This is a genomic window from Streptomyces sp. XY431 (assembly GCF_001279805.1).
Lineage (GTDB): Bacteria > Actinomycetota > Actinomycetes > Streptomycetales > Streptomycetaceae > Kitasatospora > Kitasatospora purpeofusca.
This window is the reverse complement of sequence record NZ_LGDO01000525.1, coordinates 1-57,671: the sequence shown is the minus strand read 5'-3', so window position 1 is coordinate 57,671 and position 57,671 is coordinate 1. Positions and strand designations below refer to the sequence as shown.

Genomic DNA, 57,671 nt, shown 5'->3' with positions numbered 1-57,671 from the left:
CGCCCGCGCTGATGTACCTGGCCGCGGCCGGCGTCGGGACGCTGGGGATCGTCGAGTTCGACGTCGTCGACGAGTCGAACCTGCAGCGGCAGATCATCCACGGCCAGTCGGACATCGGCCGCTCGAAGGGCGAGTCGGCGCGGGACTCGGTCAAGGAGATCAACCCCTACGTCGAGGTGATCCTGCACGACGAGCGCCTCGACAACTCCAATGTCATGGAGATCTTCTCCGGCTACGACCTGATCGTGGACGGCACCGACAACTTCGCCACCCGCTACCTGGTGAACGACGCCGCGGTGCTGCTCGGCAAGCCGTACGTGTGGGGCTCGATCTACCGCTTCGACGGCCAGGCGAGCGTGTTCTGGGCCGAGCACGGCCCCTGCTACCGCTGCCTCTACCCGGAGGCGCCGCCGCCGGGCATGGTCCCGTCCTGCGCCGAGGGCGGCGTGCTGGGCGTGCTGTGCGCGTCGATCGGCTCGATCCAGGTCACCGAGGCGATCAAGCTGCTGGCCGGGGTCGGCGACCCGCTGGTCGGCCGGCTGATGATCTACGACGCCCTGGAGATGAACTACCGCCAGGTGAAGGTCCGCAAGGACCCGAACTGCGCGCTCTGCGGCGAGAACCCGACCGTCACCGAGCTCATCGACTACGAGGCCTTCTGCGGCGTCGTGTCGGAGGAGGCGCAGGCCGCGGCCGCCGGTTCGACGGTCACCTCGAAGCAGCTCAAGCAGTGGCAGGACGACCAGGAGGACATCTTCCTGATCGACGTCCGCGAGCCCGGCGAGTACGAGATCGTCAGCATCCCCGGCGCGGTGCTGATCCCGAAGAACGAGTTCCTGATGGGCAACGCGCTGGAGCAGCTGCCGCAGGACAAGAAGATCGTGCTGCACTGCAAGTCGGGCGTCCGCTCGGCCGAGGTGCTGGCCGTGGTGAAGTCGGCGGGCTTCTCCAACGCCGTCCACCTGGGCGGCGGCGTGCTCGGCTGGGTGAACCAGATCGAGCCGCACAAGCCGGTCTACTGACCGCACCGCGCAGCAACCGACCACCGCGAAGGGCCCGCTCCGGCGGGCCCTTTCCGCGTCCGGAGCCCTGTCCGGAGCCCTGTCCGGTGCCCCGCCGGAAGGGGTGGCTAGAGCGCGCCCTTGCGCTGCAGCACGTTGTAGGAGATCCAGCCCGGGACCACCGGCAGCCAGAAGGTGAGCGCCCGGTAGAGGAAGACCGCCGGGGTGGCGACGGCGGCCGGCACGTCGGCGACGGTGAGCGCGCCGATCAGGGCGACCTCGACCGGGCCGATGCCGCCGGGGGTGGGGATGGCGGAGCCGGCCGCGTTGGCGGTCAGGAAGACCACGGCGACCGCCGAGAAGGAGATCGAGCCGCCGAAGGCCTGCACCGAGGCGTCCAGGCAGGCAGTGAACGACAGGGTCAGCAGCAGGATGCCGCCGAAGCCGGTGACCAGCTTGCTGGGCGTCTGCATGAGGTCGAGCATCCGCGGCACCACGCCGAAGAACAGCGAGCGCAGCCGGTTCAGCACGAACCGCCGCAGCGGGGCGACCGCCGCCACCACCAGCGCCAGCACGGCCGCGCTCAGCACGCCGATGATCACCGCGCGGGAGGCGGACAGGTCGCCGTTGGTCTGGCTGCCGGTGATCAGGCCGAAGCTGAACAGCAGCAGCAGGTGCCCGGTCAGACCGGCCAGCTGGGAGGCGCCGACCGAGGCGACCGCCTGGCCGGAGCGGATGCCCGCCTTCTGCAGGTAGCGGGTGTTCAGCGCGATGCCGCCGATCGCGGCCGGGGCGACCAGCTTCACGAAGGAACCGGCGATCTGGGCGGCCACGGTCCGGCGGAACGGCAGCTTCTCCGGGACGAAGCCGGTCAGGCTCATCGCCGCGGCCACGTAGGAGAAGCCCGCCGCGGCGAGCGCCACCGCCGCCCAGGCCCAGTCCATCTGGGAGAGCTTGAGCTGGGCCGGCTTGACGGTGGTCAGGGTCAGATAGGCGGCGAAGGCGAACGCGATCACCATGATCAGGCTCTTCGGCTTGAGTCGCTCCAGCCTGGCCGGCTCCATCGGCGCCTCGGGCGCGATCTGCAGGATCTGGCCGCGGATCCGGCTGAGCAGGTCCTCGCCGGCGACCGCGATGTCCTCCTCGGCCTGCTCCTGGGTGCGCTCGCCGGCGGCGACCTGCTCCAGGGCCTTGGCCTGGGCGGCGGTCTTGCGCTCCTTGCCGAGCTTCTTCAGGTCGACCCGGGTCGACCGGCTCATCCCGACCGGCTGGAGCAGCGGCAGCGCCTGGGCGACCCGCTCGGCGCCGAGCACCGCGTTGGCGGTGGCGACCGTGCGCTCCGGGCCGATCCGCAGCGCGAAGGTGGTGAGCAGCTGGGCGACGTCGATCCGCAGGGTGAGGTCGGTGGCCGCGATGTCGCCGCCGGAGAGGTTGACCAGGCAGGCCGTCTTCCCGTCGACGACCAGCAGCGACTCGCCGGTGAGCCGGCGGTGCGCGATCCGGCGCTCGTGCAGGGCGGCGACCGACTCCCACAGCGAGGCCATCACCTGGTCGGTCACCTCCTCGTCGGCGAGGTCGTCCAGGGTGCGGCCCTCGACGTTCTCGTAGACCAGGATCGCGGCGTCCGGGCCCAGCTCGGAGGTGGCGACCAGCTGCGGGGCGCGGGCGCCGGAGGCGGCGGCCGCGTACGCGATCAGCGCCTCCTGCTCCAGCGCCTGGCGCAGCGACTGCGGGCTGCGCCGCACGGCCACCGAACGCAGCCGCAGCCGGCGCCAGGCCCGGTAGAAGAAGCCGGAGGCCTGCTGCTCGCGGTCGACGATGTGGACGTCCAGCGGCGGGCCGCTCTGCTGGGCGACCAGGTAGCGGCGGGTGCCGCCGGGGGCGTCGGGGGCGCGGTGGGCGCTGGCCGGGGTGAAGCCGACCTTGCGCAGGCCGATCATCAGGTGCTGCCCGGTGGGCCGGATGTTCGGCGAGCCGATCGCGTAGAGCGTGCCGTAGGCGACGGACCAGCCGATCAGCACGGTGAGCAGCAGGGACAGCGGGGTGGTGTAGCCGCCGAGCAGCTCGGTGATGCCGCTGAACACGACCACCACCCACAGGGCGACCCGCCAGCGCGGTCTGCTCGACATCCCGACCGCCGTCATATAGGCGATCACCGGGGCGAGGTAGCCGTGCACCGGATCGGTCAGGGTGCCGACGGAGTCCAGCGGGAAGCGGGTCAGCGCGTCCCGGATGTGGTCGGAGGCGCCCTCGGCCACCCACCAGTCGATGCCCAGCGAGACGCCGTAGGCCAGTACCGAGGCGAGCACGCCGTCGGCGACCCGCAGCCCGTCGCGCTTGATCAGCCGCTCGACCGCGAAGGCGAGCGGCACGGCCAGCACCGCGACGTTGGAGACCAGGCCGGTGATGGTGGACAGCACCGGGGAGAAGCGGGGCGCGTTCTCGGCGATGTCGATCTCGATGCCGGTGGTGGTCGAGGTCGCCACACCGGCGAGCACGAACACCGCGACGATGCCGAAGACGCCGGCCAGGAAGCGGATGAGGTCCGAGGGACGGTGCGCGCGGGCGGCGAGCAGCGGTTCGTCGACATCCAGGTGCGGGGTGTCGTCCAGCGGATCGTGCCCGGGGCGCGGGGCCGGGGCCTCCGTGCCGTCGGTCACGGCGCCCGGTCCGGGGTCGGCCGCGGGCGGCTGGCTGGGTACGGCGGCGGGCGCCCCGGTCTCGGGGCCGGCCGGCTGAGGGCTCTTGATCGTCCGTTCCTTGATCAGGGAGACTTCCGGTGACGGCGCGGCGGCGGGCTGTCCGCCGCGACCTGCGGGCATGCTGGCGGAGGACTCGTCGGAGCCCTCGTCCACACCCACGTCAGCCGTCCCGGTCATCTGGTCTTGTCCTCGTATCACCACTCACCGCCCCGAAGATGGTGGCATGCCTCGGCGCCCCGCGCTGGACAGGGGCCGGATCGGGCGCGGCGGATCGTTCGCACGGGCCCCGTCGTCCGGCCGGATGCGGAAGAATGCCGCAGGTGACGGACGCCCCCGACGAGGCCGGCCACGGCGAGCTGCCTCCCTTCGCCGAACTCGTGCTCGACCTGACCGAGCGGATTCCACCCGGCCGGGTGATGACCTACGGGGACATCGCCGAGTACCTCGGCCAGGGCGGGCCCCGGCAGGTCGGCCGGGTGATGGCCCTGTACGGCGGCGCCGTCCCCTGGTGGCGGGTGGTCCGCGCCGACGGCCGCCTGCTGCCCGGCCACGAGCACCGCGCCCTGGGCCACTACGGCGACGAGGGCACCCCGCTGCGGGAGCTCGCCGACCCGCCCCGGGTCGATCTGCGGCGCGCCCGCTGGGACGGCAGCGCCTAGCTCCGCCGGTACCGGCGGGGCGGGCCCGGATCGGGCGGAATCACGTGCGCGGACGGGAATGACGGGGCAGGATCGTAGGCTCGATGTACGACGGGCCCCTCGACGGGGCCCGCCCGCAGTTGCCGAGCACGACCCCCAGGACGTCCGTGAGCTCCCCCTACCGTCTGGTGCGCAGCCCCCTCGTACCGCCCGTACCGCCCGAACTCGACGCCTACCAGCGCGCCGTGGTCGAGCACACGGGCGGTCCGCTGCTGGTGCTCGCCGGACCCGGCACGGGCAAGACCACCACGCTGGTCGAGGCCGTCGCCCGGCGGATCGAGAACGGCACCGATCCCGAGCGGATCCTCGTCCTCACCTTCAGCCGCAAGGCCGCCGTGGAGCTGCGCGACCGGATGGCCGGCCGGCTCTCCGCCACCGCCGCCGGCGCCCGTGCCGCCGCCCCGCAGGCCACCACCTTCCACTCCTTCTGCTACGCCCTGCTCCGCGCCCACCAGGACCCGGCCGACTACGCCGAGCCGCTGCGGCTGCTCTCCGGCCCGGAGCAGGACGTCATGGTCCGCGAGCTGCTCGCCGGCGGCGCCGAGGACGCCCGGCGCGGCCGCTCCCGGATCGCCTGGCCGCTCGACCTGCGCGCCTGTCTGACCACTCGCGGCTTCGCCGACGAGGTCCGCGCCGTCCTCGCCCGCAGCCGGGAGCTCGGGCTGGGCGAGGCCGAGCTGGCCCGCTTCGCCGAGGGGGTGCGGCGCCCCGACTGGGCCGCCGCCGCGCACTTCCTCGCCGACTACCTCGACGTCCTCGACCTGCGCGGCGTCCTCGACTACGCCGAGCTGGTGCACCGCGCCGTGCTGCTCGCCGAACGCCCCGAGGTCGAGCGGAGCCTGCGCGAGCGCTACGACGCGGTCTTCGTCGACGAGTACCAGGACACCGACCCGGCCCAGGTCCGGCTGCTGCGGCGGCTGGCCGGCGGCGGGCGCGAGCTGATCGCCGTCGGCGACCCGGACCAGTCCATCTACGCGTTCCGCGGCGCCGACATCAACGGCATCCTGGAGTTCCCGCAGACCTTCCGGCACGCCGACGGCCGCCCCGCCGAGGTCAAGGTGCTGCGGGTGTCCCGCCGCTCGGGCGCCGTGCTGCTCGCCGCCGCCCGCGAACTCACCCGGCGGATGCCGATGGGCCGGCTGCCCAGCGACAAGCTCGCCCAGCACCGCGCCCCGCTGCCCGCGCGGGAGGGCGGCCGGGTCGAGGTCCGCACCTACCCGACCCCCGGCGCCGAGCTGGACTCGGTCGCCGACCTGCTGCGCCGGGCCCATCTGGAGGACGGCGTGCCGTGGGGCGAGATGGCGGTGCTGGTCCGGGCCGGCGCCCGGTCCATCCCCGGGGTGCGGCGGGCGCTCGGCGCGGCCGGGGTGCCGCTGGAGATCGACGGCGACGACCTGCCGCTGCGCGAGGAGCCGGCCGTCGCCCAGCTGCTGCTGGCGCTGCGGGTCTGTGCCGAGCAGGCGGTCCGCGACCGCCGGGACGCCGCCGAGGACGACGGGGCCGGCCCCGGTACGCCCGACCCGCTCACCACCGAACTCGCGCACGCCCTGCTCACCGGTCCGCTCGGCGGCCTGGACGGCGCCGACCTGCGCCGCCTCGGCCGCACCCTGCGGGAGGAGGAACGCGCCGCCCTGCGCGCCGAGGCCGCCGCGCTGGCCCGGGACGCCGAGCGGGCCCGCGCGGCCGCCGAGGACGACGGCGCCGCCGCCCCGGCCGCCCCTGCCCCGACTGTCGCCGCCCCGGCCGCCGCCGTTCCCCGCCCGGCCGGCGAGCTGGTCCGCGAGGCCCTCGCCGAACCGGAGCGCCTCGCCGTTCTGGACACCCCCTACGCCCGCCGCGCGTACGCCCTCGGCAGCCTGCTGCGCAAGGTCCGCGAGGCCCTCGCCGGCGGCTGCACCGCCGAGGACGCCCTCTGGCAGCTGTGGGAGGGCTCCCGCCGCTGGCGCGAACGCCTGGAGCGCGCCGCCCTGCGCGGCGGCGCCGCCGGCCGCAACGCCGACCGGGACCTCGACGCCGTCTGCGCCCTCTTCGAGACCGCCGCCCGCGCCGAGGAGCAGGTCACCGGCCACCGCGGCGCCCTGGACCTGCTCGCCGAGCTGGAGGCCCAGGACATCGCCGCCGACACCCTCACCGTGCGGGCCGTGCGCCCCGAGGCGGTCCGGCTGATGACCGCCCACCGCGCCAAGGGCCTGGAGTGGCGGCTCGTCGTCGTCGCCGGCGTCCAGGACGGCCTCTGGCCCGACCTGCGCCGCCGCGGCTCCCTCCTGGAGGCCGACCGGATCGGCCGCGACGGCCTCGCCGAACCCCTCACTCCCGCCGCCCTGCTCGCCGAGGAACGCCGCCTCTTCTACGTCGCCGCCACCCGGGCCAAGGACCGGCTGGTCGTCACCGCCGTCAAGGCCCCCGCGGACGACGGCGACCAGCCGTCCCGCTTCCTGCGCGAGCTCTACCGCGAGGAGGTCGACCCCAGGACCGGCCGGGTGCTGCGCCGCACCCCTGCCGTCACCGTCGAGGACGTCACCCACCGCCCGCGCCGTCCGCTCGCCGTGCCCGCGCTGGTCGCCGAGCTGCGCGCGGTCACCGTCGACCCCGCCCGCTCGCCCGAGCTGCGCCGCGCCGCCGCCGAACGGCTCGCCACCCTCGCCCTCGCCACCGACGAGGAGGACCGCCCGCTCGTCCCCGCCGCCCGCCCCGAGGCCTGGTGGGGCCTGGACGACCCCACCGCCGCCCCCGCCCCGCTGCGCGACGCCGCGCTGCCGGTGCGGCTCTCCGGCAGCGGCCTGGAACAGCTGGAGAGCTGCTCGCTCCAGTGGTTCCTCGACAAGGAGGTCAAGGCCCGCGGCACCTCCTCCGCCGCGCAGGGCTTCGGGAACGTCGTGCACGCCCTCGCCGACGAGGTCGGCTCCGGCCGCACCCCCGCCGACCTCGCCGTCCTGATGGAACGCCTGGACACCGTGTGGGACGCCCTCGCCTTCGACGCGCCGTGGAAGTCCCAGCAGGAGAAGTCCGAGGCCCGCGACGCCCTGGAGCGCTTCCTCACCTGGCACGTCATGGCCCGCGGCCGGGACGTGGTCGCCACCGAGCACGGCTTCGACGTCACCCTCGACGCCGGCGGCGTCCAGGTGCGGATCCGCGGCTCGATGGACCGGGTCGAGCAGGACGAGGCCGGCCGCGCCTACGTGGTCGACTTCAAGACCGGCAAGCAGACGCCCACCGACAAGTCCCTGCCCGACCACAAGCAGCTCGCCGTCTACCAGCTCGCCGTCCGCTCCGGCGCGCTCAACGGGCTGCCCGGCTTCGACCCGGCCACCGCCGCCGAGTCCGGCGGCGCCGAACTCGTCCAGCTCCGCAAGCCCGACAAGGCCGTGCCCGAGGCGCCCAAGGTGCAGCGGCAGGACCCGCCCGACGGCGAGCCGTGGATCGAGAACCTGCTCGCCGACGCCGCCGGGCGGATCCTCGCCGAACGCTTCGTCCCGCAGACCGGCGGCGGCTGCGACCGCTGCACCTTCCGGCGCAGCTGCTCCGCCCAGCGCGAGGGCGTCCAGGTGGTCGAGTAGACCCGTCCTTCCGCCCCCGCGACCGGGGCGGCGGCCGCCCCGCGTGGCCCTCGCAACACGTGGCCGTCGCCACAGCGGCGCCCGGGCTGTCGGCGGCCCCCGTTACCGTTGCGTGGTGACCGCCGTGCTCAGCCATCCCGACCAGCTCAAGGAGCTGCTGGGCATTCCCTTCAACCGGGAGCAGATCGCGGCCGTCGGCGCCCCGCTGCGGCCCGCCGTCATCGTCGCCGGCGCCGGCTCCGGCAAGACCACCGTGATGGCCGCCCGGGTCGTCTGGCTGGTCGGCTCCGGTGCCGTCCGCCCCGAGCAGGTCCTCGGCCTCACCTTCACCAACAAGGCGGCCGGCGAACTCGCCGAGCGCGTCCGCGCCGCCCTGCGCCAGGCCGGGGTCGCCCAGCCCCCGGCGGAGGAAGGCTGGGCTGCCGGCCCCCACGGCGAGGACCTCGGTGAGCCCGAGATCTCCACCTACCACGCCTTCGCCGGCCGCCTCCTCAAGGAGCACGGCCTGCGCATCGGCATCGAGCCCGACGTCCGGCTGCTCGCCGACGCCACCCGCTTCCAGCTCGCCGCCAAGGTACTGCGCACCGCCCGGGGCCCGTTCCCCGCCCTCACCGGCACCTTCACCGGCCTGGTCGCCGACCTCATCGCCCTCGACGGTGAACTCGCCGAGCACCTGGTCACGCCCGAGCGGCTGCGCGCCCACGACGAGGACCTGCTCGACGCCCTGGCCGGCGTCCGGCTCAGCAACGAGGACCTGCGGGCGGTGCCCGCCACCGCCCGGGCCCGGCTGGAGCTGCTGCGCCTGGTCGAGGACTACCGGCGCCGCAAGAGCGCCGCCGGCCTGATGGACTTCGGCGACCAGATCGCCGCCGCCGCCCGGCTCGCCCAGCAGCGTCCGGAGGTCGGCGCCCTGCTGCGGGACCAGTACCGGGTGGTCCTGCTCGACGAGTACCAGGACACCTCCGTCGCCCAGCGCCTGATGCTGGCCGGCCTGTTCGGCGCCGGCCCGGACGGCCCCGCCCCCGGCCACCCCGTCACCGCCGTCGGCGACCCCTGCCAGGCCATCTACGGCTGGCGCGGCGCCTCCGTGGCCAACCTCGACGACTTCCCGCGCCACTTCCCCGCCGCCGACGGCACCCCCGCCGACCGGTACGCGCTCAGCGAGAACCGCCGCAGCGGCGGCCGGCTGCTCGCCCTCGCCAACGGTCTCGCCGCGCCGCTGCGCGCCATGCACGAGGGCGTCGAGGCGCTGCGCCCCGCCCCCGGCGCCGAACTCGACGGCCGGGTGCGGGCCGCGCTGCTGCCCACCCACACCGAGGAGATCGACTGGCTCGCCGACCGGATCGCCCACCTGGTGCGCACCGGCACCGCGCCCGGCCGGATCGCCGTACTGTGCCGGGGCGGCGCGGCCTTCCCCGACGTGCACGCCGCGCTGGTCGCCCGCGAGGTGCCGGTCGAGGTGGTCGGCCTCGGCGGGCTGCTCCACCTGCCCGAGGTGGCCGACCTGGTCGCGGTGTGCGAGGTGCTCCAGGACCCGACCGCCAACGCCGCACTGGTCCGGCTGCTGATCGGCCCGCGCTGGCGGATCGGCCCGCGCGACCTCGCGCTGCTCGGCCGGCGCGCCGCCGAACTCGTCCGCACCGCGCGCCCCGAGGGCGTGGAGCCGCTCGCCGCCGCCGTCGCCGAGACCGACCCCACCGAGGTGGTCTCGCTCGCCGACGCCCTGGAGAGCTTCCTCGACGGCGAGGAGCCCGAGGACCCGGACGCCCCGGCGTTCTCCGCCGAGGCCCGGATCCGCTTCGCCCGGCTCGCCCGCGAACTGCGGGAGCTGCGCCGCTCGCTCGCCGAACCGCTGATGGACGTGCTGCACCGGGTGCTCGCCGTGACCGGCCTGGAGGTCGAACTCGCCGCCTCCCCGCACGCGCTCGCCGCCCGCCGACGGGAGACCCTGCACGCCTTCCTCGACGTCGCCGCCTCCTTCTCCGACCTCGACGGCGACCCGGGCCTCGCCGCCTTCCTCGGCTTCCTGCGCGCCGCCCAGGAGCACGACCGGGGCCTGGACGCCGGCCTGCCCGGCGGCGAGGACACCGTCAAGGTCCTCACCGCGCACAAGTCCAAGGGTCTGGAGTGGGACGTGGTCGCCGTCCCCGGCCTGGTCAAGGGCGCCTTCCCGTCCTCGACCCCGCGCGAGCGCTGGACCAGCGCCAAGCGGGTCCTGCCGCACGCCCTGCGCGGCGACGCCGCCACCCTGCCCGATCTGCGGGGCGACTGGAACGCGAAGGCCGTGAAGGAGTTCAGGGCGGCCCTGGCCGAGCACTCCGCCACCGAGGAACTGCGCCTCGGCTACGTCGCCTTCACCCGCCCCCGGGCCCTGCTGCTCGCCTCCGGCCACTGGTGGGGGCCGAGCCAGAAGACCCCGCGCGGCCCCTCCGCCTTCCTGGAACAGCTCCGCGAGCACGCCGAGCTCCCCGGCAACGGCGAGATCGACGTCTGGGCCGAGCCGCCCGCGGAGGGCGCCGAGAACCCGGCGCTCGCCGCGCCCGTCGAACGCCCCTGGCCGCTGCCGCTGGACCCGGCCGCCCAGCAGGCCCGCCGCCGGGTGGCCGAGGTCGTGCACCGGCGGCTGGCCGGGCAGCCCGCCCCCGACCCGGGGCCGATGGCGCCCGAGGACCGCCGGCTGGTCGAGTCCTGGGACCGCGACCTCACGGCGCTGATCGGCGAGTTGGAGCGCTCCCGCGGCCGGGTTCGGGAGGTGCCGCTGCCGGCCTCGCTCTCCGCCACCCAGCTAATGCGGCTGGCCGCCGACCCGGACGGCTTCGCGCACGACCTCGCCCGCCCGATGCCCCGCCCGCCGCAGCCCGCCGCCCGGCGCGGCACCCGCTTCCACGCCTGGGTGCAGTCGCGGATCGAACCGCTGATGCTGATCGGCCCGGGCGCGCTGCCCGGCGCCGACGACGACGGCATCGAGGACGAGCAGGACCTGGAGCGGCTCAAGGAGGCGTTCCTGGAGCGGCTCAAGGAGGCGTTCCTGCGCTCCCCGTACGCCGGCCGGACCCCGCTGCGGGTCGAGGCGCCGTTCCAACTGGTGCTGGCGGGCCGGGTGGTGCGCGGCCGGATCGACGCGGTCTACCGTGACGGTGACGACGGGTCAGAAATCGGCGGCGCGTCACGCTACGAAGTGGTGGACTGGAAGACGCACCGCGAGGAGACCGCCGACCCGCTCCAACTCGCCGTGTACCGACTGGCGTGGGCCGAACAGGCCGGCGTTCCGCCGGAGCAGGTCACGGCCTCGTTCCTGTACGTCCGGAGCGGCCGGATCGAACAACCCGCAGGACTTCCCGACCGAAAAGAGTTGGAACGGCTCCTGATCGGGAACAGTGAAGAATGAGTCACAGAGAGCATTCAAGTCATCACGGCATCGGGCGAAACCTGTGCGTAGTGCACGTTTCGCGCCTATTGTGGGGTCGGTAACCGGTCAACCCCCGTGCTCCGGCCGCCAGCGAGGCCCGTATTCCCTAACCCTCAGTCATCACCGCAGGTGCCCTCGGGCATCCGCGTCTTCTGCTGGAGAACCGAAGTTGAGCGCGACCGGATGGATCAGAGAACGGTTCGCCGGGCCGACCCCGGGAACCGCACCCGGCGCGACCGGCACCTGGCCGAGGACGGCACTGTCGCTGCCGTTCATCGGTATGGCGCTGGTCGTCGTCCTCGACTACTTCACCGACGCCGCGGTGACCGTCGAACCGGCGCTCACCGCCGTCCCCGCGCTGGCCGCCGTGGTCAGCCGACGCACCTGGTACCCCCTCGCCATCGGCGCCTGCACCGAGGTCGCCGCCTTCGCCATGGCCGTGCACAACGACGTGCTGGGCGAGTCCGTGCACAGTGCCACCGTCTTCGCCATCGTCCTCGTCGCCGTGATCAGCTGGGTCAGCGCCACCCTGAGGCTGCGCCAGGAGCGCCTCCTCGCCGACGCCCAGCTGGTCGCCTCCATCGCCCGGCGCGTCCTGCTGCGCCCCGTCCCCGACCGGGTCGGCACCGTCCGCGCCGCCGTCCACTACGCGGCCGCCGCCGCCCACGCCCGGATCGGCGGTGACCTCTACGAAGTCGTCAACACCCGGCACGGCGTGCGCGCCGTCGTCGGCGACGTTCGCGGCAAGGGCCTCGGCGCCGTCGAGACCGCCGCCGCCGTGCTCGGCGCCTTCCGTGAGGCCGCCCACCAGGAGGCCGCCCTCGACAAGGTCGCCGGCTGGCTGGCCGACAGCCTCGACCGCGCCCTGCACGAGAACGACCACCCCGGCGTCGAGGAGGAGTTCGTCACCCTCGTCCTCATCGGCGTGGGCCCCGACGGCACCGCCGAGATCGTCAACTGCGGCCACCCCGCCCCGCTGCTGCTGCGCGGCGGCGAGGCCGTCCGTCCGCTCGAACTCGCCGAGACGGTGCCCCCGCTCGGCGTCCTCGACCCCGCCGACGTCCGGCCCCCGGTCCACCGGGTCCCGCTCCGCCCCGGCGACCGGGTCCTGCTCTTCACCGACGGCGTCATCGAGGCCCGCGACCGGGCCGGCGTCTTCTACCCGCTCGCCGAACGCTTCCCCCGGCACGCCGACGGCGGACCGGTGGAGGTGCTGCGCCGCCTGCACGAGGACGTCGTGCGCCACGTCGGACGCCAGCTCGGCGACGACGCCGCCATGCTGCTCCTCCAGTACGACCCGCCGCCGGTCACCGACCGGCCCGTCACCGCCACCGCTGCCGCAGCCGCCCGGGCCCCGGCCGATCCCGGCGGGCAGCCCGCCCCGCCGGCCCCGCGCACCCCGTCCGTCCCGCACGTTCCGCAGCAGAACGCGCACCTGTCCCGGCAGTGAGATCCGCTACAGCGACACCCTGACCACCAGCGGGCGGTGGTCCGACACCACCGTGCGCGGTGCCGTCGCCGGTCCCACCGCCGTCCGCGGCACCCCGACCGCCAGCACATGGTCGAACTGCACCGCCGGCCGGTGCGAGGGGTAGGTGGGCGTGCGTGCCAGGTCGTACCAGCCCTGGAGCCGCGCCCGCGGCTCCCGCACCCGCCGCCGGCGCGGCTCCACCAGCGCCGGCCGGGCCCGCCGGGCCGCCCGCAGCTCCCGCACCCGTGCCCGGGGCGCCGACCGCTCCAGCGCGCTCGCCCCGCCCAGCACCGTGCGCGGCACCGCGCCCACCAGGTTGAAGTCCCCCAGCACCAGGTACGGCTGCGGCAGGTCGGCGATCCACCGGCGGATCGCCGCCAGCTGCGCCATGTTCCAGCCCGGGACGAACGACAGGTGCGCCGCGACCACCGTGAACGGCCCCCGGCCGCCCTCCAGTACCGCCGCCAGCGCCGCGCGCGGCTCGTCCGGAACGGGTGTCAGTCCGCGCCGTCCGGCCACCCGCAGCGGGAGTCCGAACGGTGCCGGCGCGAACCGGCGGGCCCGCCAGTGCAGCACCGGAAGCCGGGTCAGCAGCGCGGTGCCGTAGGCGGGCGGTGCCTGCGCGCCGAGTTCGGCCGGCCCGTACACCTGGATCCCGGGGGGCGCCGAGGGTTCCGGCAGCCAGCCGGCCACCGGGGCGGGGCGGCCGTGCAGGGCCGCGGCGAAGCGCCAGTCGGCGGCGCCCATCGCGGCGGCGGCGACGGCGGCCTGGTCGGTGCCGCCGGAGCGGGCCTGGTGCCGGTCCACCTCCTGGAGGGCCAGCACGTCGGCGTCCAGCGCGGCCACCGCCTCCGCGAGCGGTCCCGCGGGGTCGGGCGGGAAGGGCCGCGGGGTGCCGTCGGGGGCCAGCGGCCGGCCGTGCAGCAGGTTGAAGGTGGCGATGCGCAACTGGCTCACGCGGTACGACGTTACCGGTCGACGTCGGCCCGCCCGCGTCGGCTCCCGTCCCGGGGGTCCTGGCCGGGGTTCTCCGCGGGTGCGCCCCGTGGGGTCCCGGCTTGACCCGTCGAGCATACCGGGTATACATACTCGGTATGTCCATCCGCCACGGCCTGCTCGCCCTGCTCGACCAGGGGCCGCGCTACGGCTACCAGCTGAGAACCGAGTTCGAGGCGCGCACCGGCGCCACCTGGCCGCTGAACGTCGGCCAGGTCTACACCACCCTGGCCCGACTGGAACGCGACGGCCTGGTCGTCCCCGCCGGGGAGGACGAGGAGGGCCACCAGTTCTACGAGGCCACCGAAGCCGGCCGCGCCGAACTGCGGACCTGGTTCGACACCCCGGTGCCGCGCACCAACCCGCCCCGGGACGAGCTCGCCATCAAGCTCGCCATGGCCGTCACCGTGCCGGGCGTCGACGTGCCCGCCGTCGTCCAGGGCCAGCGCCGGCACAGCATCAAGGCGCTCCAGGACTACACCCGGCTCAAGGCCCGCGCCCTGACCGGCGAGAGCCGGCCCGGCGGGCCCGAGCAGCCCGGCGCCGACCTCGCCTGGCTGCTCGTCCTCGAACAGCTGATCTTCCAGACCGAGGCCGAGGTCCGCTGGCTCGACCACTGCGAGACCCGGCTCGCCCAGCACGCGGAGGCGGAGCAGGCCCGCGCGGCCGAGAAGCGCGCCGCCGGGGCGGGTGACGGCGCGGCCGCCGCGCCCGCCCGCTTCGGCCGCCGCCGCAGCAAGGCCTGACACCCCGCGTGCCACTGGGCCGGAACCGAACCGGCCCGACCAGAACCGGCCCGACCAGAACCGGCCCGACCCGAACCGGCTTTGACCCGAACCACCGGCCCGACCGCCGCCATCGCGCGACGGGCCCCACCACAGCAGGGGGAACCGTGTCCCACACCGATCCGACCAGGAGCGGCGACGCCGTCCTGCACCTGGACCACGTCACCCGTGTCCACGGCCAGGGCGCCGCCGAGGTCCAGGCGCTGCGCGGCGTCGACCTCAAGGTCCGCCCCGGCGAGTTCGTCGCCGTCATGGGCCCGTCCGGCTCCGGCAAGTCCACCCTGCTGACCCTCGCCGGCGGCCTCGACAGCCCCAGCACCGGCCAGGTCCTGGTCGAGGGTGTCGCCCTCGGCGGCCTCGGCCGCAAGCGGCTCGCCGAGGTCCGCCGCCGCTCCGTCGGCTACGTCTTCCAGGACTACAACCTGATACCGGCCCTCACCGCCGCCGAGAACATCTCCCTGCCGCGCGAACTCGACGGCCTGTCCGCCCGCGCCGCCCGCCGCGAGGCCCTCACCGCCCTGGAGGAGCTCGGCATCCCCGAGCTCGCCGACCGCTTCCCCGACGACATGTCCGGCGGTCAGCAGCAGCGCGTCGCCATCGCCCGCGCCCTCATCGGCGACCGCCGTCTCGTGCTCGCCGACGAGCCCACCGGCGCCCTCGACTCCACCACCGGCGAGTCCGTGCTCGCCGTGCTGCGGGCCCGCTGCGACGCCGGCGCCGCCGCCATGATGGTCACCCACGAAGCCCGGCACGCCGCCTGGGCCGACCGCGTCGTCTTCCTCCGCGACGGCCGCATGGTCGACGAGAGCGCCAGCCAGGACGCCGGCAGCCTCCTCCTCGCCGCCGCCACCAACGCGAAGGGCCCGGTGGCGGAGTGAAGCTCAGCTCCTGGCGGGTCGCCCTGCGCATCGCCCGCCGTGACGCCCTGCGCGCCAAGGGCCGCAGCGCCCTCGTGATCGCCATGGTCGCCCTGCCCGTGCTCGGCGTCGCCGGCGCGGACGTGGTCTTCCGCAGCGCCGACCTCGACCCGGTCGAGAAGGCCGTCCGCACCATGGGCCAGGCCGCGGCCGAACTGCAGATCCTCGACCGCGGCGCCGTCGTCCTCCAGGCCCCGGACCCCGACGAGGACTACCACCTCACCGACGCCTCGGAGACGAAGAAGGAGAACGGGCAGCCCGCCTACACCCCCGAGCAGCGGCTCAGCCTCGACACCGAACCCGTCGAGCTCGCCCGCCGGCTCCTGCCCGGCGCCACCCTGGTGCCGTTCCGCGAGGGCCCCTACGTCGCCACCAGCACCGCCGAGGGCCTCGCCAACGTCCGGATCACCGAGGCCGACCTCGCCGACCCGGTCTGGCGCGGCCGCTACGACATCGTCAAGGGCCGCGCCCCCAGCGCCGACCACGAAGTGGCCGCCAGCCAGGAGTTCCTGAACGTCTCCGGGCTGCGGATCGGCGACCGCACCGCGCCCCGTGGCCTCGAATCCACCCCCTTCACCATCACCGGCGTCGCCGAGTACCCCGGCGACCTGCGCACCGCCGTCCTGTTCGCCCGCCCGGGCACCGTGCTCGACAAGCTGCCGAACAGCGGGGTCCGCAGCGGCGCCAGCTCGGTGAGCGAGAGCGTCAGCCACTGGCTGGTCAAGCTCCCCGCCGGGGCCGTCGTCGACTGGCCCAAGGTGATGGAGCTCAACAAGTACGGCTTCGCCACCGCCTCGCGCGCCGTGCTCCTCGACCCGCCGGCCCGTTCCGAGGTGCCGTTCTACGCCTACCAGGACAGCCAGGGCAACAGCGGCCGCACCCCCTTCTTCGACCGGACCGCCGTCGTCGTCCTCGGCACCGTGGTCGGCATGGCCCTGCTGGAGATCGTCCTGCTGGCCGGCCCCGCCTTCGCCGTCGGCGCCCGCCGCTCCCGCCGCCAGCTCGGCCTGCTCGCCGCCGGCGGCGGTGACCGCGCCCAGGTGCGGGCCGTCGTCCTCGGTGGCGGTGTCGTCCTCGGCCTCACCGGCGCCGTCGTCGGTCTGGCCGGCGGCATCGGTCTGGTCGCCCTGCTCCGCACCCGCGCCGAGGAGGCCGCCGGCCAGCGCTTCGGCCACTTCGACCTGCAGCCGCTCGACCTGCTCGGCATCCTGCTCATCGGGCTCGTCACCGGTCTGCTCGCCGCCGTCGTGCCCGCCGTCCAGGCCTCCCGGCAGGACGTCGTCGCCGCCCTCACCGGGCGCGACAACCTCAAGCCGCCCAGCCGCAAGCTCGCCCTGCTCGGCCTGCTCATGCTCGGCGGCGGCTCCGCCCTCGCCCTGCTCGGCGCCACCGGCGGCTTCGGCAGCCGCTCGCTCGCCGTACTCGGCGGTTCCGTGATCGCGGAGCTCGGCATGGTCGCCCTCACCCCCTACCTGGTCGGCCTGTTCGGCCGGATCGGCCGCTGGCTGCCGCTCGGCCCCCGCCTCGCCCTGCGCGACTCCGTCCGCCACCGCGGCCGCACCGCCCCCGCCGTCGCCGCCGTCATGGCCGCCGTGGCCGGCAGCGTCGCCGTCGGCGTCTACGTCGCCAGCAGCGACGAGGAGCACCGCCGCGAGTACGTGGCCGCCGGTCCCGCCAACGTCGTCATCCTGTCCAGCGGCTGGGGCGCCGCCGCCGACGGCTCGATGCTGTCCCAGCAGCGCGGCGCCGTGCAGAACTCCGTCCCCGGCCTCGGCGCCCGCGCCGACGTCCAGCGGGTCAACTACCTGGGCGACTGCCGGGCCTCCGGCCAGAGCTGCGGCCGTGTCTCGGTGGCCCTGCCCGAGGAGCGGAAGTGCCCGATCTGGGGCAAGGGCCGCCGCACCCTCAGCCAGGAGGAGATCGAACGGCTCGGCCGTGAGGACCAGCGCTGCAAGGACCGCGTCATCACCCGCGGCAACAGCTTCGGCGCCGTCCAGTCCGGCGACGCCGCCCTGCTGCGCAACTTCTACGGCGTCACCGACCCGGCCGCCGGGCAGGCGATCGCCCAGGGCAAGGCCGTCGTCTTCGACGAGCGCTACCTCAAGGACGGCAAGGTCGCCCTCGAACTCACCGAGCCCTACCCCGACGGCCCGATGGACGCGGACTTCGAGCCCGCCGCGCGCACCGTCACCGTCGACGCGGTGTTCGTCACCAGCCCGTTCAACCCCGGCGGGACCGCCGTGGTCAGTGCCGAGACCGTCCACCGGCTCGGCCTCACCAGCAGCGACGCGGGCTCCGTCTGGCTGCCCGACACCGCGCCCGCCGACGCCGCCGAGCAGCGGGCCCGGGCCGCCCTCGCCAAGCTGTCCGACGGCATCGAGTTCGAGGTCGAGCGCGGCTACCAGTCCCCGGGCGACCTGATCAGCCTCGGGCTCACCGCGTTCGCCGGCCTCGTCGCCCTCGGCGCCGCCGGCATCGCGACCGGCCTCGCCGCCGCCGACTCCCAGCGGGACCTCACCACCCTCGCCGCCGTCGGCGCCGCGCCCCGGATCCGGCGCACCCTCTCCGGGTTCCAGTGCGGGGTCATCGCCGCCATGGGCGCCCTGCTCGGGGCCGCCGCGGGCATCGTGCCCGCCGTCGCCCTGCGCAAGGTCGAGGCCGCCGGGTCCGGCTACCCGGGGATGAGCCTCCAGGAGGAGGCGGCCAAGGGCATCGTGGTGTTCCCCTGGCTCAACATCGGGGTGACCGTGGTCGTGCTGCCGCTGCTCGCGGTGGCGCTGGCCGCACTGCTCACGCGCTCGCGGATCTCGCTGCTGCGCCGCTCCGGCTGATCCCCGCCGGGTGGGCCGGTCCGCCGGTCCGCCGGTCCCCGCCGTCCTTCCCGTTGTTCCGTCGACCGTTCTGTCGACCCGTCGCCCCCGGCGCCGCTTCCCGCGCGCGTCCGGGGGTGACGGACGTTACAGGCACCGGGGTGCCCGCCCGGTGGGACCGGGGCCGCTGCGGGGTGCCCGGGCGAACTAAAGTCGTCGGTATGACGAGAACCCCGGACAGCGTCGTCCGCTCCTTCATCGACCAGCACCAGGCCGCCTTCCTCGCGGACCTCGCCGACTGGCTGCGCATCCCCTCGGTGTCCGCCGACCCCGGCCGGGCCGCGGACGTGCGGCGCTCCGCCGAGTGGCTGGCCGCCAAGCTGCGCGACACCGGCTTCCCGGTGGCCGAGGTGTGGGAGACGGACGGCCTGCCGGCGGTCTTCGCCGAGTGGCCCTCCGGGGACCCGTCCGCGCCGACCGTGCTCGTCTACGGGCACCACGACGTGCAGCCCGCCGCCCGCGAGGACGGCTGGGCGACCGACCCGTTCGAACCGACCGTGGTCGGCAACCGGCTGTACGCCCGGGGCGCCGCCGACGACAAGGGCCAGGTCTTCTTCCACACCCTCGGGGTGCGGGCCCACCTGGCCGCCACCGGCCGCACCGCGCCGGCCGTCAACCTCAAGCTGCTCGTCGAGGGCGAGGAGGAGTCCGGCTCGCCGCACTTCGCCGAGCTGGTCCGCCGCGAGGCCGACCGACTGGCCGCCGATGTGGTCATCATCTCGGACACCGGTATGTGGTCCGAGACCACGCCGACCGTCTGCACCGGTATGCGCGGCCTCGCGGACGCCCAGATCGACCTGTACGGGCCGGACACCGACATCCACTCCGGCTCCTTCGGCGGCGCCGTGCCCAACCCGGCCGCCGTCGCCGCCGAGCTGGCCGCCGGTCTGCACGACGCCGACCACCGGGTCGCCGTCCCCGGCTTCTACGACGGCGTGGTCGAGCTGACCGACCGCGAGCGCGAGCTCTTCGCCGAGCTGCCCTTCGACGAGGCCGCCTGGCTGAAGGTCGCCAAGTCGTACGGCACCCGCGGCGAGGCCGGCTACTCCACCCTGGAGCGGATCTGGGCCCGCCCGACCGCCGAGGTCAACGGCATCTGGGGCGGCTACACCGGCCCCGGCGGCAAGACCATCGTGCCCGCCTCGGCCCATCTGAAGCTGTCCTTCCGGCTGGTCGCCGGGCAGGAGGTCGAGAAGGTCCGCGAGGCCGTCCGCTCCTGGGTGGCCGACCGGGTGCCCGAGGGCATCAGGTACGAGCTGGTCTTCCCGGGCGCGACCAGGCCCTGCCTGACCCCGCTCGACCACCCGGCGCTGCAGTCCACCGTCCGGGCCATGGGCCGGGCCTTCGAGCAGCGGATCCTGTTCACCCGCGAGGGCGGTTCCGGCCCCGCGGCCGACCTTCAGGACGTGCTCGGCGCGCCGGTGCTGTTCCTCGGCATCTCGGTGCCCTCGGACGGCTGGCACTCGGTGGACGAGAAGGTCGAGCTGGACCTGCTGGCCAAGGGCGTCGAGACCGCCGCCTACCTGTGGGCCGACCTCGCCGAGAACTGGCGGCCCGGCGGTGGGCAGGAGTGAATCGGCAGCGCCCCGCCCGCGCGGCGCACCCGACCCGTCCGGAAGACTCATCACGTGGGGATGGAACAGTTGAGCACCGTGCCTGAGACCGAACACCCGTTGCACCTGGCGCTGGCCCGGGCCGGGGTGGACCGGGCGGCCCAGCACCGGGTCGACGAGCCCTGGCTGGCGGCCGCGTGGAGCCACCCGTCCACCAAGGTGCTGCCGATCGCCGGCGGCGAGGCGTTCGTGGTGGACAGCGGGCAGGGGACCGAGCTGGTCCTGCTGCCCTCCTTCGAGGCGCCGCAGAACGGTGACCGGTACTTCCTCGGCACCGACGAGGACGGCGTCTCCTACTTCGCGCTGGCGGGCGAGAGCCTGCCGGGCCGACTGGACGGCGACGCCCGTCCGGCCGGGCTGCGCGAGGTCGGCGCGCTGCTCTCCGACCGGGACGCCGGGCTGCTGGTGCACGCCGTCGCCCTGGAGCACTGGCACCGGCTGCACAGCTTCTGCTCGCGCTGCGGCCACCCGACCGAGAAGGCCGGCGCCGGGCACGTGCGGCGCTGCACCTCCTGCGCGGCCGAGCACTACCCGCGCACCGACCCGGCCGTGATCATGATGATCACCGACGAGCAGGACCGCTGCCTGCTCGGCCGCCAGGCGCTGTGGCCCGAGGGCCGCTGGTCGACGCTGGCCGGCTTCGTCGAGCCGGGGGAGTCGATCGAGCAGGCGGTCGTGCGCGAGGTGTACGAGGAGGCCGGGGTGAAGGTCGCCGAGGTCTCCTACGTGGCCAGCCAGCCGTGGCCGTTCCCGTCCAGTCTGATGCTGGGCTTCCTGGGCAAGGCGCACCCGGACGGCACCGCGATCACCGTGGACGGGGAGGAGCTGGCCGAGGCGCGCTGGTTCTCCCGGGAGGAGCTGCGGGCGGGCATGGCGGCGGGGGAGATCCTGCCGCCGTCCGGGATCTCGATCGCCCGGCACCTGGTCGAGCTCTGGTACGGCGAGCCGCTGCCGACGGCGGCCCGCTGGTAATTCCGGCGGCGGCCCCGAGGGGCCGGGGGGTCGGAGCGTTCCATGGATTGGGGGCGCGCGGAGTTGATTCGCGCGCCCCCAATTTCCATTCCGAACCTGTCTCCCCAGGATGTTCGTAATCGGAGCGGCCCTGCCCGGAAGGGCCCCAGGGCACCGGGGGGACACTGTCACCGATCCCGGGCGACTTTGCCGCAAACGCCTGAAAGCCGCTCACCCGTCTCGCTACATTCACTCGGGTGACAATCCCCCGGGGCACCGCCCAATCCCCCAAATACCAGCGCCTCGCCGCGGACCTGCGCCGCCGCATCGCCGAGGGCGAGTTCACCACCGCGGCCGCCCTCCCGGTCGAGAGCGAGCTGGAGCGCCAGTACGGCGTCGCCCGCAACACCGTCCGCCTGGCCGTCGACGTCCTCGTCAACGAGGGCCGGCTCGTCCGTCTCCAGGGCAAGGGCACCTATCTGCGCGAGCACCCCGTGCTCGACCACCGCGCCTACGGACCCGCACCCCGCCTCGAACCGCAGGGCCCCGCCCCGCTGGACTGCCTGGCCACCCCCAGCGCCGTCTACCGGGGCGAGGCCGACGACAGCGGACGCGAACTCACCGTCGACTTCGAGATGATGATCGTCCGGGCCCGCGTCGACATCGCCGAGCGCCTCGGACTGCGCCCCGGCGAGGCCATCGTCGTCCGCCGCCAGCTGCGCCTGCTCGACCGCGAGCCGTACTCGATCGAGGAGAGCCACTACCGGGCCGGCCTCGCCGCCGGCACCCCGCTGATGGAACCCGACCAGATCGACGGCGGCGACGAGGCCGTGCTGGCCGCGCTGGGCCGCACCGAGGTCGGCGCCGTCGACCACCTGGTCGCCCGGATGCCCGGCCCCGAGGAGGCCCAGTGGTTCCAGGGCGGCCCCGGGGTGCCGCTGGTGGTCCAGACCCGGGTCACCTACGACCGGCGCGGGCCGGTCCGGGTCATCGAGACCCGCTACTCGGCCGACCGCAGCCGGCTGGTCTACGGGGTCGGCGACCTCGCCGTCCGGACCACGCTGCCCGCGCCCGCGGCCCCCGTCGACCCGGCCCGGGCCGACGCGCAGTGACCCGCGGGGCGGGCGCGCGCCGGCCGGGACCGCCGGGCCTCGGACTGCCGGGTGCCGGACCGCCGGATGCCGGACTGCTGGGCGTCAGGCCGCCAGGGCCTTCTTCACCTGCAGCAGGCTCGGGTTGGTCATCACGACCCGCTCGCCGCCGGCGGCCGGCGTCACCAGCACGGTCGGCACGGTCTGGTTGCCGCCGTTCACCGACTCGACGAAGGACGCCGACGCCGGGTCCTCCTCGATGTTGATCTCGGTGTAACCGATGCCCTCGCGCTCCAGCTGGCTCTTGAGCCGGTTGCAGTAGCCGCACCAGGTCGTGCTGTACATCGTCACGCTGCCGGACATCGAGGGGACTCCTTCGGATAGCGAATCGGGTGGAGAGGGGCGTGCGGACGCTGACGCGCGCGCGTACCGGTACCGCGTGCGTTTCACGGCTCCGGGGGGACAACGTCCACTGCCCGGCGGTCATTCCACGGCGTCGTTCCACGGCGTCGGTGCACGGCGTCGGTCCACGTCGGTCCCGGCATTCCGGCGGGGCAGGCCGACCCGGCATAACGGCGCGCGCCCGGAGGCACACGCCCCGGGTATGCCACCACCCGCCGTCCGCGCCGCGATCATCCGGCGATCGCACCGGGCTTGTGGACAACCCTGCCCGGGATGTCCGCCCGGGCTGAGAGGATGGAACGCATGCAGGAAGACCTCTTGAGCGGCAGCCCGTTCGACGGACACCAGGACGCGCACCGGACCGGCCACCCCGCCGGCGGCGGCCCCGACGCCGTCCTCGCCGGACTCGACCCCGAGCAGCGGGCCGTCGCCACCGCCCTGCACGGTCCGGTCTGCGTCCTCGCCGGCGCCGGCACCGGCAAGACCCGGGCCATCACCCACCGCATCGCCTACGGCGTGCGCAGCGGCGTCTACCAGCCCCAGCAGGTCCTCGCCGTCACCTTCACCGCCCGCGCCGCCGGCGAGATGCGCGGCCGCCTGCGCCAGCTCGGTGCCGAAGGCGTCCAGGCCCGGACCTTCCACGCCGCCGCGCTGCGCCAGCTCCACTACTTCTGGCCCCGCGCCATCGGCGGCCCCGTCCCGCAGCTGCTCGAACGCAAGGTCCAGCTGGTCGCCGAGGCCGCGGGCCGCTGCGGCCTGCGCGTCCAGCGCACCGAGCTGCGCGACCTCACCGCCGAGATCGAATGGGCCAAGGTCACCCAGACCGGCCCCGACGACTACCCCGCGGCCGTCGCCAAGTCCGGCCGCGAGGCCCCCCGCGACCCCGCCGAGACCGCCCAGGTCTACCGCGTCTACGAGGAGACCAAGAGCCGCCGCGGGAACATCGACTTCGAGGACGTCCTGCTGCTCACCGCCGCGATCCTGGAGGACCGTCCCGACATCGCCGACCAGGTCCGCGCCCAGTACCGGCACTTCACCGTCGACGAGTACCAGGACGTCTCCCCGCTCCAGCAGCGCCTCCTCGACCAGTGGACCGGTCCCGGCGGCGGCGCCAGCCTCTGCGTCGTCGGCGACGCCAGCCAGACCATCTACTCCTTCACCGGTGCCACCCCCGACTACCTGCTCGGCTTCCGCACCCGCCACCCCGAGGCCACCGTCGTCAAGCTGGTCCGCGACTACCGCTCCACCCCCCAGGTCGTCCACCTCGCCAACGGGCTGCTCGCCCAGGCCAGGGGCGAGGCCGCCCGCCACCGCCTCGAACTCGTCTCCCAGCGCGAGGCCGGCCCCGAACCCCTCTACACCGAGTACGAGGACGAGCCCACCGAGGCCGAGACCACCGCCCGGCGGATCAAGGACCTCATCGCCGCCGGTGTGCGGGCCAGCGAGATCGCCGTCCTCTTCCGCACCAACGGCCAGTCCGAGGTCTACGAGCAGGCCCTCTCCGACCTCGGCGTCCCCTACCAGCTCAAGGGCGCCGAGCGGTTCTTCGAGCGCCCCGAGGTCCGGGACGCCGGCGTGCTGCTCCGCGGCGCGGCCCGGGCCGGCTCCGACCCCGTCACCGACGGCGCCCCCGATCTCGCGGGACAGGTCCGCGCCGTCCTCGCCGCCCGCGGCTTCACCCCCGAGCCCCCCGCCGGCTCCGGCGCCGTCCGGGACCGCTGGGAATCCCTCGCCGCGCTGGTCCGGCTCGCCGAGGAGTTCGAGCGCGGCCGCACCGCCGAGGGGCTGACCACCGACCTCGCCGCCTACGTCGCCGAACTCGACGCCCGGGCCGCCGCCCAGCACGCCCCCGCCGTCGAGGGGGTCACCCTGGCCTCCCTGCACGCCGCCAAGGGCCTCGAGTGGGATGCCGTCTTCCTCGTCGGCCTCACCGAGGGCACCCTGCCGATCATCTACGCCAAGACGGACGAGCAGGTCGAGGAGGAGCGCCGCCTCCTCTATGTCGGCGTCACCCGCGCCCGCAAGCACCTCACCCTGTCCTGGGCGCTCTCCCGCTCCCCGGGCGGCCGGGCCTCCCGCAAGCCCACCCGCTTCCTGGACGGGCTGCGCCCCGGCTCCAGCGCCCCCGGCAGCCGCCCCGCCGGGCGCGGCGGACGCGGCGGGGTCGAGGGCGGCGAGCGCTCCGCCGGGCGCCGGGTCCGCGGCCCGGTCACCTGCCGGGTCTGCGAGCGCGTCCTCACCGAGGCCGTCGAGCGCAAGCTCCGCCGCTGCGAGACCTGCCCCTCCACCATGGACGAGGCGCTCTACGAGCGGCTGCGCGAATGGCGCGCCGCTCAGGCCAGGGAGCAGGGCGCGCCCGCCTATGTCGTCTTCACCGACGCCACTCTGATGGCCATCGCCGAGGACGTCCCCGCCAACCGCCAGGAGCTGGCCGTGATCTCCGGGGTCGGGGCCATGAAGCTGGACAAATACGGGGCGGCCGTGCTCTCGTTGTGTGCGGGGGAGGAGCCCGAGGGGGATCCGGCGGACGTCATGGACGGTCAGTCGGACGAACCGGCCTGAGCCGGTCCGGGGCGATCACAGCCGGCGCCGGGGAGCGCCGAGGAGACCGTCGGGAAACTCGCCGGAAAAATAGTTTGCGCGCCGTACCGGGAGCGCAATAGCCTGCCGGAGCGGTCAAGGGGACGCGAACGCACGGGGTGAAACCTGTCGCTGTGCCCCCCTGCCCCACCAGCTTCACCGAGACAGACATCCGAACAGTTCGGAGCCCGGGAAACCAGGCTCCGCGAGACGCCGAGAGGAGGCGAAGACAGTGGACATCATGATCACCAAAATGACTGGCCAGACCGTCGACGCTGCCTCCGTGCGTGCCGCCGCCAGCCTGCGGATCACCGCTGAGCTGTGCGGAACCGGTCTGGGTCTCGACACCACCGGTGTCTCCGTTGTCCCCGCCTTCGCCGCCTCCGTTGTCAGTGGTCTTGGACACACTGGCTTCGGCAGCAATGGCGATGAGGGCGGCAGCTTCGGGGCCACCCGTGTCGAGATTGGTCTGTCCGGCGACTGGGCGTCGGTCGACGAGTCCCGCTCCCCGCGTGACGAGCGACCGACCCAGGCACCGAAGACGGCCGTAGTCGCCATGCATGGCGACTATGCGCAGGTCAGCGGTGCCGGAAACGCCCAGAAGCAGAACCAGCAGCAGATCGACCGGGCCATGGTCGTCCTCGCGGACGCCACGGCCATCCGGATGCGGGCCTTCCGCGGGCCTGAACCCTGGAGAGAACGAACCTGAGCAACCTCAGGTCGGCGCCTCCAGGGCCGCGGAACCCCGTCACACCGGGATCCGCGGCCCTTCTGTTTTGTCCGGTACGCAAGACCACCCAGGCCCTCCGGGGCCTCCGGCCCAGCCCCACCAGTCAGCTGAGCCGGACCCACTGAGAAGACGAGGAAGACGCACACAGTGTCCACGGTCATCACACCGCCCACCCCGTCCGTACCGCCGACAACCCAGATCAAGGCCGACCAGGCCGACCCCCCGGAGGTTCTCCCCATGCAGTTCACCTCGATCGACCAGGCCGAGCAGCTCGGTCTCCCCATCCCGTGCCGCGCCTTCGACCCCGAGGTCTTCTTCGCCGAGACGCCCGCCGACGTCGAGTACGCGAAGTCCCTCTGCGGCACCTGCCCGGTCAAGGACGCCTGTCTCACCGGTGCGGTCGAGCGCCGCGAGCCGTGGGGCGTCTGGGGTGGCGAGCTCTTCGTCCAGGGTGTCGTCGTGGCCCGCAAGCGGCCGCGTGGCCGCCCGCGCAAGACCGAGGTCGCGGCGTGAACCCCGCGTCCGGGGCCGAGGCCGTCCGCCGGGGAGAGCAGCCCCTGCCGGACAACTCCCTCCGCCGCTCCGTACGCCTCGCGGCCGCCAAGGCCGACGCCGCCCGCATCCGCCCCTTCCCGACGACGCACCCCGAGCAGGACCACCACATGACCGCCGCCGCCATCGATCCGACCGTCCGCGCTGAGCAGACCACCGAACTTCAGATCCAGAACAGGACCCTCGAAATGCAACTCCTCCACGAATCCCTGGCCCGGGCCCATATGCAAGAGCGCCTCCAGGAGGCCGAGCACCAACGGCTCGTCGGCCGGGTCGCCCGGGCGCACCGGCTCAAGCAGAAGGCCGAGCGTGCCTCGCTGCGGGCCCGCAAGGCCATCGCCGTCGCCCTGATGTGACATCGCCCCGAGGTCGTACCACCGAGAGGTGGCGACGACCCGAGGCGATATCGCCATGCCCGGGCAAGGCCGGCAGGTGACCGGGACGCCGGTACCCGCCCGGCCCCGCCGGACCCCCGTCGCGCCGCAGGCCGCCCCCCGACTTCGGGAGGCGGCCTGCGGCCGTTGCTGCGGTTGCCGCCGTGGCGGGCCGGTGGGGCGGCGGGTGGCTGGGCGGTCAGTCCCCGGTCGACGGGCCCCGGCGCCGCGCGGGCGCCGACCGCTTCGCCGCAGGGGCCTTCTGGGTTGCGGCCTTCGGAGCTGCGGCCTTCTGCGAGGTGCCCTTCTGGGTCGTGCCCTTCGGAGCCGCCGGCCTTGCCGTCGGACGGCTGCTCGCCGAGCCCGGCCCCGCGAACTCCGGCAGCCACTCCAGCATCTCGACCCGGAACGGCGCCTTCGCGCCCAACTGGCACAGCACCCCGATGGTGCTCAGCGTCACCCGGTGGATCAGCAGGTACGACGGCGGCAGGTTCAACTGCTTGCCCAGGTTGTACGCGGGGGAGCGCGGATCAGCGATCCGCGCCGCCTGGGCCCGCATCCACGCCCGCGTGAAGTGGAACGACTCCACCGCCGCCGGCTCGATGATCGGCACCAGATAGTCCAGCACCGCGTCCGGGTCCAGCTCGATCGAGGGCTTCACGAAGCCCTCCTCGCGCAGCATCGCCAGCACACCCGCGGCGTCCCCGGCCAGGGCCATCCGCAGGGACGCCCCGATCGGCGCCGGCAACCCGCCCGGCAACCGGTCCACCGTCCCGAAGTCCAGCACCCCCAGCCGCCAGCCCTCCACCGGGCCGTCGTCCTTCAGCAGCCGGAAGTTGCCCGGATGCGGATCCGCGTGCAGCAGGCCCGTCCGCGACGGACCGGCGAACAGGAACCGCGCCAGCAACTTCCCCGCCCGGTCCCGCTCCTCCTGCGAGCCCGAGGCGATCACCTCGGCCAGGGGCGTGCCGTCCATCCACTCCGACACCAGGACCTGGTCCGTCTGGGCCACCACCCCGGGCACCGCGATCTCCGGATCGTCCGCGAACTCCTCGGCGTGACGGCGCTGGGCCTGGGCCTCCAGCTCGTAGTCGAGCTCCTCGGCGACCCGCTCCCGCAGCTCCGTGATCAAGGGCTTGATGTCCAGACCCGGAATCAGCGGACCCAGCAGCCATGCCACCCGGCTCAGCTGCGACAGGTCCGCCAGCAGCGCGTCACCGGCTCCCGGGTACTGGACCTTGACCGCGACGGTGCGGCCGTCGTGCCACACCGCCCGGTGCACCTGGCCGATCGACGCGGCCGCCGACGGCCGGTCCTCGAACTCCAGGAACAGGCTCCGCCAGTCCGCGCCCAGCCGCTCCGCCAGCGCCGCGTGCACCTTCGCGGCCGGCATCGGCGGCGCGGCGTCCTGCAGCTTGGTCAACGCCGCCCGGTACGGTCCGGCCACCTCCTCGGGCAGCGCGGCCTCGAAGACGGACAGCACCTGTCCGAACTTCATCGCCCCGCCCTTGAGCTCGCCCAGGACCTTGAACAGCTGATCGGCGGTCGCCTGTTGCAGCTCGGCGGTCACCACCTCGGCCGACCGGCCGCCGATCCGCTTCCCCAGCCCCAGGGTGGCCCGGCCGGCTATCCCCAGCGGCAGGGCGGCGAGTCTTGCCGTGCGGGTCATTGCCTTGCGCGGAAGATCGCTCACCCGGGCCTCCAAGTCGACATGCCCCAGGCCCCCGCGGCGGGGGCCGACCGTCATACGCCATTGTGCCCGCTCGACGGTGCGGCCCCGGCCGGAATCGGCCGCCCCGCCGGGGTGGTGCCGATCGGCGTCGGGCCCGGACGGCCGGGCCCGACGACCGGGGCGGGTCAGGCGCCGACGGCCTGGGCGAAGGAGAACAGCCGGTGGGGGTCGTACTGGCGCTTCACCGCGACCAGCCGGGGATAGTTCTCCCCGTAGTAGGCGCGCCGCCAGTCCGGCAGTCCGGGATCGACGAAGTTCTGGTACGTCTCGCCGGAGGAGTGCGGGTCGAGCACCGCGAAACCGGCGTCCGCCCAGCTTCGGGCCGCCGCGACCGCCGTCTCGTCCACCGGTCCGGAGGCGATCACCGCGCCGAGGCTCGCGTTGAACAGCGCGTTCCGGTGGACGTACGCGGTGGCCGTGCGCGCCGGATCGTTGGCGGCGCCGCCGAGCGCGCTCAACTGCACCATCCGCTGCTGCCCGGCCAGCCGGTCCCGGTCCAGCAGGCCGACCGCGGCCTCCCAGACCGCGCGCGGCGGCGGGGCGTCGAACAGCCGGCCCCGGTCCACGGCGGCGGTCGGCCGGGGCAGGACGGCCGTCGGCCCGGTACCCGTCCGGTGACACTGGTCCTGGGTGTAGGAGCCGCAGCCGTAGAAGCCCATCATGACGGACAGGTACGGGGCGGTGTACCCGCTCCGGGAGGCCGGCACCGCGCCCACCAGGTCGATCAACCGGCCTGTCTGGGCATTGAGTTCGGCCTCGGTGCCGACCGAACCGATCAGCACCGAGACGAACGGGGTGGCGCCGGGCGCGGCGTCCCGCAGGCCGACCACCGCCCCGCCGCCGAGGGTCCGCGGGGCGTCGGGCAGCCAGTGCGCCCAGGCGTCCAGCACATCCACCGCGCGGTCGAAGGACCAGGTGAGGCTGGCCATGGTCAGGGTCGTCACCGGCACCGGGGTCACCGTGTAGGAGGTGACGACACCGAAGTTGCCGCCACCGCCGCCGCGCAGCGCCCAGTACAGGTCGTCGTGCTCCTCGGGCGAGGCGGTGACGGTCCGGCCGCTCGCCAGCACCACCCGGGCCGAGGTCACCTTGTCGCTGGAGATGCCGACATGGCGGGTCAGCAGGCCGATGCCGCCGCCCTGGAGGAAGCCGCCGAGGGACACGGTGGGGCAGAAGCCGCCGGAGACGGCCAGGCCGTGCGGAGCGACGGCATTGGTCACGTCGACGAGCTGGGTGCCGCCGCCGAAGGTGGCGGACCCGGGTGTCACCGCGGCGCTGTTCAGCCGGGAGACGTCGACCACCAGACCGGTGCCGGTGGACCAGCCGCCGCCGCTGTGGCCGCCGGCGCGGACGGCGATCGGCAGGTCCTGGTCCTGGGCGTAGCGGAGGCAGAGCGAGACGTCTGCCTCGTCGACGCAGTAGGCGACGGCGGCCGGTTCGACCGAGTCGAAGCGGGCCTGGCCGATCTGCTTGGCGACGCCGTAGGCCGGGTCGCCGGGGAGGACGAGCGTGCCGTGCAGACGGTCGGAGAGCCGGGACCATCGTCGTCGTCGGGCCTCGGTCGCGGTGGCGACGGCGGGCAGGGCCGGGACGGCGGCCAGCGGGACGGCCAGGGCCCCGGCGCCGATGAGCGATCTGCGAGTGATCATGTCGATACCTCTCGGTGAGGTCGTGCACGAGCGTTGCGATCGTTGCGCGGGCCACCCTCGGCATCGGCCGGGCGGCCGACGCCACAGTAGTAGCTCCAGGGCCCGGCGGTGCCCCCTTTTCCCATGTGGCTGACGAACGATCAAGACTGCTCCTATGCAGCCGGGTTGGCGCCCCTGCCTCAGTGCGGCGCGGTCGGCTGCCAGAGGCATCCGCACTCCGGGTGGCCCTTGAGGCGTAGCCGGCGGGACGTCCCGTCGACGGCCGAGAGTTCGCACCAGCCGTCCAGGCTGGGCGGGCGGCCGCCGTCCAGGAACACCTGGACGTGCAGTGCGGCCAGCCCGGCGACCGAGGTGGCGAGGGCGATGTCGCAGGCCGGTGTCGGGGCCTGTCCCGGTCCGCCCTCGGCGAGTTGGGCGAGAATCCTCGGCCAGGCGGCGTCCTGGTCCTCCCGGGTCAGGACCAGGCAGTGGCCGCAGGCCGACACCCCCGGCGCGACCAGGGGCCCGACCACTCCGAACTCCTCGACCACGCCGACGTACAGGTGCGGGACGCCGGCCCGCAGCAGCTCCCGGGCCAGGGGTGTGCCGCCGGCGAAGGCCGCGCTGCCGTCGCGGGGCGTGAGCACCACCAGATCGGGCGGCCCCGGTCTCGGACGCCGGTTGCGCCGGGCCTGGCTCCGGGCCGCGGCCCGGTCGACGGCCTCGCGGGCGGCGGTGGCACGGATCCGCCCGACGTCGGTCGGCGGGAGCCCGGCGGGGGAGCAGTCGCCCGGCGTGACCCGGCCGGAGTCGACCACGGTGACCGTGCCGATGCCGCCCGCCGCGAGGACGGCGCCCACGGCCGCCCCGATCCGGCCGGCGCCGCGGACCTCGACGGCGTACTCGGGCCGCCGGGCCAGGACGGCGGGCGCGGCACCGGGGCCCGGGTGGATCAGCGACAGCGAGGCGAGGTCCGGGCCGAGCAGCTCGCGGTGCGGCTGCGGGAAGAGGGCGAGGGCGCCGGCCGCGGCCTCGGCGTCGTCGAGCACCCCGGCCTCCTCCAGGAGGTCGAGCAGGGAGTCGGCCGGGTCGCGCCCGAAGCCGATCCGCTCGCTCTCGGCCAGGAGGGCGGGCCGGTCGCGAGTCCCGTCGACGAGGTCGAGGAACTCGCGCAGCACCTTGTCGGAGGCGTGGGCGAGCACTCCCGCGTGCTGGGGGACGGTGCCGAACTGCAGGGTGTCCGAGTCCCGCCAGCTGCGGGAGAGGGCGGGCTTGAGGGCGAGGCGCACGGTGGTCTTCCTCCCGATCGTTTCCGGACGGCCGACGGCAGCATGCCCGATCGGGGCGAGTGGGTGCGCCGGGTTGTCCACAGGTACGGGGCGATGACCGGATGATCCGTTCGCATGCCCTGTGGATAACTTGTCGTGCGGTCCGATGTCGGATTCCGGACACCTTCCGTCGGCCTTTCGTTCCCGATCGCTCCACGAAAGATTTCGGCCACGGCAGCGGACTTCTGTCAGGGGTAACGGGTAACGTCGTGTGCCATGGCAGCCGAACGGGACTCCCATCCCCCGGCGTCGCCTCGGCGTGCCCGTGCAGCGTCCGGGTCGCAAGTGGCGGCGCCGAGTACGCGTGGGCGTCCGGAGCAGCAGTGTCCGGAGCAGCAGCCGTCGCCCGCGCGGGAGCCCTTCGACCGCTCCCGGGTGGAGGTGCGGCGCAGTGCCCGTCGCAGCCGGACGGTGTCCGCGTACCGCGAGGGCGATCGCACGATCGTGCTGATCCCGGCCCGGATGTCGCACGCGGAGGAGCAGCGCTGGGTCGCGCAGATGCTGGAGAAGCTGGCGGCCCAGGAGAGTCGCCGGGTGCTCGGCGACGATGCGCTGGTGGCCCGGGCGCGGGAGCTCTCGGTGGCCTATCTGGACGGTCGGGCCCAGCCCGCCCAGGTCCGCTGGGTGACCAACCAGAACTCGCGCTGGGGTTCGTGCACCCCCAGTGAGCGGACGATCCGGCTCTCGCACCGTCTGCAGGGGATGCCGGAGTACGTGGTCGACTACGTGCTGCTGCACGAGCTGGCGCATCTGCTGGTGCCGGACCACGGTCCGGACTTCTGGGCGCTGCTGGAGGCCTATCCGCGGACGGAGCGGGCGCGCGGCTATCTGGAGGGTGTGGTGTCGGCGGCCCGGCTGCCGCACATCCCGGGGGCCCGGCACGAGGATCCGGCGGAGCCCGGCCCGGCGGAGTCCTGCGGCTGAGTCCTGCGGCTGGCTGATCCCGCCGCCGGGCGGCCGGTCCCGGACAGGACGGCAGAACACGACGGGAGGGGCGCGGGCCACAGTGGCCCGCGCCCCTCCCGTCGTGCTTGCGCCCCCGAACGCCTCAGCCGGTGAGGTCGCGCGCGCGGGCGACCAGGTCGCGCACCGAGTGGTCGGTGAGCTCCGGCAGGCGGTCGTAGTCGAACCAGCGCAGGTCCAGCGACTCCTCGCTGATCAGCGCCTGGGCGCCGGGCGGCGCCACCGCGATGTACTGGACGTCGAGGTGGGTGTTCTCCGGCCGGTCCTTGCCGGTGCAGCGGACCTGGTGGCGGTCGAGCTTGACCGGGACGGGCGCCCCGTCGCGGGTGAGCAGCGCGAGGTCCGGGATGCCGGACTCCTCGGTGGCCTCGCGCAGGGCGGCCGCGGCGAGGTCGCGGTCGCCGGGTTCGCAGTGGCCGCCCATCTGCAGCCAGCGGCCGACCTTGGGGTGCAGGGTGAGCAGCACGCGCCCGGCGGCCGGGTCGACGACGGCGGCGCTGGCGGTGATGTGGGCGGGCAGGCAGGAGCGGTACATGCCCCCGGGCTGCTCGGCGAGGTGGCGCAGGTAGTCGAGGCGGAGCCGGTCCTGCCCGGGCTCGGCGGGCCGCCAGTCGGTCAGGGCGCGGACCGCGTCGGCGTGCAGGGCGCCGCCCCGGGGGGCGTCGTCCGGCCGGGCCTCGGCGTGCTGGACGCCGTCGTGGTGGACGTCGGCGCGGTCCGTCTCGGTGGCCGTCATGCGGTGGGCTCGCCCTTCCCCTGGTCGCCGTCGGCGCCGTCGGTGTCGTCGTTCTTCGTCAGGTCGGGCTTGGCGGAGCCGGTGGCCCCGCCCGCGGCGGCCTCGCCGAGCAGCTTGTCGAGGGCGTCGAAGTCGATGCCGCCCTCCAGGTCGCCCGCGGTGCCGCGGTGCACGAAGGCGTCCGGGTCGTCGAGGTCGGCGGCGGTGGGGAGCATGTCGGGGTGCTGCCAGAGGTCGTCCCGGCCCTCGGTGCCGCGGGCGTCGGCGAGCAGCGCCCAGAGGCGGGCGGCGTCGCGCAGCCGACGGGGGCGCAGCTCGAGGCCGACGAGGGTGGCGAAGGTCTGCTCGGCGGGCCCGCCGGCCGCGCGGCGGCGGCGGACGGTCTCGCGCAGGGCGCCGGCCTGCGGCAGGTGGGGCTCGGCGGCGGCGTGCACGACGGCGTCGACCCAGCCCTCCACGAGCGCGAGGGCGGTCTCCAGGCGGGCGAGGGCGGCCTTCTGCTCGGGGGTGTCCTCGGGCTGGAGCAGACCGCCGGCGAGGGCCTCCTGAAGGGCCTCGGGGTTGCCCGGGTCGAGCTGTCCGACGAGCTCCTCCATCCGGGAGGTGTCGACCTTGATGCCCCGGGCGTAGGCCTCGACGGCGCCGAGGAGGTGGGCGCGCAGCCACGGCACGTGGGCGAACAGCCGCTGGTGGGCGGCTTCGCGCAGGGCGAGGTAGAGGCGGACCTCCTCGGCCGGCACGTTGAGGCCCTCGCCGAACTCGGCGACGTTCTGGGGCAGCAGCGCGGCCTTGCCGGCGGGGGCGAGCGGCAGGCCGACGTCGGTGGAGCCGACCACCTCGCCGGCGAGGGCGCCGAGGGCCTGGCCGATCTGGGTGCCGAACATGGCGCCGCCCATGGACCGCATCATGCCCATCAGCGGGCCTGCCATGGCCTGCATCTCCTCCGGGAGGACACCGCCCATGGCGTTGCCGACGCGTTCGGCGACGGGGTCGACGAGGTCCTTCCAGACCGGGAGGGTGGCCTCGATCCACTCGGCGCGGCTCCAGGCGACGGCGGCGGCGGCGCCGGAGGGGAAGGTGGTGACGCCGTCCAGCCACAGGTCGGCGAGGCGGACGGCCTCGACGACGGCGGAGCGTTCGGCGCCGCCGACGGAGCGGTCCTTGCTCTTGCCCTCGACGGGTTCGGCGACGACGGTCTGCCGGGCGATGTCCTTGGCGAGGTCCCAGTTCACCGGGCCGCCCTCGAAGGAGAGCATCTGGCCGAGCTGCTGGAAGGCGGCGCCGAGGTCGTTGGGGTTGAGGCCGCCGAACATCGCGGCGAAGGGGTTGTCGCCCGCGCCGGGGGCGCCGGGGCCGCCCGCTCCCGGTCCGCCGGGCATGCCGGGCAGGCCCATGCCGAACAGGGCGCCCAGCGGGTTGTTCCCGCTGAAGCCGAAGGACTGCGGACCGGCGGGCTCGTCGCCCTGGTCCTTCTTCTTCCGGTCGTCGTCGGGCTTGGCCTTGCCGTCCTCGGGCTCCTCGGGCGGAACGCCGAATCCGAAGGGAAGGTCGCTCACGGGGTCCTCGATCCGGTCGGCCGTCATACGGGTGGTGGCGGTGTTTCCTGCTGCCCGGGGCGGTCGGCGGAGCTGGGGGACTCCCCGCCGGTGGGCGGCTCCCGGACGGCTGGCCCGCGCCGGGTGCACCGCCGGGCCTCAGCCTCGGGCAGGATGGACGTACGTGACACACGTACGTACGCACATAAGCTAACCGTGGAGGATGGCCGGTGAGTTCCCCGCCTTCGGACGTTCGCTCTGGGCTGACCGGAGGAGAGGACGCCCCGGACACCACGGCGTCGCCGCCTCCAGCCTATGCCGGAAGACCGCTGACCGTGGCGGTCACGGGTGCCGCCGGGGTGCTCGGCGAACGGGTCGCGGCCCGGTTGGTGGCCTCGCCGGGGGTCCGGAAGGTCCTGGCCGTCGACGACCGGCGCGGCGAGGTGCCCGGGGTCCAGTGGCGGGTCCTGGACGTCCGGGACCCGGCCGTGGCCGAGCGGCTGGCCGGGGTGGACGTGGTGGTCCACCTCGCGATGGACCTGGGCATGGAGTCCGACCCGAGGGCGCGCAGCGCCTACAACGTGCGCGGCGCGCAGACGGTGCTGACGGCGGCCGCGGCCGCCGGGGTGCACCGGGTGGTGCTCTGCACCTCGGCGATGGTCTACGGCGCGCTGGCGGACAACGAGGTGCCGCTGGCGGAGGACTCGGAGCTGCGGGCGACCGAGGAGGCCTCGCTGGTCGGGGACCTGCTGGAGATCGAGCGGCTGGCGCGGCGCGCGCCGAGGGCGCACCCGGGGCTGCAGGTGACGGTGCTGCGGCCGGCCGTGGTGGTGGGCCCCGGGGTGGACACGGTGCTGACCCGGCACTTCGAGGCGCCGAGGCTGCTGGTGGTGGCCGGGTCCCGGCCGTGCTGGCAGTTCTGCCACGTGGACGACCTGGCGGCGGCGCTGGAGTACGCGGCGCTCGGGCTGGTCGAGGGCGAGGTGACGGTCGGCTGCGACGGCTGGCTGGAGCAGGAGGACGTGGAGCGGCTGTCGGGGATCCGGCGGATGGAGCTGCCGGCCTCGCTGGCGCTGGGGACGGCGGCGCGGCTGCACCGGCTGGGGCTGACCCCGGCGCCGGCCGGGGACCTGGCGTACACGATGTACCCGTGGGTGGTGTCGGGGAGTCGGCTGCACGAGGCGGGCTGGCGTCCGACGCACACCAACGAGGAGGTGCTGGCGGAGCTGCTGGCGCAGGTGGCGGGCAAGCACGCGGTGGCGGGCCGGCGGCTGGGCGGCAAGGAGGCGGCGACGAGCCTGGGCGCGGCGGGCGCGACGGTGGCGCTGGTGGGTACGGCGGCGCTGGTGCGGCGGGCGCGCAAGCGGCGCCGGTTCTGAGCGGCTCCGGTCCCGGGCCCCGCGGCCCGGGACCGGGACACCCGGCCGCACCCGGCCGCACCCGAACCCGTGCCCTTGAGCACGCCGTTCTCACGATGCGAAATTTTGCAATCGTGATGCGGAAGGTACTTGCCCCCGCCCGCCCGGCATGGGCAATCATGGGGGCATGTCCGAGAACCACGACCCGATCCGCCTGCTCGCCATCCGCGACACCCCGCTCTCCCTCGACGAGGTGTACGAGGCGGTGGGCGACGACGCGGCCGGCGGGACGACCGTCTTCGTCGGGACGGTCCGCGACCACGACGGCGGCAAGCACGTCTCCGCGCTGGAGTACAGCTGCCACCCGACGGCGGAGCGCGAGCTGCGCCGGGTGGCCGAGAAGGTCGTCGCCGACTTCCCGGTCCGCGCGCTGGCCGCGGTGCACCGGGTGGGCCGGCTGGGGATCACCGACAAGGCCGTGATCGTCGCCGTCTCCTGCGCGCACCGGGGCGAGGCGTTCGCCGCCGCCCGGCGGCTGATCGACGACCTCAAGCACGAGGTGCCGATCTGGAAGCACCAGGTCTTCGCCGACGGCGAGGAGGAGTGGGTGGGCGCCGGGAGCTGCTGAGCAGCCGTCCGCACAGCCTGCGCACAGCCTTCGACGGCCTGCGCAAGCATTCGCACAGTCGTCCGGGCAGCCACTCGGACACCCGTTGTGCCGCCGCGACACGCAGGCGCGCCGGTCGCTCACTCGAACGGGTGTGGGCCGCTGCGCCGGATACTCCCTGGCAGTGAGCCGATCGGCCGTGCCGTAACCCGGACGGCGCCCGCAGCGTTGTCCGTCGGGATGGTTAATCTGCTCATAGACACGACGAGCTGGGAGTACTGAGATGGCTGTGCTCGCCTGGTTGATCATTCCCTGCGTCGCCGCGGTGCTGGCCGCCGTGTGGGCGGGTTGGGCCCAGCGGGCCCCGAGAGCGACGGGGGACCCGGCCTCGCTGGCCGAGCACCAGCGGTTCATGGCCGCGATGCAACGCACCACCGCCGGCAGCGGCCCCGAGGAGCGTTCCGGCCGCTGACGCCGCCCGGCGGTCCCGACGACCCGCCGGGCGCACGGTCACCCGCGTCCCGTACTGTCGAGGCATGCCACGCCGCTCTGCGACGATGCTCGCCGCCACTCTGCTGCTCATAGCGCTGCTCTGTGCCTCGGTGCTGATGAAGGTGCCGTACACCGAGATGAGCCCGGGCCCGACGTACAACACGCTCGGGGTGCAGGAGAAGACGGGCACGCCGGTGATCACCATCACCGGCCACGAGTCGTACCCGGCGAGCGGCCACCTCAACATGACCACCGTCCAGGTCACCGGCGCCAAGTACGAGCCGAGCCTGGTCAACGCGGTGGTCGGCTGGCTGCGCGACGACGTGCTGGTGGTGCCGCACGACAACGTCTACCCGAAGGGCCAGTCCGACGCCGACGCCAAGCGGCAGAACGCCGAGGAGTTCGCGCTCTCCGAGGACCACGCCCGCACCGCCGCGCTGAGCCAGCTCGGCATCCCGATGGGCAGCGAGCTGATCGTCCAGGCGGTCACCGCCGGCGCCCCGGCGGAGGGCCGGCTGCACGCCGGGGACCAGATCGTCGCGGTCGACGGCACCCCGGTGGCCGACGCGGACGCGGTCGCCAAGGCGGTCACCAAGCACCAGCCCGGCGAGCCGGCGGTCTTCACCGTGGTGCCCCGGGTCAAGGAGGGCTCGGCCGAGCCCGGGACCCGTACCGACATCAGCGTGCCGACCGTGAAGTCCCCGGACACCGGCGCCGCGATGGTCGGCATCCGCCCGGGCCTCCGGCACACCTACCCGTTCCGGATCGACATCGGGCTCCAGGACGTCGGCGGGCCCAGCGCGGGCCTGATGTTCTCGCTCGGCATCATCGACAAGCTGACCCCCGACGACCTGACCGCCGGACGGTTCGTGGCCGGCACGGGCACCATCGACGACGCGGGCCAGGTCGGGCCGATCGGCGGCATCTCGATGAAGCTGATCGCCGCCCGGGAGGCGGGCGCCGAGTTCTTCCTCACCCCCGCGGCGAACTGCGCCGAGGCCGCCAAGAACACCCCGTCCGGGCTGCGCCTGGTCAAGGTGGAGAAGCTGGACGGCGCGCTGAAGGCGCTGGAGCAGGTCCGGTCCGGGCAGACCTCCGCGCTGCCGTCCTGCGCCTCCTAGAACCTGCGCCTCCTGGACCGGCGCCGCCCGGGCCCCGGGGCTCCCGGACGGAGCCCCGGCCGGGGAGTCGGTCAGGAGAAGGTCGCGAGCAGCGCCTCGGTGAGGCCCGGAACCAGGTCGGGGCCGGTGAGCACCTCGCGCGCGACGTCCTTGGAACGGAGCCGCAGCGCGACCTCCCGCTTACCGCCGCGAAGCACCGCCGCGGTGATCCGCACCTCCTCGCGCTTGGGGTGGTTGGCCACCCACTCGGCGAGCTGGGCGTCGTTCGCGTTGCGCGGGCGGGACTGCTCGGCGCCCGGCGGCAGCATCAGGCGCTCGACGACCAGCGCGCAGCCGACCACCGCGGCGGGCCAGGCGATGGTGCCGAGGAACTTGTCCAGCTCCATGCCGGCGGGCAGCTCGTCCTGCTCGACCGGGGTGAGGCCGGGCTGGTCGCTGTCGGCCAGGCCGAGCTGCTCGGCGATACGGGGGTCGGCCTTGCGCAGCGCGGCGCTGTCGACCAGGGCGAAGAGGCGGGCCGGGAGGTCCCAGCCGAGGGTGGCGGCGTACTCGTCGATCTCCAGCGCGGCCCGGGTCAGCGGGCTGCCGGCCGGGAGGGTGGAGACGTCGTCGGGGAGGTTGGATCCATCGGACATGCCTCAATCCTCACACGCCGGACGGTGCGCGCGCCGCGCTGCCGGGCCGGGCCGGGCGGCGGGCCGGGGGCCGGGGCGGGCCCCGGGGGAGGGCCCGCGCCGGGCGAGGTTGTCGTAACCGTCTGCTAACGGTGGGAACTCGACCAAAGACTGGTTAAGTTGCACTGACGACCGACTGACTCCAGACGACACAACTGAGGTGCCACCGTGGTATTCCAGATGCCGGAACGCTCAGGGCCGGGGTTCCGGCGCAGGGTAGGCCCGCCCTCCCGGCGGGCGCGGGTGCTCCTCCTGACCCTGGGCGTACTCGCGGTGCTCTTCCTGCTGTTCGTCATGTTCGCGGGGTTCTGGACGGACTGGCTCTGGTTCAGGTCGGTCCACTACTCCTCGGTGTTCACCACCCAGCTGTGGACCAAGATCGGCCTGTTCGCGGTGTTCGGCCTGCTGATGGCGGTGATCGTCGGCTTCAATGTGTGGCTGGCGCACCGGCTGCGGCCGCCGCTGTCGGCGATGTCGGTCGAGCAGCAGAGCCTGGACCGGTACCGCTCGGGGCTGGCGCCGTTCAAGCGCTGGGCGCTGCTCGGGGTGTCGCTGGTGATCGGGCTGGTGGCGGGTGCCGCGGCCTCGGGCCAGTGGCGGACCTGGCTGCTGTGGACGAACGGGACCTCCTTCGGCGAGAAGGACCCGCAGTTCGGCAAGGACGTCTCGTTCTACGCCTTCGACCTTCCGTTCTACGAGTTCCTGCTGGGCTTCGCGTTCAGCGCGGTGATCGTCTCGCTGCTGACCTCGGCGCTGGTGCACTACCTGTACGGGGGCCTGCGGCTGCAGGGCCCCGGCCGGCGGGCGAGCAGGGGCGCGCAGGGGCACCTGGCGGTGCTGCTGGGCGTGTTCGTGCTGCTGAAGGCGGTGGCGTACTGGCTGGACCGGTACGCGCTGGCGGTGAAGACCGGCGCCTACCGGGAGGTCTCCGGCTGGACCGGCCTGCGGTACGTGGACGCCAACGCGTTCCTCCCGGCGAAGACGATCCTGTTCTTCGTCGCGATCATCTGCGCGGTGCTGTTCTTCCTGACCCCGGTGCGGCGCACCTGGGCGCCGGCCCTGATCGGGCTGGGCCTGATGGTGCTGTCGGCGGTGCTGATCGGCGGGGTGTACCCGGCGATCGTGCAGCAGTTCCAGGTCAAGCCGAACGAGCAGGCCAAGGAGACGCCCTACATCCAGAAGAACATCGACGCGACGCGCCGGGCGTACGGGATCGCGGACAGCCAGACGACCCCGTACACCCCGAAGGGCACGACCGACGCCGAGGCGCTGAAGCCGGATGCGCAGACCATCGCGGACATCCGGCTGATCGACCCGAACGTCGTCTCGCCGACCTTCCAGTCGATCGAGCAGCAGCGGTCGTACTACGCGTTCCCGCAGACCCTGGACGTGGACCGGTACGGCAAGGACGCGAGCGCCCAGGACACCGTGATCGGCCTGCGTGAGCTGGACCTCAACGGTGTGCAGCGGAACTGGATCAACGACCACTTCAAGTACACCCACGGCTACGGCGCGGTCGTGGCCAAGGGCAACCAGGTCAACGACAAGGGCCAGCCGGTCTTCACCGAGTCCGGCCTGCCGGCGACGGGTTCGCTGGGCGACTACCAGCAGCGGATCTACTACGGCGAGAAGACCTCCACGTACTCGATCGTGGGCGGCTCCAACCAGGAGATCGACTACACCACCGACTCCGGTGAGAACAAGCAGTACAAGTACACCGGCGGCAGCGGCGTCTCGCTGGACAACCCGCTGACCCGGGCCGCGTACGCGGTCAAGTTCGCCGAGCCGCAGATCCTGTACGCGGGGGCGATCACCGACGGCGCCAAGGTGATCTACGACCGGACGCCCAAGGAGCGGGTGGAGAAGGTCGCGCCGTGGCTGTCGATCGACGCCGACCCGTACCCGGTGGTGGAGAACGGCCGGGTGGTCTGGGTGCTGGACGGCTACACCACCTCGGACGGCTACCCCTTCTCGTCGAAGACGACGCTGGGCACGGCCACCAAGGACTCGCTGACCAACCAGCGCGGTGAGCTGCTGACCGTCGCCAACCAGGTCAACTACATCCGCAACTCGGTCAAGGCCACCGTGGACGCGTACACCGGCGAGGTGACGCTGTACCAGTGGGACGAGAACGACCCGGTGCTGAAGACCTGGACGAAGGCGTTCCCGGGCACCGTGAAGCCCAAGGCGGAGATCCCGGACACGCTGATGTCGCACCTGCGGTACCCGCAGGACATGTTCAAGGTGCAGCGCGACCTGCTGGGCCAGTACCACGTGACGGACGCCGACTCGTTCTTCAACGGCAGCGACATCTGGCAGGTCCCGGTGGACCCGACCAGTGACACCAAGCAGTTCCAGCCGCCGTACTACCTGACGGTCCGGATGCCGGACCCGGCGGTCACGTCGGCGAGCTTCTCGCTGACCACCACCTTCGTGCCGCGCGGCCGGGACAACCTGGCGGCGTTCATGGCCGTCAGCGCCGACCCGGGGCCGGACTACGGCAAGCTCCGGATCCTCAAGGTGCCGGGGGACTCCAAGACGCTCGGCCCCAACCTGGTGCAGTCGCAGTTCAACTCGCGGCAGGAGGTCGCGCAGCAGATCACCCTGCTGAAGAGCGGCGGCGACTCGGAACTCGAGTACGGCAACCTGCTGACGCTGCCCGTCGGCGGCGGACTGCTGAACGTGGAGCCCGTGTACGTCCGCGGGCGGGGCGCCAAGTACCCGACGCTGCAGAAGGTGCTGGCGGTCTACGGCAACGACAACGTGGCGTTCGAGAACACGCTGGAGGAGGCGCTGCGGAAGGTGTTCGCGGGCGCGGCACCGGCGACCACGCCGACCGTACCCACCGCACCGGGGAATCCGACCACGCCCACCACCCCGACCACGCCGACGCCGGGGGTGACCCTCACGCCCGAGCTGCAGAAGGCGATCGGGGACGTGCTGAAGGCGCAGACCGACGCGGACGCCGCGGCCAAGGCCGGAGACTGGGTGGCCCTGGGCCAGGCGCAGAAGGCGCAGAGCGAGGCCGCCAAGCAGCTGGCGGCGGCCCAGCAGAAGGCGGGCATTCCGGCGACGCCGACGCCGACGGTGTCCGCCGGTGCGTCGGCCGGGGCGAGCACCGCGCCGTCACCGGCGCCGAGCGGCAGCCCCTGAGCTGTGCTGATCCCGCGCTGACCGATTTCGGCCCCACCCCGCGCCCGTGCTATGGTTCAACTACCGACGCGGGGTGGAGCAGCTCGGTAGCTCGCTGGGCTCCGCTGGGCTCATAACCCAGAGGTCGCAGGTTCAAATCCTGTCCCCGCTACTCAGTAGCAACGAAGGCCCGGAGGACTCGTCCTCCGGGCCTTCGTCGTTTGTTCGCAAGGACGGCCGGGAACGCTCCGGTACCATCGAGCGTCGCCAAGGACGACGGCTACGGGGTTTGTGAGGGGCGAGTGTCGGGAAATCGACAAAGCGCCGAAGCAATCTCGTCGGCTCAGGTCCGCCTCGCCGAAATCGGCCGGGGCAGGTGTACGCGGGTTGCGGGTGATGCGACGATGGGACACATGGGGGACGTTGCACGGCCGCTGACCGGCCGTCGGGTCGATGCGGCCCCCGTGGAGCGCCCCCGGCCCAGGGCCGGAGGACGACGCCGCGACACTCTGGGGGAGCGGGAGTCGGCATGAGGCTGATCGGCAGGAACGGGACGGGAGCAGGGCCGGCGGCAACCACCGAGGCGGACACCGAGACCTGGGCGGAGAGCCCCGAACGGCGGCCCGGCGCCCTGCCCGCGCAGCGCACCAGCGGTCTGGCCGAGCGCCGGCCCGCGGGCGGCTACGGCCCGGACTCCCTGGTGCACGTCCCGGCCGGCGGCCTCGCCGCCGCGCTCGGCGCCCACGGCGCGTCCGACGGCCAGACCGGCCCGGACGTGGAGGGCGACCCCGGCTTCGACTCGGCGAGCTTCGAGACCGCGCTCGCCGCCCGCGAGCAGGCCGCCCTGGAGGCCCGGCACCGGCGCGCCGCCGACGACGGCGACCCGGACGCGGCCGCCCGGCTCGGCACCCTGCTGCTGCGCCGCGGCGACCTGGCGGACGCCGAACCCTATCTGCGGGCCGCCGCCGCGGCGGGCCTGCGCGCGGCCGCCAACAACCTGGGCGTGCTGCTGCACCAGCGCGGCCACCGGGCCGAGGCCGCCCAGTGGTGGCGCCAGGCCGCGGTGGCCGGCAGCGCGCCGGCCGCGCACGCGCTCGGCCTGCAACTGCGCGACCAGGGCGAGGAGGAGGCGGCCGAGTACTGGCTGCACTTCGCCGCCGACCACGGCCACCCGCTGGGCGCCTACGCGCTGGGCGACCTCATGGAGCACCGCCGGGACGTCCGCGCCGAGCGCTGGTTCAAGGTGTCCGCGGACGCCGGGCACCGGGAGGGCGCCTACCGGCTGGCCCGGATGCGCGAGGCGGCGGGGGACAAGGAGACCGCCGAGGCCTGGTACCGGATCGCCGCCGCCCGCAGCCACGCCCGGGCCGCGCTGCGGCTGGGCGTGCTGCTGGAGGACCGGTCCGGCGGGGAGCCGCCGCTGCTGGACGAGGCCGCCCGCTGGTACCGGCAGTCGGCGCAGAACGGCGAGCCGAGGGCCGCGTGCGCGCTGGGCTACCTGCTGCGCGACTCCGGGGACCTCGGCGCGGCCGCCGAGTGGTGGCAGGAGGCCGCCGAGGCGGGCGACGGCAACGCCGCGAACGCGCTGGGCGCGCTGCACGCCTCGCGCGGCGCGGCCGCCGAGGCGGAGCGCTGGTACCGCAGCGCGCTGGAGGCCGGCGACCACAACGGCGCGTTCAACCTGGGGCTGCTGTGCGCCGGGGCGGGCCGCGACCAGCAGGCCGAGCAGTGGTACCGCCGGGCCGCGTACGCGGGGCACCGGGAGGCCTGCAACGCGCTGGCCGTGGTGCTGCTGCAGCGTGGCGACGAGTCGGGCGCCGAGCCGTGGTTCTCCAGGGCGGCCGAGGCCGGCAGCGTCGACGGTGCGTTCAACCTGGGCGTGCTGCACGCCGGGCGCGGCGAGCAGCGGCAGGCGCAGGAGTGGTACGCGCGGGCCGCCGCGGAGGGGCACGGCGAGGCGGCGCTGCAACTGGCGGTCGTACAGGAGCAGCGGGGCAACGCGGTCGGCGCGCTGGAGCGCTACCGGCAGGCGGCGGCGGGCGGTTCGGCGGAGGGCGCGTTCCGGCTGGCCTCGGTGCTGGACCGGCGCGGGGACGCGGACGCGGAGGCCGAGCACTGGTACGCGTCGGCGGCGGACGCGGGGCACCGGCGGGCGCAGGTCCGGATGGGGGTGCGGGCGGCCGAGCGGGGGGCGCTGGAGATCGCGGAGAGCTGGTACCGGCGGGCGGCGGAGGCGGGCAGCCGCAGTGCGGCCTTCAACCTGGGGCTGCTGCTGGCGCGGCAGGACAGCGAGGCCGAGGCGATGCTCTGGTACACCCGGGCGGCGGACGCCGGGCACGGGCGGGCGGCGCTGCGGCTGGCCCTGCTGGCGCTGCGCCGGGGGGAGCCGGTGCAGGCGGAGGGCTGGTGCCGGCGGGCCGCGGACTACGGTCCGGCGGAGGTTGCCGAGCGGGCGGGCCGGCTGCTGGGCGCGCTGCACGCGGAGCTCAGCGCGTAGCGGTTCCGGCACGGCGGTTCGGCCGCGGCGGTCCCGGCGGGACAGCTCGGCTCAGGGTCTGTTCGTACACTGCGGACACAGGCCGCGGTAAGTGATCTCGGCGCCGGAAACGGTGAAGCCGAACCGTTCGGCCTCGGGCAGCGCGGCCAGCGGGTCCCCCAGCGGGTGGACGTCGCGGATGGCGCCGCAGCCGGAGCAGATCAGGTGCTGGTGCGCGTGGTGGGCGTTGGGGTCGTAGCGCTTGGCGCGGCCGTCGGTGGCGACCTCCAGCACCTCGCCGATGCAGACGAGTTCGCCGAGCGTGTTGTAGACGGTGGCCCGGCTGATCTCGGGCAGCCGCTCCACCGCGCGGGCGTGCACCTCGTCGGCGGTCAGGTGCACATGCTCGCCGTCGAGGACCTCGGCCACGACCCGGCGCTGCGCGGTCAGCCGCCATCCACGTCCACGAAGTCGTTCCAGCAGGTCACTCATGGACCAAGGGTAAGTGAGACTCCGAGTTTGGTTCCAGTGTTGACTTGGACAAAGTCCAAGTTAGGATCGGTTCGTCACGACCGGATCACGCGGAGGCCCCTCACATGACTACCCAGGACGAGCTGCGCCCCACCCTCACGACGGAGGCGGGTGCCCCCGTCGCCGACAACCAGAACACCGAGACCGCCGGTGTCGGCGGTCCGGCGCTGATCCAGGACCAGCTGCTGTTCGAGAAGCTCGCGCACTTCAACCGCGAGCGCATCCCGGAGCGCGTGGTGCACGCCCGCGGCGCCGCCGCCTACGGCACCTTCACGCTGACGGCCGACGTCTCGCGCTGGACCCGGGCGGCCTTCCTCTCCGAGGTCGGCAAGCAGACCGAGACCTTCCTGCGGTTCTCCACCGTGGCGGGCAACCTCGGCTCGGCGGACGCGGTGCGCGACCCGCGCGGGTTCGCGCTGAAGTTCTACACCGAGGAGGGGAACTACGACCTCGTCGGCAACAACACCCCGGTGTTCTTCATCAAGGACGCCATCAAGTTCCCGGACTTCATCCACACCCAGAAGCGGGACCCGTACACCGGCTCGCAGGAGGCGGACAACGTCTGGGACTTCTGGGGCCTGTCGCCCGAGTCCACCCACCAGGTGACCTGGCTGTTCGGCGACCGCGGCATACCCGCGTCCTACCGCCACCTGAACGGCTACGGCTCGCACACCTACCAGTGGCAGAACGAGGCCGGCGAGTACTTCTGGGTGAAGTACCACTTCAAGACCGACCAGGGCATCAAGAACCTCACCGCGGACGAGGCCAACCGGCTCGCCGGCGAGGACCCGGACAGCCACCAGCGCGACCTGCGCGAGGCCATCGAGCGCGGCGAGTTCCCGACCTGGACGGTGCAGGTCCAGATCATGCCGGCCGAGGACGCGGCGAACTACCGCTTCAACCCGTTCGACCTGACCAAGGTCTGGCCGCACGAGGACTACCCGCCGATCGAGATCGGCAAGCTGGAGCTCAACCGCAACCCCGACAACGTCTTCGCCGAGGTCGAGCAGTCGATCTTCTCCCCGGGGCACTTCGTGCCCGGCATCGGCCCGTCCCCGGACAAGATGCTGCAGGGCCGCCTGTTCGCCTACGCGGACGCCCACCGCTACCGCGTCGGCATCAACGCCGACCACCTGCCGGTGAACCGCCCGCACGCCACCGAGGCGTTCACCAACAGCCGGGACGGCCACCTCTACGACGGCCGCCACGGCCGCCGCAAGAACTACGAGCCGAACAGCTTCGGCGGCCCGGTGCAGACCGGCCGCCCGCTGTGGGCCCCGACCCCGGTCACCGGGGCCACCGGCACCCACGAGGCTCCCCTGCACACCGAGGACGACGACTTCGTGCAGGCGGGCAACCTCTACCGGCTGTTCTCCGAGGAGGAGAAGCAGCGGCTGGTCGCCAACCTGGCCGGCTTCATCGCCAAGGTCTCGGCCGACCGCGACGACATCGTCGAGCGGGCGGTCGAGAACTTCCGCAAGGCCGACGCCGACTACGGCCGGCGTCTCGAGACCGCGGTGCGGGAACTGCGCAAGCAGGGCTGACGCACCGCGCGGCGGGGCCCGGTGAGGGGCGCCGCCGAGCAGCGGGCCCCGGGTGCCGAGGAGAACCGGCACCCGGGGCCCGCGCCGTCCTGGGGGACAGCCCCAGGACGGTCAGACGCTCAGACGGTCCAGGGCCTCCTGGTGGAGCAGGCCGTTGGAGGCGACGGCATCGGCGCCGCCCGGGCCCGGGACGCCGTCCAGGCCGGTGAAGCGGCCGCCGGCCTCCTCGACGATGACGCTGTTCGCCGCCATGTCCCACAGCGACAGCTCCGGCTCGGCGGCGATGTCCACCGCGCCCTCGGCGACCATCATGTAGGACCAGAAGTCCCCGTAGGCGCGGGTGCGCCAGCAGGCCCGGGTGAGGTCCAGGAACGGCTCCAGCCGGCCGCGCTCCTCCCAGCCGGACAGCGAGGAGTAGGAGAACGAGGCGTCCTCGATCCGGGAGACGCCGGACACGTGGATCCGGGAAGCCTTGGCGAGGCTGCGGCCCGCGTACGCGCCGAGGCCCTTGGCGGCCCACCAGCGGCGGTTCAGCGCGGGGGCGGAGACGATGCCGACGACGGGGCGCTCCACGCCGTCCGGGCCGTCCTCCAGCAGCGCGATCAGGGTGGCCCAGACCGGGACGCCGCGGATGTAGTTCTTGGTGCCGTCGATCGGGTCGATCACCCACCGGCGCGGGCCCGTGCCCTGCAGGCCGAACTCCTCGCCGAGCACCGCGTCGCGCGGGCGGGCCCGCTGCAGGATGCTGCGCACCAGTTCCTCGGCGGCCTTGTCGGCGTCGCTGACGGGCGTCAGGTCGGGCTTGGTCTCGACCCGCAGGTCGAGTGCCTTGAAACGCTCCAGGGTGACCGAGTCGGCCGAGTCGGCGAGGACATGGGCGAGTCGGAGATCGTCGTGGTAGTCGGCCATGCCGGAAACCCTAGCGCGGACCCGCCCCCGGACCCTGGCTCCGGCCCCGGCGGGTGTCCGTCAGTGGGCGGAGCCGCTGAGCTGGAGGCCGATCACCCCGGCGATGACCAGGGAGATCGAGACCAGCTTGAGCACCGAGCTGGTCTCCTCCAGGAAGAGCATGCCGTAGATCGCGGTGCCGGCGGCCCCGATCCCCGTCCACACCGCGTAGGCGGGGCCCACCGGGAGCGTCTTCAGCGAGATGGTCAGCAGGCCGAAGCTGCCCAGGGCGAAGACGCAGAAGCTGACGGTGGGCCAGAGCTTGGTGAAGCCGTCGCTGAGCTTGAGGTTGATCGCGAAGCCGGTCTCCAGCAGTCCGGCCAGGATCACCAGGGCCCATGCCATCGCGTGCTCTCCCTGCGGGTCGGGGGATCGGTCGGGATCGGTCGGGTCCGGTCGGCGGGACCGGGTGCCGGGTGGACCGCGATCCGGCCCGACTTTCCTATGATCACCACGAGCGGGCGCTCCGACACCTCGAACACCGGAACCGGATCGACGCACCGGCCGTCAGTCGTCCTCCCGGGCCTCCTTGCTGGCGAGCAGCCGGCGCAGCGAGTAGAGCCGGGCCTGGTCGGCGTGGCCGTCGGCGACCCAGGCGTCCAGCGCGCAGTCCGGCTCGTCGTGGCTGCACGCGCGCGGGCATTCGGCGGTGCCGGGCTCCAGGTCGGGGAAGGCCAGGATGACCCGGGACGGGTCGATGTGGGAGAGCCCGAAGGAGCGGAAGCCGGGGGTGTCGATCACCCAGCCGGTGTCCAGCGCCTTCTTCGAACCGGGCTTGGCACCGGGCGGCGGCGGCAGCCGCAGCGCGAGCGCCGACACCGTGGTGTGCCGGCCCCGGCCGGTGACGGCGTTGACGTGGCCGGTGACCCGCTGCCGCTCCGGGACGAGCGCGTTGACCAGGGTGGTCTTGCCGACGCCGGAGTGGCCGATGAACACCGTGCTCAGCCCGCGCAGGTGCGCCCGGACGGCCTCGGCCCCGGCGCCCTCCAGTTCGTCCCTGCGGGTGACCACGTACTCGATGCCGAGCGGGGCGTAGGACTCCAGCAGCGGTTCGGCCGGGGCCAGGTCGGCCTTCGTCAGGACGAGCAGCGGTTCCATGCCGGCGTCGTAGGCGGCGACCAGGCAGCGGTCGATCAGCCGGGGCCGGGGCTCCGGGTCGGCCAGCGCGGTGACGATGGCGAGCTGGTCGGCGTTGGCGACGACGATCCGCTCGTACGGGTCGTCGTCGTCGGCCGTGCGCCGCAGCACCGAGGTGCGCTCCTCGACCCGGACGATCCGGGCCAGGGTGTCGGCGTCCCCGGAGAGGTCGCCGACCAGGGAGACGATGTCGCCGACGACCACGCCCTTGCGGCCCAGCTCACGGGCCTTCATGGCGAGTACCTGGCGCTCCTGCTTGGTGCCCGGGTCGACCAGGCAGGTCACCCGGCCGCGGTCGACGGTGAGCACCATCGCCTCGTCGGCGTCCTCGTGCTTGGGCCGGATCCGGGTCCGCGGCCGGGAGCCCCGGCGGGCGGGGCGGTTGCGGATGTCGTCCTCGTCGGCGTCCTTGCCGTAGCGGCGCATGTGCCCAGTCCCCGCTCAGCCGCCCGCCACCGGTCCGGTGAGCAACTCGTCCCACATGGCGGTGAAGTCCGGCAGGGTCTTGGCGGTGGTGGCCACGTTCTCGACCTGGACGCCGGGCACGGCGAGGCCGACCACGGCGGCGGCGGTCGCCAGCCGGTGGTCCTCGTAGGTGTGGAAGACGCCGCCGGTCAGCTTGCGCGGGCGGATCCGCAGACCGTCCTCGGTCTCGCTGACGTCGCCGCCGAGGCCGTTGATCTCCTTGGCGAGCGCCGCGAGCCGGTCGGTCTCGTGCAGCCGCAGATGGGCGATGCCGTAGAGGTGGGACTCGGAGTCGGCGAGGGCGGCGACGGCGGCGATCACCGGGGTGAGCTCGCCGACGTCGTGCAGGTCGGCCTCGATACCGTGGATCCGGTCGCCGCCGGTGAAGCGCAGGCCCTCGTCGGTGAACTCGCAGCTGCCGCCCATCCGGGTGTACAGCTCGCGCAGCTGGTCGCCGGGCTGAGTGGTGTGCCGGGGCCAGTCGCGGACGGTGACCCGGCCGCCGGTGACCAGGGCGGCGGCGAAGAACGGCGCGGCGTTGGAGAGGTCCGGCTCGACCACCAGGTCGCGGCCGAGCAGGGCGCCGGGGGTGACCCGCCAGACGTCCTTCTCACCGCCGTCCTCGGGGGCGTCGACCTGGACGCCGGCCAGGCGCAGCATGTCGACGGTCATCCGGATGTGCGGCAGCGAGGGGACGGGGCCGCCGACGTGCCGGACCTCGACGCCGTTGTTGTAGCGGGCGCCGGAGAGCAGCAGCGCGGAGACGAACTGGGAGGAGGCGGAGGCGTCGAGCTGGACGGTGCCGCCGTCGAGGGCGCCGGTGCCGTGCACGGTGAGCGGGAAGCTGCCGCGGCCGCCGTCCTCGATCCGGGCGCCGAGCGCGCGCAGGGCGTCGATCACGCCGTGCTGGGGGCGCTCGTGGCTGCGCGGGTCGCCGTCGAAGTGGACCGGGCCGTCGGCGAGGACGGCGAGCGGGGGCAGGAAGCGCATGACCGTGCCGGCGTTGCCGACGTCGACCGAGGCGGGGCCGCGCAGCACGGGGGCGGGGATTACCCGCCAGGCCTCGCCGCCGCCGGTGCCGCCGGTGTCGTTGTTGACCTGCTCCTCGATGGTGACGCCGAGGGCGCGCAGACCGTCGGCCATCAGCTGGGAGTCGCGGCTGCGCAGCGGGCGGCGGACCCAGCCCGGTCCGTCGGCGAGCGCGGCCAGCACCAGGGCCCGGTTGGTGACCGACTTGGAGCCGGGGATGGTGACGGTGGCGTCCACGGGGGTGGTCGCGACAGGGGCGGGCCACAGGGTCTCGGTCATGCCGCCAGTCTAGGGGCCGTGGTGGGGCTCGCCCGTTCGCCTCCGATGCGCGGACCGGGGCGGGCGGCGCGGGTCGCCACGTGGTCGGCACGTGGTCGGCACGGGTCGGCGCGGGCCGGCGTGCGGGGGTCTGGCCCGGGGCTCAGAGCGGGCGCAGCAGCCAGCCGGCGCCGAGGGCGAGGGCGGCGAGGGCGGTGACGAGGAAGAGCGTGACCCAGGCGAGGCCGGGGACGCCGGTGAGCCGGGCGAGCTGGTCGGCGTCGGAGTCGTCGGCCTGGCCGTGCCGGCGCTGCCGCTGGAGTTCGAGGACCGGGCGGACGGCGCCGAACAGCAGGAACCAGGTGCCGAGGTAGGCGAAGCCGGCCTGGACCTGGGCCGAGCCGAACCAGGTGACCAGGAAGAACGCGCCGCCGGTGAGCAGCACGCTGAGGAAGCCGAAGGCGTTGCGGATCCGCACCAGCAGGGCCAGCAGCAGGGCGATGGCCAGCCACAGCAGCAGGGTGATCCGGTCGGCGGCGAGCAGGGCGGCGCAGCCGAGGCCGAGCAGGGCGGGGGTGAGGTAGCCGGCCGCGGCGGTGAGGACCATGCCGGGGCCGGTGGGGCGGCCCCAGGACAGGGTGAGGCCGGAGGTGTCGGAGTGCAGCCGGATGCCGGCCAGCTTGCGGTTGGTGGCGAGGGCGGCGAGGCCGTGGCCGCCCTCGTGGGCGATGGTGACGGCGTTGCGGGCGATCCGCCACAGCGGGCGCACGAGCACGGTGAGCAGCGCGGCGGCGCCGGCGGCGAGGACGAGCCAGCCGGGCGGGTCGGGCTGGGTGCCGGTGACGGCGCTCCACAGCTCGTCGAGGGTCCTGGCGTCCATGGGTCTCCTCCGCCTCGGTTCGGCCGCTCCTGCGGTACGGCAGCCTGTCATGGAGGGGACGGCGGCCCCGGGGCGGGTGGTTCTGGGGGGCGGCCGGAGCCGTGGCAAGCTGACGGCATGTGTGGTCGCTTCGCCGCGAGTAGCAGGCCCGAGGACATCGTCGAGCTGTTCGGCGTGCAGCAGTGGGACCCGGCCGAGACGCTGGACCCGAGTTGGAACGTCGCCCCCACCCAGAGCGCCCTGGTGGTGCTGGAGCGGCTGCCGAAGGGGGCGGCGCGGCCGGTGCGGCAGCTGCGGGCGCTGCGCTGGGGGCTGGTGCCGCAGTGGGCGAAGTCACCGGAGTCGGCGGTGAAGATGATCAACGCCCGTTCGGACACGGTGCACGAGAAGCCCTCCTACCGGCAGGCGTTCGCGGCCCGCCGGTGCATCCTGCCGGTGGACGGTTATTACGAGTGGCAGACGGTGCCGGCGGAGCGGGGCCGGCCGAAGAAGAAGCCGTTCTTCGTGTCCCGGGCGGACGGCGCTCCGCTGGCGCTGGCGGGGCTGTACGAGTTCTGGCGCAACCGGGCGGTGCCCTCGGACCACCCGGAGGGCTGGCTGGTGACGTTCACCGTGGTGACGACGGAGGCCGAGGAGCTGCTGGCGCCGATCCACGAGCGGATGCCGCTGTTCCTGGACCCGGGGTCGTTCGACGCCTGGCTGGACCCGGGGCTCGACGACGGGGAGGCACCGGAGCTGCGGCGGCTGCTGATACCCCCGCCGCCGGGCGTGCTGCGGGCGACGCCGGTGTCGCCGGACGTCGGCAGCATCCGCAACAACCACGCCGGGCTGACCGAGCCCTATGTCGAGGTCGAGTACGAGACCACGCTGTTCTGACCCCACGCTGTTCTGACCCCACGCTGTTCTGATCCCCGCGCTTGTCCGACCCGCGCGCGCACGCTTGGGCGTGCCGCCGCCGATCCGAGAGGACCGCAGTCGCCGTGACCGCCGCCCCCGCCCCCGTCACCCGGGAGCTCGTGCCCACGCCCGCCGGGGACGCCCGGATCACCCTGCACCCGGCGGCCGCGCCCCGGGCGGTGCTGGCGCTGGGCCACGGCGCCGGCGGCGGGATCGAGGCGCGGGACCTGGCGGCGCTGGCCGCCGGACTGCCGGCCCGGGGGGTGTCGGTGGCGCTGGTGGAGCAGCCGTGGCGGGTGGCGGGGAAGAAGGTGGCGCCCGCGCCGCGCACCCTGGACACCGGGTGGACGCCGGTGGCCGAGCGGCTGGTGGCGGCCGGTCCGCCGCTGGTGGTGGGCGGCCGCAGCGCGGGCGCGCGGGTGGCCTGCCGGACCGGGGCGGCGACCGGGGCGGCGGGGGTGGTGGCGCTGGCGTTCCCGCTGCACCCGCCGGGGAAGCCGGAGCGCAGCCGGGCGGAGGAACTTCTGGGCTCGGGGCTGCCGACGGTGGTGGTGCAGGGGGCGGCGGACCCGTTCGGCGGTCCGGCCGAGTTCCCGGAGCTGCCGGCCTCGCACGAGCTGGTGGCGCTGGAGTACGGCAACCACGGCTTCGAGGTGCCGAAGCGGGCGCCGGTGGGGCAGGAGGAACTGCTGGAGCTGATCGTCGCCGCGGTGGGGGACTGGGTGCTGCGGCTGGTGTGAGGCGGGCCCGGCGGGCGGTGCGGACGGGCGGTGCGCGCGGCGTGCCGCGGGCCGCGCGGAGGCGGCGCGGATCCGCCCGTGGGGGCCGGGAATGCGCGCGGGGCCGGCGTGGTTGACGCCCTTGTCAGCATGAGTCCCGGTGGAAGGCAGGGCAGATGGGTTCGATCGCGTGCCCCGAGCGGCTTGAGCAGCACGAGGCCGAGTCGGCGTTCGTGCCCTCCTGGTCGGACTGGATCGCCGCGGGCGAGAAGCCCGTCGGCCCGATATCCTCGCTTTCGGGGCGGCCCGCCGTGGGCCGTGTCCGTCATGCCGAGGAGGTGGGTCCGGTCGTCGGGACCGAGCACGAGGCCGAGCCGGGCCGGGGCCCGGACGAGAGCCTGCCCACGGGCGAGGCGCTCACCGGTGAGGAGCTGGCCGAGGCGATCGGTGAGGACACCTTCCGGGTGTCGGCCGAGGAGACCGAGGAGGCCCGGCGGGAGCGCTTCGAGCGCGACGCCCTGGGCTACCTGGACCCGATGTACTCGGCGGCGCTGCGGATGACCCGCAACCCGGCCGATGCGGAGGACCTCCTCCAGGAGGCGTTCGCCAAGGCGTACGCGTCCTTCCACCAGTTCCGCGAGGGCACCAACCTCAAGGCCTGGCTGTACCGCATCCTCACCAACACGTTCATCAACTCGTACCGCAAGAAGCAGCGGGAGCCCCAGCGCACCGCCGCGGAGGAGATCGAGGACTGGCAGCTGGCCCGGGCCGAGTCGCACATGTCGACCGGTCTGCGCTCGGCGGAGACCCAGGCCCTGGACCACCTTCCGGACAGTGATGTGAAGGACGCCCTCCAGGCCATTCCGGAGGAGTTCCGCATCGCCGTCTATCTCGCGGACGTCGAGGGCTTTGCGTACAAGGAGATCGCGGACATCATGGGTACTCCCATCGGTACGGTGATGTCCCGACTGCACCGCGGCCGCCGTCAGTTGCGCGGCATGCTGGAGGACTACGCCCGTGAGCGCGGGCTGGTCCCGGCCGGTAGCGGGGCAGGGCAGGAAGCGAAGGGCTCGGGTTCATGAGCTGCGGCGATCCGCACGACACCGAGTGTGGCGAGGTCCTCGACCACCTCTACGAATTCCTCGACAACGAGATGGCCGAGGGCGACTGCGACAAGCTGCGGGTGCACTTCGAGGAGTGCTCGCCCTGCCTGAAGCAGTACGGGCTGGAGCAGGCGATCAAGGCGCTGATCAAGCGTTCCTGCGGCTGCGACGACACCCCGGCCGATCTGCGCGGCAAGGTGCTGGCCAGGATCGATTCGATCCGGGCCGGGCAGCGGACGGGCGAGGCGCTGGTGGTCTCGGTCGAGACGACGATCGAGGTGCACGCCGAACAGGCCGCCGAACAGGCCGCCGATCCGGACCGCGCCGCACAGGCGGCGGCCGGCGGCTAGCGCGGCGCGTCGCACGGCGAACGGCGTACATCGGGACGGCCCCGGGAGCATCCGCTCCCGGGGCCGCTCCGTGTCCGCGCCCCTTCCACTCGGATGCGCCGTCACTCGTTCGAGTGAGTTGGTGGTGTGCCAGCAGCGGCATTGCGCGATCATGCGTCCCCGTGCCGGAGTGGCGCCCTATCCTCCTGACGGACGCTCACCGTCGCCCGTCCGCCGCCCTTCCGGCGTGCGACCGGCCGACGGGCCAGGACGGCGCGGGCCAGGACGCGGGGAGGTCGAGATCGCTACCGACAGCGTGGACACGGACCTGCCGCGGGGCGCCGCGGGCTACCTCGTGGCGGTGCCGGTGGCGGCGCTCTGCTGCCTGCTGCCGCTGCTGCCGCTCCCCCCGGTGGCCGGGGCGCACTGGCTGGGCGCCCCGGTGGACTGGCCGAAGGTCGGACTGCTGGCCTTCCTGCACGGCTGCTGGGAGTCGCTCGCCCAGGGGCTGCCCAGCCCCTGCCTGCGCCTGGTCCGGCTGCTGCTGCGCCGTCCGCGGCCGCACGGCCGCCCGCCGGCCCGGCCCGATGTCAACGCCTTCTTCCCGGTGCTGTTCGCCGGGGTGCTGATGCTGCCGCCGGCCGCCGCCGCGCTGGTCGCGGCCCCGGCCGCGCTGCTCGGTGCCGCCGAGCCGACCTGCCGGCGCCGCCAGGTGTGGAACGGCTCGCAGCTCGCGCTGTCGGCCTTCGTGGCCTCGGTGGTGTTCCACCGGCTGGCCGGCCCGCAGCTGCTGCTCGGTTCCCGGTTCCCCGCCGCGCTGCTGCCCGGGTGCGCCGCGCTCGCTGCGTTCTGCCTGGTCAACGGGGTGCTGGTGGGCGCCATGCGGCTGCTGGCCGAGGGCCCCCGGCGCCCCTCGGCGCACCGTCCCCCGGCACACCACCGCCGCGCGGCCGCCGTTCCCGGTCTGCCGGTGCTGGTGCACGCGGCCGGCGGACTGATGGTGGCGGTGCTGTGGCAGGGGCCGTACGGCGCGTTCGCGGCGCTGCTGGCCCTGCTGCCGCTGTCCATCTCGGCCTGGGTGTTCGCCCAGGGGCACCGGGAGCGCGACGCCCACCAGGCCACCGTCCAGGCGCTGGTCCAGGCGGTGGAGATCAAGGACTCGTACACCCGGGGCCACAGCGAACGGGTCGGCCGGGCCTCGGTGCTGATCGCCGGTCAGCTCGGCATGGAGGCCGAACGGCTGCGCACCCTGCGGTACGCGGGAGTCCTGCACGACGTCGGCAAGCTCGGCGTCGCCACCGAACTGCTCCGCAGAAACGGTCCCCTCACCGAGGCCGAGCGGCGGGCGGTCGAGGTGCACCCGGTGCACGGCTACGAGCTGGTGCGCGGGATCGCCTTCCTCGGCGAGGCGCACGCGGGGATCCTGCACCACCACGAGCGGATGGACGGGCGCGGCTACCCGAGCGGGCTGGCGGGGGAGCAGATCCCCGAGTTCGCCCGGATCATCTCGGTCGCCGACGCCTTCGACTCGATGACCTCCACCCGCTCCTACCGGCGCGGCCGGCCGGTCACCGAGGCGGTCGCCGAGCTGGAGCGCTGCTCGGGCAGCCAGTTCGACCCGGTGATGGTGCGGGCGCTGGTCGACGCGCTGGCCGTGCACGACTGGCAGCCGGTGCTGCCGCCGCCCGACACGATCAGGGCGGTGCCGGACATTCCGCTGGGCGTCCCCGAGCCGGTCCGGGCCGCGCCGCGCGGGGTGCCCGCCCAGGGCGGCGGCTCCGTGCCGACGGCCGGGCCGTCGTGAGCGCGCGGCGGGGCGCGGGTCCGACGGCGGGCGCCGGGCGCGGCGGGGACTCCGAGGGGTGCGCCGGGGTGGTGTGCGCGGTGCACGGAGTGGCGCTCGCGCTGCTGGCCGCGTCCTTCGGGGCGGTCGCGGTGCGGGGGCTGTCCGCGCCCGGGGTGGCGCTGGCGTTCATGCTGCTGATCGCGCTGGGCGAGTGCGTCCGGATCACCCTTCCGGGCGATCGCGAGCAGGCGCCGATCGGGGCGGCGGGGGCGCTGGCGTACGCGCTGCTCGGTCCGCTGCGCGGGCTGCCGACCGGGCACGGCGTGCTCCAGGTGGTGGCCGTGACCGGCGCGGGCCTGCTGCTGGCGCTGCTGCCCGGGGCGCTGGCGCCGGCGCTGGGGCCGAGGCACGGGGTCCGCCGGCGGGTGCGGGCGCCCTGGCGGGAGCGGGCCCGCCGGGACGGCGCGGCGCGGCGGCTGCTCGGGGCGGCGTTCGCGGCCGCCGTGTTCCAGCCGCTCTACAACAGCGGGGTGGTGGACCGGTTCTCCGCCGACGGCCCCGCGTACGGGGCGTTCCTGACCGCCGTGGCCGCGCTGGCCGCGCTGTGCGACGCGGTGCTGGCGGCGGTGCTGCGGCGGGCCCGCAGCGGGCTGCGGTTCCCGGCCGGGCTGGAGGACGAGCTGCGCTCGCTGTTCGGGATCGGCTCGGCGATCGCGGCCACCGGGATGCTGGTCAGCCTGGCCGCCGGGGAGGTGGGCCTGTGGGCGCTGCCGCTGTTCTGCGCGCCTCTCCTGCTGGCACAGGTGTCGTTCCGGCGGGCGGCGGCGGTGCGGGCCACCACCGGTCAGACCATCGCCAGTCTGGCCAAGGCCACCGAGGTGGCGGGCTACACGCCGCCGGGGCACGCCCGCCGGGTGGCCGACACGGCCTGCGCGGTCGGCCGGGAGCTGGGTCTGGGCACCCGGGAGCTGGCCCTGCTGGAGTACGCGGCGCTGATGCACGACGTGGGGCAGCTGTCGCTGGTGGAGCCGGTGCCGGGCGGGGCGACGGCGCTGCTGCCGGACGAGGAGCAGCAGCGGATCGCCCGGCTGGGCAGTGAGGTGATCCGGCGCACCGGGGTGCCCCGGCAGGTGGCCGAGCAGGTCGCCCGGCTGGCCGATCCGCACCCCGGGCCGGAGGGCGGCGGGCGGGCGGTGCCGCTGGCGGCGCGGATCATCCGGGTGGCGAACGCGCACGACGACCTGCTGACGGCGGCCCGGGGGCGCGGGCTGGGGGAGGCGGTCGGCCGGTTGGAGGTGCTGGAGGCGCTGCGACTGGGGCGGGGGCGGTTGTACGACGCCCGGGTGGTGGACGCGCTGGTCCGGGTCCGCGGCTGAGGGCGGGGGCGGTCGGCGGCCCGGGGCGGCAGGTCCGCCGGGAAGGGTGCCGCGGGGGCTCGTCGGGGGGCGGGGCGGCGCGGGCGGGGGGGGGGCCGAGGGGGGGGGAGCCCGGGGCGGCCAGGTCCGGCCCGGGGTTGAGGAGCCGGGGCGGGGCGGGCAGGCTGGGGTGGTGGCCGGTTACGGGC

At 74.4% G+C, this 57,671-nt stretch carries 44 protein-coding genes and 1 tRNA gene (1 of these 45 running past the window's edge); 30 read left to right on the top strand and 15 right to left on the bottom strand.

The window, feature by feature from the left end:
- Window positions 1–1,022, top strand: the 3' portion of a protein-coding gene (moeZ, locus tag ADK60_RS40505) for an adenylyltransferase/sulfurtransferase MoeZ (protein ID WP_045939070.1). The gene continues 157 nt to the left of window position 1, outside the view; only the last 1,022 of its 1,179 coding nucleotides appear in the window; the start codon falls outside the window, past its left edge; the stop codon is at window positions 1,020–1,022.
- Window positions 1,023–1,129: 107 nt separating this feature from the next.
- Here moeZ and ADK60_RS40500 read toward each other — a convergent pair whose 3' ends face one another.
- Window positions 1,130–3,880: a flippase-like domain-containing protein gene (locus ADK60_RS40500; protein WP_234371490.1), complete on the bottom strand. Its 2,751-nt coding sequence runs from the start codon at window positions 3,878–3,880 to the stop codon at window positions 1,130–1,132.
- 134 nt (window positions 3,881–4,014) lie between these two features.
- Here ADK60_RS40500 and ADK60_RS40495 point away from each other — a divergent pair, with 134 nt between their 5' ends.
- The 4 genes from ADK60_RS40495 (at window position 4,015) to ADK60_RS40480 (ending at window position 12,817) form a co-directional block, all read left to right on the top strand.
- Window positions 4,015–4,362: an MGMT family protein gene (locus ADK60_RS40495; RefSeq protein ID WP_053652023.1), complete on the top strand. Its 348-nt coding sequence runs from the start codon at window positions 4,015–4,017 to the stop codon at window positions 4,360–4,362.
- Between the two features lie 83 nt (window positions 4,363–4,445).
- Window positions 4,446–7,958, top strand: a complete 3,513-nt coding sequence (locus ADK60_RS40490; protein ID WP_079009106.1) for an ATP-dependent DNA helicase — start codon at window positions 4,446–4,448, stop codon at window positions 7,956–7,958.
- A gap of 115 nt (window positions 7,959–8,073) precedes the next feature.
- Window positions 8,074–11,346, top strand: a complete 3,273-nt coding sequence (locus ADK60_RS40485) for an ATP-dependent helicase (RefSeq protein ID WP_053652055.1) — start codon at window positions 8,074–8,076, stop codon at window positions 11,344–11,346.
- Window positions 11,347–11,536: 190 nt separating this feature from the next.
- Window positions 11,537–12,817 (top strand): PP2C family protein-serine/threonine phosphatase, encoded by a 1,281-nt coding sequence (locus ADK60_RS40480; protein ID WP_053652021.1) that lies wholly within the window; start codon window positions 11,537–11,539, stop codon window positions 12,815–12,817.
- A 6-nt stretch (window positions 12,818–12,823) separates the two neighbouring features.
- On the opposite strand, the gene ADK60_RS40475 is transcribed toward ADK60_RS40480, so the two are convergent.
- Complete coding sequence (locus ADK60_RS40475; RefSeq protein WP_063783420.1) at window positions 12,824–13,795, bottom strand: endonuclease/exonuclease/phosphatase family protein; 972 nt, start codon at window positions 13,793–13,795, stop codon at window positions 12,824–12,826.
- Window positions 13,796–13,932: 137 nt separating this feature from the next.
- On the opposite strand from ADK60_RS40475, the gene ADK60_RS40470 reads away from it, so the two are divergent.
- From ADK60_RS40470 to ADK60_RS40445, 6 genes are all read left to right on the top strand, one after another.
- Window positions 13,933–14,580, top strand: a complete 648-nt coding sequence (locus tag ADK60_RS40470; RefSeq protein ID WP_045939075.1) for a PadR family transcriptional regulator — start codon at window positions 13,933–13,935, stop codon at window positions 14,578–14,580.
- A 146-nt stretch (window positions 14,581–14,726) separates the two neighbouring features.
- Window positions 14,727–15,497, top strand: coding sequence for an ABC transporter ATP-binding protein (locus ADK60_RS40465; RefSeq protein WP_053652018.1), 771 nt, complete (start codon window positions 14,727–14,729; stop codon window positions 15,495–15,497).
- A complete protein-coding gene (locus tag ADK60_RS40460) occupies window positions 15,494–18,367 on the top strand; it encodes an FtsX-like permease family protein (protein ID WP_053652016.1) in 2,874 nt (957 codons plus the stop codon). The genes ADK60_RS40465 and ADK60_RS40460 overlap by 4 nt, the downstream gene beginning before the upstream one ends.
- A 200-nt stretch (window positions 18,368–18,567) precedes the next feature.
- Window positions 18,568–19,980: a dipeptidase gene (locus ADK60_RS40455; protein ID WP_053652014.1), complete on the top strand. Its 1,413-nt coding sequence runs from the start codon at window positions 18,568–18,570 to the stop codon at window positions 19,978–19,980.
- Between the two features lie 60 nt (window positions 19,981–20,040).
- Window positions 20,041–20,991: an NAD(+) diphosphatase gene (nudC, locus tag ADK60_RS40450; protein ID WP_045939090.1), complete on the top strand. Its 951-nt coding sequence runs from the start codon at window positions 20,041–20,043 to the stop codon at window positions 20,989–20,991.
- A gap of 236 nt (window positions 20,992–21,227) precedes the next feature.
- Complete coding sequence (locus tag ADK60_RS40445) at window positions 21,228–22,082, top strand: GntR family transcriptional regulator (protein WP_053652012.1); 855 nt, start codon at window positions 21,228–21,230, stop codon at window positions 22,080–22,082.
- Between the two features lie 84 nt (window positions 22,083–22,166).
- Here the strand turns inward: ADK60_RS40445 and ADK60_RS40440 are convergent, their stop codons facing one another.
- On the bottom strand, window positions 22,167–22,424 hold the full coding sequence (locus ADK60_RS40440) for a mycoredoxin (RefSeq protein ID WP_045939078.1): 258 nt from the start codon (window positions 22,422–22,424) through the stop codon (window positions 22,167–22,169).
- A gap of 333 nt (window positions 22,425–22,757) precedes the next feature.
- On the opposite strand from ADK60_RS40440, the gene ADK60_RS40435 reads away from it, so the two are divergent.
- The 4 genes from ADK60_RS40435 to ADK60_RS48275 all read left to right on the top strand — a co-directional run bounded on the left by ADK60_RS40435 (window position 22,758) and on the right by ADK60_RS48275 (window position 26,681).
- Window positions 22,758–25,025 carry an ATP-dependent DNA helicase UvrD2 gene (locus ADK60_RS40435; protein ID WP_079009104.1) on the top strand — a complete coding sequence of 756 codons (2,268 nt, stop codon included), beginning with the start codon at window positions 22,758–22,760 and terminating at the stop codon, window positions 25,023–25,025.
- A 250-nt stretch (window positions 25,026–25,275) separates the two neighbouring features.
- Window positions 25,276–25,752, top strand: a complete 477-nt coding sequence (locus tag ADK60_RS40430) for a hypothetical protein (protein WP_045939079.1) — start codon at window positions 25,276–25,278, stop codon at window positions 25,750–25,752.
- 168 nt (window positions 25,753–25,920) lie between these two features.
- Complete coding sequence (locus ADK60_RS40425) at window positions 25,921–26,286, top strand: WhiB family transcriptional regulator (protein WP_391384974.1); 366 nt, start codon at window positions 25,921–25,923, stop codon at window positions 26,284–26,286.
- The gene (locus ADK60_RS48275) at window positions 26,283–26,681 is read left to right on the top strand and encodes a putative WhiB-interacting protein (protein ID WP_353612671.1); all 399 of its coding nucleotides are present in this window, start codon (window positions 26,283–26,285) and stop codon (window positions 26,679–26,681) included. The genes ADK60_RS40425 and ADK60_RS48275 overlap by 4 nt, the downstream gene beginning before the upstream one ends.
- A gap of 217 nt (window positions 26,682–26,898) precedes the next feature.
- On the opposite strand, the gene ADK60_RS40415 is transcribed toward ADK60_RS48275, so the two are convergent.
- From ADK60_RS40415 to ADK60_RS40405, 3 genes are all read right to left on the bottom strand, one after another.
- On the bottom strand, window positions 26,899–28,392 hold the full coding sequence (locus ADK60_RS40415) for an ABC1 kinase family protein (protein WP_053652010.1): 1,494 nt from the start codon (window positions 28,390–28,392) through the stop codon (window positions 26,899–26,901).
- 164 nt (window positions 28,393–28,556) lie between these two features.
- Entirely contained in the window at window positions 28,557–30,080 is a 1,524-nt protein-coding gene (locus tag ADK60_RS40410; protein WP_053652008.1) for an FAD-binding oxidoreductase, read from the bottom strand.
- Between the two features lie 179 nt (window positions 30,081–30,259).
- Window positions 30,260–31,348, bottom strand: a complete 1,089-nt coding sequence (locus ADK60_RS40405) for a ThiF family adenylyltransferase (protein ID WP_053652006.1) — start codon at window positions 31,346–31,348, stop codon at window positions 30,260–30,262.
- A 255-nt stretch (window positions 31,349–31,603) separates the two neighbouring features.
- Here ADK60_RS40405 and ADK60_RS40400 point away from each other — a divergent pair, with 255 nt between their 5' ends.
- Complete coding sequence (locus tag ADK60_RS40400; RefSeq protein ID WP_079009112.1) at window positions 31,604–32,311, top strand: M48 family metallopeptidase; 708 nt, start codon at window positions 31,604–31,606, stop codon at window positions 32,309–32,311.
- Window positions 32,312–32,435: 124 nt separating this feature from the next.
- Here the strand turns inward: ADK60_RS40400 and ADK60_RS40395 are convergent, their stop codons facing one another.
- Window positions 32,436–33,086: an NUDIX hydrolase gene (locus ADK60_RS40395; protein WP_053652004.1), complete on the bottom strand. Its 651-nt coding sequence runs from the start codon at window positions 33,084–33,086 to the stop codon at window positions 32,436–32,438.
- Window positions 33,083–34,642 (bottom strand): zinc-dependent metalloprotease, encoded by a 1,560-nt coding sequence (locus tag ADK60_RS40390; protein ID WP_053652048.1) that lies wholly within the window; start codon window positions 34,640–34,642, stop codon window positions 33,083–33,085. Before ADK60_RS40390 ends, ADK60_RS40395 begins: the two co-directional genes overlap by 4 nt.
- A gap of 209 nt (window positions 34,643–34,851) precedes the next feature.
- Between ADK60_RS40390 and ADK60_RS40385 the strand changes: the two genes are divergently transcribed.
- From ADK60_RS40385 to ADK60_RS40370, 4 genes are all read left to right on the top strand, one after another.
- Entirely contained in the window at window positions 34,852–36,000 is a 1,149-nt protein-coding gene (locus ADK60_RS40385; protein ID WP_030392910.1) for an NAD-dependent epimerase/dehydratase family protein, read from the top strand.
- A 166-nt stretch (window positions 36,001–36,166) separates the two neighbouring features.
- Window positions 36,167–36,607 carry a molybdenum cofactor biosynthesis protein MoaE gene (locus tag ADK60_RS40380; RefSeq protein ID WP_233290175.1) on the top strand — a complete coding sequence of 147 codons (441 nt, stop codon included), beginning with the start codon at window positions 36,167–36,169 and terminating at the stop codon, window positions 36,605–36,607.
- A 262-nt stretch (window positions 36,608–36,869) separates the two neighbouring features.
- Window positions 36,870–37,058 (top strand): hypothetical protein, encoded by a 189-nt coding sequence (locus ADK60_RS40375; protein WP_045939084.1) that lies wholly within the window; start codon window positions 36,870–36,872, stop codon window positions 37,056–37,058.
- Between the two features lie 64 nt (window positions 37,059–37,122).
- Complete coding sequence (locus ADK60_RS40370) at window positions 37,123–38,199, top strand: YlbL family protein (protein WP_078896332.1); 1,077 nt, start codon at window positions 37,123–37,125, stop codon at window positions 38,197–38,199.
- Between the two features lie 71 nt (window positions 38,200–38,270).
- On the opposite strand, the gene ADK60_RS40365 is transcribed toward ADK60_RS40370, so the two are convergent.
- Window positions 38,271–38,834, bottom strand: a complete 564-nt coding sequence (locus tag ADK60_RS40365; protein WP_030392906.1) for a PPA1309 family protein — start codon at window positions 38,832–38,834, stop codon at window positions 38,271–38,273.
- Between the two features lie 219 nt (window positions 38,835–39,053).
- On the opposite strand from ADK60_RS40365, the gene ADK60_RS40360 reads away from it, so the two are divergent.
- The 3 genes from ADK60_RS40360 (at window position 39,054) to ADK60_RS40350 (ending at window position 44,502) form a co-directional block, all read left to right on the top strand.
- The gene (locus ADK60_RS40360) at window positions 39,054–42,026 is read left to right on the top strand and encodes a UPF0182 family membrane protein (RefSeq protein ID WP_079009101.1); all 2,973 of its coding nucleotides are present in this window, start codon (window positions 39,054–39,056) and stop codon (window positions 42,024–42,026) included.
- 67 nt (window positions 42,027–42,093) lie between these two features.
- Window positions 42,094–42,177 (top strand) — tRNA-OTHER (locus ADK60_RS40355).
- 357 nt (window positions 42,178–42,534) lie between these two features.
- Window positions 42,535–44,502, top strand: coding sequence for a tetratricopeptide repeat protein (locus tag ADK60_RS40350; RefSeq protein WP_079009100.1), 1,968 nt, complete (start codon window positions 42,535–42,537; stop codon window positions 44,500–44,502).
- A gap of 51 nt (window positions 44,503–44,553) precedes the next feature.
- Here the strand turns inward: ADK60_RS40350 and ADK60_RS40345 are convergent, their stop codons facing one another.
- A complete protein-coding gene (locus tag ADK60_RS40345) occupies window positions 44,554–44,973 on the bottom strand; it encodes a Fur family transcriptional regulator (protein ID WP_045939097.1) in 420 nt (139 codons plus the stop codon).
- A 104-nt stretch (window positions 44,974–45,077) separates the two neighbouring features.
- Between ADK60_RS40345 and ADK60_RS40340 the strand changes: the two genes are divergently transcribed.
- A complete protein-coding gene (locus ADK60_RS40340) occupies window positions 45,078–46,556 on the top strand; it encodes a catalase (RefSeq protein WP_053652002.1) in 1,479 nt (492 codons plus the stop codon).
- A gap of 111 nt (window positions 46,557–46,667) precedes the next feature.
- Here the strand turns inward: ADK60_RS40340 and hisN are convergent, their stop codons facing one another.
- From hisN to ADK60_RS40315, 5 genes are all read right to left on the bottom strand, one after another.
- A complete protein-coding gene (gene hisN, locus ADK60_RS40335; protein ID WP_045939099.1) occupies window positions 46,668–47,465 on the bottom strand; it encodes a histidinol-phosphatase in 798 nt (265 codons plus the stop codon).
- A 60-nt stretch (window positions 47,466–47,525) separates the two neighbouring features.
- A complete protein-coding gene (locus ADK60_RS40330) occupies window positions 47,526–47,849 on the bottom strand; it encodes a DMT family transporter (RefSeq protein ID WP_053652000.1) in 324 nt (107 codons plus the stop codon).
- Window positions 47,850–48,011: 162 nt separating this feature from the next.
- A complete protein-coding gene (rsgA, locus tag ADK60_RS40325; protein ID WP_053651998.1) occupies window positions 48,012–49,067 on the bottom strand; it encodes a ribosome small subunit-dependent GTPase A in 1,056 nt (351 codons plus the stop codon).
- A gap of 15 nt (window positions 49,068–49,082) precedes the next feature.
- Complete coding sequence (gene aroA, locus ADK60_RS40320) at window positions 49,083–50,414, bottom strand: 3-phosphoshikimate 1-carboxyvinyltransferase (protein WP_030392895.1); 1,332 nt, start codon at window positions 50,412–50,414, stop codon at window positions 49,083–49,085.
- A gap of 142 nt (window positions 50,415–50,556) precedes the next feature.
- Complete coding sequence (locus tag ADK60_RS40315) at window positions 50,557–51,273, bottom strand: M50 family metallopeptidase (RefSeq protein ID WP_053651996.1); 717 nt, start codon at window positions 51,271–51,273, stop codon at window positions 50,557–50,559.
- A 117-nt stretch (window positions 51,274–51,390) separates the two neighbouring features.
- Here ADK60_RS40315 and ADK60_RS40310 point away from each other — a divergent pair, with 117 nt between their 5' ends.
- The 6 genes from ADK60_RS40310 (at window position 51,391) to ADK60_RS40285 (ending at window position 57,483) form a co-directional block, all read left to right on the top strand.
- Window positions 51,391–52,149, top strand: a complete 759-nt coding sequence (locus tag ADK60_RS40310; protein ID WP_045939103.1) for an SOS response-associated peptidase — start codon at window positions 51,391–51,393, stop codon at window positions 52,147–52,149.
- A gap of 104 nt (window positions 52,150–52,253) precedes the next feature.
- Entirely contained in the window at window positions 52,254–52,910 is a 657-nt protein-coding gene (locus tag ADK60_RS40305) for an alpha/beta hydrolase family protein (RefSeq protein ID WP_053651994.1), read from the top strand.
- A gap of 317 nt (window positions 52,911–53,227) precedes the next feature.
- On the top strand, window positions 53,228–53,971 hold the full coding sequence (locus ADK60_RS40300; RefSeq protein WP_380305009.1) for a sigma-70 family RNA polymerase sigma factor: 744 nt from the start codon (window positions 53,228–53,230) through the stop codon (window positions 53,969–53,971).
- Window positions 53,968–54,342 carry a mycothiol system anti-sigma-R factor gene (gene rsrA, locus ADK60_RS40295; RefSeq protein ID WP_053651992.1) on the top strand — a complete coding sequence of 125 codons (375 nt, stop codon included), beginning with the start codon at window positions 53,968–53,970 and terminating at the stop codon, window positions 54,340–54,342. The genes ADK60_RS40300 and rsrA overlap by 4 nt, the downstream gene beginning before the upstream one ends.
- A 295-nt stretch (window positions 54,343–54,637) precedes the next feature.
- The gene (locus tag ADK60_RS40290) at window positions 54,638–56,125 is read left to right on the top strand and encodes an HD-GYP domain-containing protein (RefSeq protein WP_234371487.1); all 1,488 of its coding nucleotides are present in this window, start codon (window positions 54,638–54,640) and stop codon (window positions 56,123–56,125) included.
- 80 nt (window positions 56,126–56,205) lie between these two features.
- Window positions 56,206–57,483 (top strand): HD-GYP domain-containing protein, encoded by a 1,278-nt coding sequence (locus tag ADK60_RS40285; RefSeq protein WP_045939134.1) that lies wholly within the window; start codon window positions 56,206–56,208, stop codon window positions 57,481–57,483.
- Window positions 57,484–57,671: the final 188 nt, after the last annotated feature.

Excerpts from the sequence above, each read along its gene's own strand:
- ADK60_RS40350 (WP_079009100.1), top strand. The coding sequence starts at position 42,535 with ATGAGGCTGATCGGCAGGAACGGGACGGGAGCAGGGCCGGCGGCAACC.
- ADK60_RS40330 (WP_053652000.1), bottom strand. The coding sequence starts at position 47,849 with ATGGCATGGGCCCTGGTGATCCTGGCCGGACTGCTGGAGACCGGCTTC.
- ADK60_RS40495 (WP_053652023.1), top strand. The coding sequence starts at position 4,015 with ATGCCGCAGGTGACGGACGCCCCCGACGAGGCCGGCCACGGCGAGCTG.
- aroA (WP_030392895.1), bottom strand. The coding sequence starts at position 50,414 with ATGACCGAGACCCTGTGGCCCGCCCCTGTCGCGACCACCCCCGTGGAC.
- ADK60_RS40365 (WP_030392906.1), bottom strand. The coding sequence starts at position 38,834 with ATGTCCGATGGATCCAACCTCCCCGACGACGTCTCCACCCTCCCGGCC.
- ADK60_RS40410 (WP_053652008.1), bottom strand. The coding sequence starts at position 30,080 with ATGATCACTCGCAGATCGCTCATCGGCGCCGGGGCCCTGGCCGTCCCG.
- ADK60_RS40435 (WP_079009104.1), top strand. The coding sequence starts at position 22,758 with ATGGAACGCATGCAGGAAGACCTCTTGAGCGGCAGCCCGTTCGACGGA.
- ADK60_RS40400 (WP_079009112.1), top strand. The coding sequence starts at position 31,604 with ATGGCAGCCGAACGGGACTCCCATCCCCCGGCGTCGCCTCGGCGTGCC.
- ADK60_RS40455 (WP_053652014.1), top strand. The coding sequence starts at position 18,568 with ATGACGAGAACCCCGGACAGCGTCGTCCGCTCCTTCATCGACCAGCAC.
- ADK60_RS40395 (WP_053652004.1), bottom strand. The coding sequence starts at position 33,086 with ATGACGGCCACCGAGACGGACCGCGCCGACGTCCACCACGACGGCGTC.
- ADK60_RS40310 (WP_045939103.1), top strand. The coding sequence starts at position 51,391 with ATGTGTGGTCGCTTCGCCGCGAGTAGCAGGCCCGAGGACATCGTCGAG.
- ADK60_RS40375 (WP_045939084.1), top strand. The coding sequence starts at position 36,870 with ATGGCTGTGCTCGCCTGGTTGATCATTCCCTGCGTCGCCGCGGTGCTG.
- ADK60_RS40360 (WP_079009101.1), top strand. The coding sequence starts at position 39,054 with ATGCCGGAACGCTCAGGGCCGGGGTTCCGGCGCAGGGTAGGCCCGCCC.
- rsgA (WP_053651998.1), bottom strand. The coding sequence starts at position 49,067 with ATGCGCCGCTACGGCAAGGACGCCGACGAGGACGACATCCGCAACCGC.
- rsrA (WP_053651992.1), top strand. The coding sequence starts at position 53,968 with ATGAGCTGCGGCGATCCGCACGACACCGAGTGTGGCGAGGTCCTCGAC.
- ADK60_RS40470 (WP_045939075.1), top strand. The coding sequence starts at position 13,933 with ATGTCCATCCGCCACGGCCTGCTCGCCCTGCTCGACCAGGGGCCGCGC.
- ADK60_RS40345 (WP_045939097.1), bottom strand. The coding sequence starts at position 44,973 with ATGAGTGACCTGCTGGAACGACTTCGTGGACGTGGATGGCGGCTGACC.
- ADK60_RS40440 (WP_045939078.1), bottom strand. The coding sequence starts at position 22,424 with ATGTCCGGCAGCGTGACGATGTACAGCACGACCTGGTGCGGCTACTGC.
- hisN (WP_045939099.1), bottom strand. The coding sequence starts at position 47,465 with ATGGCCGACTACCACGACGATCTCCGACTCGCCCATGTCCTCGCCGAC.
- ADK60_RS40380 (WP_233290175.1), top strand. The coding sequence starts at position 36,167 with ATGTCCGAGAACCACGACCCGATCCGCCTGCTCGCCATCCGCGACACC.
- ADK60_RS40370 (WP_078896332.1), top strand. The coding sequence starts at position 37,123 with ATGCCACGCCGCTCTGCGACGATGCTCGCCGCCACTCTGCTGCTCATA.
- ADK60_RS40340 (WP_053652002.1), top strand. The coding sequence starts at position 45,078 with ATGACTACCCAGGACGAGCTGCGCCCCACCCTCACGACGGAGGCGGGT.
- nudC (WP_045939090.1), top strand. The coding sequence starts at position 20,041 with ATGGAACAGTTGAGCACCGTGCCTGAGACCGAACACCCGTTGCACCTG.
- ADK60_RS40490 (WP_079009106.1), top strand. The coding sequence starts at position 4,446 with ATGTACGACGGGCCCCTCGACGGGGCCCGCCCGCAGTTGCCGAGCACG.
- ADK60_RS40500 (WP_234371490.1), bottom strand. The coding sequence starts at position 3,880 with ATGACCGGGACGGCTGACGTGGGTGTGGACGAGGGCTCCGACGAGTCC.
- ADK60_RS40315 (WP_053651996.1), bottom strand. The coding sequence starts at position 51,273 with ATGGACGCCAGGACCCTCGACGAGCTGTGGAGCGCCGTCACCGGCACC.